Origin of the sequence: Acinetobacter sp. HR7, assembly GCF_000773685.1 — a bacterium.
In the GTDB taxonomy this organism is placed as follows: domain Bacteria; phylum Pseudomonadota; class Gammaproteobacteria; order Pseudomonadales; family Moraxellaceae; genus Acinetobacter; species Acinetobacter thermotolerans.
In genome coordinates, this window is record NZ_JPQO01000167.1 from 57672 (window position 1) to 113099 (window position 55428).

At 41.8% G+C, this 55428-nt stretch carries 55 protein-coding genes, 2 tRNA genes and 1 other RNA gene (1 of these 58 cut by a window edge); 28 read left to right on the forward strand and 30 right to left on the reverse strand.

Annotation, left to right across the window (positions count from 1 at the left end):
- The 4 genes in view from GW12_RS08595 to pgaD are tightly spaced (at most 1 nt apart) and all read left to right on the forward strand, a layout consistent with a single transcriptional unit that may run on beyond the window.
- On the forward strand, positions 1–362 hold the final stretch of the coding sequence (locus GW12_RS08595) for a poly-beta-1,6 N-acetyl-D-glucosamine export porin PgaA (protein ID WP_227504155.1). 2146 nt of this gene lie to the left of the window's left edge; the window shows 362 of its 2508 coding nt (coding positions 2147–2508); its start codon lies off the left edge, out of view; the stop codon is at positions 360–362.
- Positions 362–2170 (forward strand): poly-beta-1,6-N-acetyl-D-glucosamine N-deacetylase PgaB, encoded by a 1809-nt coding sequence (gene pgaB / locus GW12_RS08600; protein WP_034586315.1) that lies wholly within the window; start codon positions 362–364, stop codon positions 2168–2170. Before GW12_RS08595 ends, pgaB (GW12_RS08600) begins: the two co-directional genes overlap by 1 nt.
- Positions 2167–3426, forward strand: a complete 1260-nt coding sequence (gene pgaC / locus GW12_RS08605) for a poly-beta-1,6-N-acetyl-D-glucosamine synthase (RefSeq protein WP_034586317.1) — start codon at positions 2167–2169, stop codon at positions 3424–3426. The genes pgaB (GW12_RS08600) and pgaC overlap by 4 nt, the downstream gene beginning before the upstream one ends.
- 1 nt (position 3427) lies before the next feature.
- On the forward strand, positions 3428–4006 hold the full coding sequence (pgaD, locus tag GW12_RS08610) for a poly-beta-1,6-N-acetyl-D-glucosamine biosynthesis protein PgaD (protein ID WP_052127901.1): 579 nt from the start codon (positions 3428–3430) through the stop codon (positions 4004–4006).
- Here the strand turns inward: pgaD and pgaB (GW12_RS08615) are convergent.
- The 4 genes from pgaB (GW12_RS08615) to GW12_RS08630 form a co-directional block, all read right to left on the reverse strand.
- Positions 3984–5183: a poly-beta-1,6-N-acetyl-D-glucosamine N-deacetylase PgaB gene (gene pgaB / locus GW12_RS08615; RefSeq protein WP_034586320.1), complete on the reverse strand. Its 1200-nt coding sequence runs from the start codon at positions 5181–5183 to the stop codon at positions 3984–3986. The two genes, pgaD and pgaB (GW12_RS08615), sit on opposite strands and share 23 nt — an antisense overlap.
- 171 nt (positions 5184–5354) lie before the next feature.
- Positions 5355–7052: a flotillin family protein gene (locus GW12_RS08620; RefSeq protein WP_034586322.1), complete on the reverse strand. Its 1698-nt coding sequence runs from the start codon at positions 7050–7052 to the stop codon at positions 5355–5357.
- Positions 7053–7117: 65 nt separating this feature from the next.
- Entirely contained in the window at positions 7118–7753 is a 636-nt protein-coding gene (locus tag GW12_RS08625; protein ID WP_034586323.1) for a YqiJ family protein, read from the reverse strand.
- Between the two features lie 520 nt (positions 7754–8273).
- On the reverse strand, positions 8274–8816 hold the full coding sequence (locus GW12_RS08630) for a hypothetical protein (protein ID WP_034586451.1): 543 nt from the start codon (positions 8814–8816) through the stop codon (positions 8274–8276).
- 322 nt (positions 8817–9138) lie between these two features.
- Between GW12_RS08630 and cysD the strand changes: the two genes are divergently transcribed.
- The 3 genes from cysD (at position 9139) to GW12_RS08645 (ending at position 12244) form a co-directional block, all read left to right on the forward strand.
- Positions 9139–10053: a sulfate adenylyltransferase subunit CysD gene (gene cysD / locus GW12_RS08635; protein WP_034170514.1), complete on the forward strand. Its 915-nt coding sequence runs from the start codon at positions 9139–9141 to the stop codon at positions 10051–10053.
- Positions 10054–10218: 165 nt separating this feature from the next.
- Positions 10219–11832, forward strand: coding sequence for a sulfate adenylyltransferase subunit CysN (cysN, locus tag GW12_RS08640; RefSeq protein WP_034586326.1), 1614 nt, complete (start codon positions 10219–10221; stop codon positions 11830–11832).
- Between the two features lie 145 nt (positions 11833–11977).
- The gene (locus GW12_RS08645; protein WP_034586328.1) at positions 11978–12244 is read left to right on the forward strand and encodes a hypothetical protein; all 267 of its coding nucleotides are present in this window, start codon (positions 11978–11980) and stop codon (positions 12242–12244) included.
- Positions 12245–12293: 49 nt separating this feature from the next.
- Here the strand turns inward: GW12_RS08645 and GW12_RS08650 are convergent, their stop codons facing one another.
- Together GW12_RS08650 and GW12_RS08655 are read right to left on the reverse strand one after the other, a co-directional pair.
- A complete protein-coding gene (locus GW12_RS08650; protein WP_034586330.1) occupies positions 12294–12641 on the reverse strand; it encodes a type II toxin-antitoxin system RnlB family antitoxin in 348 nt (115 codons plus the stop codon).
- A complete protein-coding gene (locus GW12_RS08655; RefSeq protein WP_034586333.1) occupies positions 12638–13735 on the reverse strand; it encodes a type II toxin-antitoxin system RnlA family toxin in 1098 nt (365 codons plus the stop codon). The genes GW12_RS08650 and GW12_RS08655 overlap by 4 nt, the downstream gene beginning before the upstream one ends.
- 171 nt (positions 13736–13906) lie before the next feature.
- On the opposite strand from GW12_RS08655, the gene GW12_RS08660 reads away from it, so the two are divergent.
- The gene (locus tag GW12_RS08660; RefSeq protein WP_034586336.1) at positions 13907–14425 is read left to right on the forward strand and encodes a PadR family transcriptional regulator; all 519 of its coding nucleotides are present in this window, start codon (positions 13907–13909) and stop codon (positions 14423–14425) included.
- A gap of 33 nt (positions 14426–14458) precedes the next feature.
- The gene (locus tag GW12_RS08665; RefSeq protein WP_034586339.1) at positions 14459–14713 is read left to right on the forward strand and encodes a DUF2798 domain-containing protein; all 255 of its coding nucleotides are present in this window, start codon (positions 14459–14461) and stop codon (positions 14711–14713) included.
- Between the two features lie 39 nt (positions 14714–14752).
- Here the strand turns inward: GW12_RS08665 and GW12_RS08670 are convergent, their stop codons facing one another.
- Complete coding sequence (locus GW12_RS08670) at positions 14753–15031, reverse strand: hypothetical protein (RefSeq protein ID WP_034586342.1); 279 nt, start codon at positions 15029–15031, stop codon at positions 14753–14755.
- A 28-nt stretch (positions 15032–15059) separates the two neighbouring features.
- Entirely contained in the window at positions 15060–15506 is a 447-nt protein-coding gene (locus GW12_RS08675) for an N-acetyltransferase (RefSeq protein WP_034586345.1), read from the reverse strand.
- A gap of 129 nt (positions 15507–15635) precedes the next feature.
- On the opposite strand from GW12_RS08675, the gene GW12_RS08680 reads away from it, so the two are divergent.
- Both GW12_RS08680 and GW12_RS08685 read left to right on the forward strand, forming a co-directional pair.
- Positions 15636–16628 carry an NAD(P)H-quinone oxidoreductase gene (locus tag GW12_RS08680; protein ID WP_034586347.1) on the forward strand — a complete coding sequence of 331 codons (993 nt, stop codon included), beginning with the start codon at positions 15636–15638 and terminating at the stop codon, positions 16626–16628.
- A gap of 500 nt (positions 16629–17128) precedes the next feature.
- Entirely contained in the window at positions 17129–17314 is a 186-nt protein-coding gene (locus GW12_RS08685) for a hypothetical protein (RefSeq protein ID WP_034586350.1), read from the forward strand.
- A gap of 127 nt (positions 17315–17441) precedes the next feature.
- Here the strand turns inward: GW12_RS08685 and GW12_RS08690 are convergent.
- Both GW12_RS08690 and GW12_RS08695 read right to left on the reverse strand, forming a co-directional pair.
- Positions 17442–17528 (reverse strand) — tRNA-Leu (locus GW12_RS08690).
- A gap of 11 nt (positions 17529–17539) precedes the next feature.
- A tRNA-Cys gene (locus GW12_RS08695) sits at positions 17540–17613 on the reverse strand.
- Positions 17614–17766: 153 nt separating this feature from the next.
- Between GW12_RS08695 and folD the strand changes: the two genes are divergently transcribed.
- Positions 17767–18615 (forward strand): bifunctional methylenetetrahydrofolate dehydrogenase/methenyltetrahydrofolate cyclohydrolase FolD, encoded by an 849-nt coding sequence (gene folD, locus GW12_RS08700; RefSeq protein WP_034586353.1) that lies wholly within the window; start codon positions 17767–17769, stop codon positions 18613–18615.
- Between the two features lie 130 nt (positions 18616–18745).
- Positions 18746–19426 (forward strand): methyltransferase, encoded by a 681-nt coding sequence (locus GW12_RS08705; RefSeq protein ID WP_034586356.1) that lies wholly within the window; start codon positions 18746–18748, stop codon positions 19424–19426.
- Between the two features lie 35 nt (positions 19427–19461).
- On the opposite strand, the gene GW12_RS08710 is transcribed toward GW12_RS08705, so the two are convergent.
- The 3 genes from GW12_RS08710 to GW12_RS08720 all read right to left on the reverse strand — a co-directional run bounded on the left by GW12_RS08710 (position 19462) and on the right by GW12_RS08720 (position 23555).
- Positions 19462–19884: a hypothetical protein gene (locus GW12_RS08710; RefSeq protein ID WP_034586454.1), complete on the reverse strand. Its 423-nt coding sequence runs from the start codon at positions 19882–19884 to the stop codon at positions 19462–19464.
- Between the two features lie 136 nt (positions 19885–20020).
- Positions 20021–21373, reverse strand: a complete 1353-nt coding sequence (locus tag GW12_RS08715; RefSeq protein ID WP_375730989.1) for an MFS transporter — start codon at positions 21371–21373, stop codon at positions 20021–20023.
- Between the two features lie 352 nt (positions 21374–21725).
- Positions 21726–23555, reverse strand: coding sequence for a phosphoenolpyruvate carboxykinase (GTP) (locus GW12_RS08720; RefSeq protein WP_034586359.1), 1830 nt, complete (start codon positions 23553–23555; stop codon positions 21726–21728).
- Between the two features lie 1140 nt (positions 23556–24695).
- Between GW12_RS08720 and groES the strand changes: the two genes are divergently transcribed.
- On the forward strand, positions 24696–24986 hold the full coding sequence (groES, locus tag GW12_RS08725) for a co-chaperone GroES (RefSeq protein WP_034586362.1): 291 nt from the start codon (positions 24696–24698) through the stop codon (positions 24984–24986).
- A gap of 72 nt (positions 24987–25058) precedes the next feature.
- Positions 25059–26693 carry a chaperonin GroEL gene (groL, locus tag GW12_RS08730; protein ID WP_034586365.1) on the forward strand — a complete coding sequence of 545 codons (1635 nt, stop codon included), beginning with the start codon at positions 25059–25061 and terminating at the stop codon, positions 26691–26693.
- Positions 26694–26771: 78 nt separating this feature from the next.
- On the opposite strand, the gene GW12_RS08735 is transcribed toward groL, so the two are convergent.
- Complete coding sequence (locus tag GW12_RS08735) at positions 26772–27260, reverse strand: copper resistance protein NlpE (RefSeq protein ID WP_034586367.1); 489 nt, start codon at positions 27258–27260, stop codon at positions 26772–26774.
- 264 nt (positions 27261–27524) lie between these two features.
- Between GW12_RS08735 and GW12_RS08740 the strand changes: the two genes are divergently transcribed.
- On the forward strand, positions 27525–28682 hold the full coding sequence (locus GW12_RS08740) for a LuxR C-terminal-related transcriptional regulator (protein ID WP_034586370.1): 1158 nt from the start codon (positions 27525–27527) through the stop codon (positions 28680–28682).
- A 40-nt stretch (positions 28683–28722) separates the two neighbouring features.
- On the opposite strand, the gene GW12_RS08745 is transcribed toward GW12_RS08740, so the two are convergent.
- The 4 genes from GW12_RS08745 to GW12_RS08760 form a co-directional block, all read right to left on the reverse strand.
- Complete coding sequence (locus GW12_RS08745; RefSeq protein ID WP_034586373.1) at positions 28723–29973, reverse strand: hypothetical protein; 1251 nt, start codon at positions 29971–29973, stop codon at positions 28723–28725.
- Positions 29974–30295: 322 nt separating this feature from the next.
- A complete protein-coding gene (locus GW12_RS08750) occupies positions 30296–30619 on the reverse strand; it encodes a hypothetical protein (protein ID WP_034586376.1) in 324 nt (107 codons plus the stop codon).
- Positions 30620–30766: 147 nt separating this feature from the next.
- A complete protein-coding gene (locus GW12_RS08755) occupies positions 30767–31528 on the reverse strand; it encodes a 3-oxoacyl-ACP reductase (RefSeq protein WP_034586379.1) in 762 nt (253 codons plus the stop codon).
- Positions 31529–31618: 90 nt separating this feature from the next.
- Positions 31619–32356, reverse strand: a complete 738-nt coding sequence (locus GW12_RS08760; protein ID WP_034586381.1) for a sulfite exporter TauE/SafE family protein — start codon at positions 32354–32356, stop codon at positions 31619–31621.
- 243 nt (positions 32357–32599) lie between these two features.
- Between GW12_RS08760 and GW12_RS08765 the strand changes: the two genes are divergently transcribed.
- Positions 32600–32800, forward strand: a complete 201-nt coding sequence (locus GW12_RS08765) for a hypothetical protein (RefSeq protein ID WP_034586457.1) — start codon at positions 32600–32602, stop codon at positions 32798–32800.
- Between the two features lie 94 nt (positions 32801–32894).
- Here the strand turns inward: GW12_RS08765 and rsmD are convergent, their stop codons facing one another.
- Entirely contained in the window at positions 32895–33455 is a 561-nt protein-coding gene (gene rsmD, locus GW12_RS08770) for a 16S rRNA (guanine(966)-N(2))-methyltransferase RsmD (protein ID WP_034586384.1), read from the reverse strand.
- 2 nt (positions 33456–33457) lie between these two features.
- Entirely contained in the window at positions 33458–35488 is a 2031-nt protein-coding gene (gene mrdA, locus GW12_RS08775) for a penicillin-binding protein 2 (RefSeq protein ID WP_034586386.1), read from the reverse strand.
- Between the two features lie 237 nt (positions 35489–35725).
- Here mrdA and GW12_RS08780 point away from each other — a divergent pair, with 237 nt between their 5' ends.
- The 4 genes from GW12_RS08780 (at position 35726) to GW12_RS08795 (ending at position 38649) form a co-directional block, all read left to right on the forward strand.
- Positions 35726–36247 (forward strand): hypothetical protein, encoded by a 522-nt coding sequence (locus tag GW12_RS08780; protein WP_034586388.1) that lies wholly within the window; start codon positions 35726–35728, stop codon positions 36245–36247.
- 66 nt (positions 36248–36313) lie between these two features.
- Positions 36314–37630 (forward strand): membrane protein, encoded by a 1317-nt coding sequence (locus GW12_RS08785; protein ID WP_034586391.1) that lies wholly within the window; start codon positions 36314–36316, stop codon positions 37628–37630.
- An 84-nt stretch (positions 37631–37714) separates the two neighbouring features.
- On the forward strand, positions 37715–38374 hold the full coding sequence (gene adk / locus GW12_RS08790) for an adenylate kinase (protein ID WP_034586393.1): 660 nt from the start codon (positions 37715–37717) through the stop codon (positions 38372–38374).
- Between the two features lie 83 nt (positions 38375–38457).
- Complete coding sequence (locus tag GW12_RS08795) at positions 38458–38649, forward strand: hypothetical protein (RefSeq protein ID WP_034586395.1); 192 nt, start codon at positions 38458–38460, stop codon at positions 38647–38649.
- 72 nt (positions 38650–38721) lie between these two features.
- On the opposite strand, the gene nth is transcribed toward GW12_RS08795, so the two are convergent.
- Both nth and GW12_RS08805 read right to left on the reverse strand, forming a co-directional pair.
- Positions 38722–39426 carry an endonuclease III gene (gene nth, locus GW12_RS08800; RefSeq protein WP_034586398.1) on the reverse strand — a complete coding sequence of 235 codons (705 nt, stop codon included), beginning with the start codon at positions 39424–39426 and terminating at the stop codon, positions 38722–38724.
- A 7-nt stretch (positions 39427–39433) separates the two neighbouring features.
- On the reverse strand, positions 39434–40225 hold the full coding sequence (locus GW12_RS08805) for an RnfABCDGE type electron transport complex subunit B (RefSeq protein ID WP_034586399.1): 792 nt from the start codon (positions 40223–40225) through the stop codon (positions 39434–39436).
- A 347-nt stretch (positions 40226–40572) separates the two neighbouring features.
- Here GW12_RS08805 and gdhA point away from each other — a divergent pair, with 347 nt between their 5' ends.
- The gene (gdhA, locus tag GW12_RS08810; protein ID WP_034586400.1) at positions 40573–41916 is read left to right on the forward strand and encodes an NADP-specific glutamate dehydrogenase; all 1344 of its coding nucleotides are present in this window, start codon (positions 40573–40575) and stop codon (positions 41914–41916) included.
- 71 nt (positions 41917–41987) lie between these two features.
- Here the strand turns inward: gdhA and GW12_RS08815 are convergent, their stop codons facing one another.
- From GW12_RS08815 to rlmH, 3 genes are all read right to left on the reverse strand, one after another.
- Positions 41988–42758: an META and DUF4377 domain-containing protein gene (locus tag GW12_RS08815; RefSeq protein WP_034586460.1), complete on the reverse strand. Its 771-nt coding sequence runs from the start codon at positions 42756–42758 to the stop codon at positions 41988–41990.
- A 177-nt stretch (positions 42759–42935) separates the two neighbouring features.
- Complete coding sequence (locus tag GW12_RS08820) at positions 42936–43712, reverse strand: class III extradiol ring-cleavage dioxygenase (RefSeq protein ID WP_034586403.1); 777 nt, start codon at positions 43710–43712, stop codon at positions 42936–42938.
- A gap of 122 nt (positions 43713–43834) precedes the next feature.
- Positions 43835–44317 carry a 23S rRNA (pseudouridine(1915)-N(3))-methyltransferase RlmH gene (gene rlmH, locus GW12_RS08825; protein ID WP_034586406.1) on the reverse strand — a complete coding sequence of 161 codons (483 nt, stop codon included), beginning with the start codon at positions 44315–44317 and terminating at the stop codon, positions 43835–43837.
- A 152-nt stretch (positions 44318–44469) separates the two neighbouring features.
- On the opposite strand from rlmH, the gene GW12_RS08830 reads away from it, so the two are divergent.
- The gene (locus tag GW12_RS08830) at positions 44470–45417 is read left to right on the forward strand and encodes a M28 family peptidase (protein WP_034586409.1); all 948 of its coding nucleotides are present in this window, start codon (positions 44470–44472) and stop codon (positions 45415–45417) included.
- 70 nt (positions 45418–45487) lie between these two features.
- On the opposite strand, the gene lon is transcribed toward GW12_RS08830, so the two are convergent.
- A complete protein-coding gene (gene lon, locus GW12_RS08835) occupies positions 45488–47914 on the reverse strand; it encodes an endopeptidase La (protein WP_034586412.1) in 2427 nt (808 codons plus the stop codon).
- A 114-nt stretch (positions 47915–48028) separates the two neighbouring features.
- Positions 48029–48655 (reverse strand): 5-formyltetrahydrofolate cyclo-ligase, encoded by a 627-nt coding sequence (locus GW12_RS08840; RefSeq protein WP_052127902.1) that lies wholly within the window; start codon positions 48653–48655, stop codon positions 48029–48031.
- A 238-nt stretch (positions 48656–48893) separates the two neighbouring features.
- Here GW12_RS08840 and GW12_RS08845 point away from each other — a divergent pair, with 238 nt between their 5' ends.
- Positions 48894–50144 (forward strand): YncE family protein, encoded by a 1251-nt coding sequence (locus tag GW12_RS08845; RefSeq protein WP_034586414.1) that lies wholly within the window; start codon positions 48894–48896, stop codon positions 50142–50144.
- Between the two features lie 77 nt (positions 50145–50221).
- Complete coding sequence (locus GW12_RS08850) at positions 50222–50671, forward strand: hypothetical protein (protein WP_034586417.1); 450 nt, start codon at positions 50222–50224, stop codon at positions 50669–50671.
- A 68-nt stretch (positions 50672–50739) separates the two neighbouring features.
- Here GW12_RS08850 and ssrS read toward each other — a convergent pair.
- From ssrS to GW12_RS08860, 3 genes are all read right to left on the reverse strand, one after another.
- Positions 50740–50924: non-coding RNA, 6S RNA (ssrS, locus tag GW12_RS15450), on the reverse strand.
- 97 nt (positions 50925–51021) lie between these two features.
- Positions 51022–51309 carry a cell division protein ZapA gene (locus GW12_RS08855; protein ID WP_034586420.1) on the reverse strand — a complete coding sequence of 96 codons (288 nt, stop codon included), beginning with the start codon at positions 51307–51309 and terminating at the stop codon, positions 51022–51024.
- Positions 51306–51863: a hypothetical protein gene (locus GW12_RS08860; protein ID WP_034586423.1), complete on the reverse strand. Its 558-nt coding sequence runs from the start codon at positions 51861–51863 to the stop codon at positions 51306–51308. Before GW12_RS08860 ends, GW12_RS08855 begins: the two co-directional genes overlap by 4 nt.
- 64 nt (positions 51864–51927) lie before the next feature.
- Here GW12_RS08860 and GW12_RS08865 point away from each other — a divergent pair, with 64 nt between their 5' ends.
- The 3 genes from GW12_RS08865 to GW12_RS08875 all read left to right on the forward strand — a co-directional run bounded on the left by GW12_RS08865 (position 51928) and on the right by GW12_RS08875 (position 55152).
- A complete protein-coding gene (locus GW12_RS08865; protein WP_034586426.1) occupies positions 51928–52566 on the forward strand; it encodes a UPF0149 family protein in 639 nt (212 codons plus the stop codon).
- Positions 52567–52663: 97 nt separating this feature from the next.
- The gene (pepP, locus tag GW12_RS08870; RefSeq protein ID WP_034586429.1) at positions 52664–53998 is read left to right on the forward strand and encodes a Xaa-Pro aminopeptidase; all 1335 of its coding nucleotides are present in this window, start codon (positions 52664–52666) and stop codon (positions 53996–53998) included.
- A gap of 209 nt (positions 53999–54207) precedes the next feature.
- Complete coding sequence (locus GW12_RS08875) at positions 54208–55152, forward strand: sensor domain-containing diguanylate cyclase (RefSeq protein ID WP_034586432.1); 945 nt, start codon at positions 54208–54210, stop codon at positions 55150–55152.
- Positions 55153–55428: the final 276 nt, after the last annotated feature.

Sequence of the window (55428 nt, forward strand, 5' to 3'; positions counted from 1 at the left end):
TTCAGTCCCCCCATCATTTAACCCATATGAACTTATATGGTTTCTGGGCAGAAAATAAAGATATAGAAACTGCATATTTCAATCCTTCTTCCAGCTGGAGTGCAGAAGTAGGCTTAGAACATGATTGGATTACCTGGCGTAGTTATGACCAATCTTTAACACAACGTTTTTCATTCAACTTGGGTGTATTTGATCAGGAAGACTATGATGCCGGACTGATTTATTTAGCGAAATACCAGCACCTTTGGAAAATTACTCGAACTTGGTCATTAAATTATGGAGTGTCTTATGGACAGCATCCTTACGATGGTGAAGATGAAAATAGACTAGAAGCAAGTTTTGGCTTCGAGGGAAGATTCTAATGAATATAATAAAAATTAAACTGACACTTGCCCTATTAGGATGCTTAAGTCTATGTGTGAACTATAGTCATGCTGAAAGTACAGCAATGGATTTGCCCGAAAACCAATTTGTAACTCTTACTTTTCATGATGTAAGGGATGATGTGGCTCGTCGGGGAGATCGTGACCAGTATGCAATTAGTACCGAATATTTGGCACAGTATTTTGCATGGTTAAAACGTGAAGGTTGGAAAACCATTACTTTAAAAGATATCCGCCGTGCTCGTGAGCAGAAAGTTTCATTACCAGAAAAGTCGGTTTTATTGACATTTGATGATGGAGCTTTAAGTGGCTATACCAAAGTTTTTCCTTTGTTAAAGCAATACAAACTGCATGCAGTTTTTGCGATTCCAACCAGCTGGATTGGTACCAATCATAAAGATGCAATAGAAGCATATGGTGCCAATAACTTGATGAATTGGGATCAGATGCGAGAAATGCAGAGCAGTGGACTTGTTGAGTTTGTTTCACACTCACATGATATGCATCGTGGTGTGCTTGCAAATCCACAGAAAAACATGCAGCCTGCCGCGACTGCACGAATATATGATTCAAAAAAAGCCCGTTATGAAACGGATCAAGCTTTTAGACAGAGGGTATTGAATGATCTAAAGCGTTCCAAAAATATTTTGGAACAGGAGCTTTCGACACCAACCCATGCAATCTTTTGGCCATATGGTGCTGTAACTCCAGAGACGGAAGATATCGCCAAGCAGGCTGGGCTCAGTATGTCCTTTAGTTTAGGAACGATGGCACCACTGGCTGATTCAGTCAAAACCTATCAGCGGGCGCTTATTATCAACAATCCTAACCCGGCTGAAATATCCGAAGCTATGGCTGACTTCTTGTACCATACTAAACAGCCATATATGGAACAGAAGAGTTTCATTCAGTTTAACCTGCAAGACCTGAGCCAGCCAACGCTAAAACAGGCAGATGAAAAATTAAGCCAGTTTTTGAATCAATTAGATGCTTTGAAAACCAATCAGTTGATTTTAAAACCAGTGGCTGATTTGGATGGCAATGGAACGATTGATGTAGCCTACTTCCCAAATCGGCAGATCAAAATGCAGCAGGATCTGCTGAACCGTACTGTATGGCAGGCACGTACGCGAACTTACCAGCGTGTATATGCAGAGTTACCGTTGAGTCTAGCCAATCAAGGCTACAATATGGCACAGCTGGTTGAAGACATATTCAAATACAATGGTAACCTGGAAGGGTTGGTAATTGATGCAGGAAATGAGCTGAACTGTGCAATCGAAACCTCACAGTGGACTGCTGAATGTAAAAAGCAAATCCAGAGCGTCATTGATTTAAAGCAGCAATCTGGGCAACGTGCGAAATACTATGCCAATATCAGTAATGTATATCTCGCAGTCTTAAAGATTAAAACGAATAAAAGCATAGGTTTAAAAAAATTATTCGATAATTTGTTAGATGACGCTGACTATATCTATCTGGTCGTAGATGAAAACATGAAAAAGGCTGAGCATGATCAGCTACTTAAAAATATTCAGCTACTCACACCTGTACAAAAACAACGCTTGATGGTGGGCTTTGATCTTGCTGGTCAGCTAAACAAAGACCAATGGACTGCTACCCGAATTGCTGATTTACGTAAACAAGGTATCCAAAAAATCTCACTTGAAAACTATAACTTTAAAAATGCCGGACATGTTCAGCAAAGGCTTTATGCATCTGTCAGTTTAAACAGTAATCCTTTGGCTTATCGTGATCCATTTAAGGCACAAGGAGAACATCAATGATTCAAATTAGTTTAAGTGATGTCGTCTTCGGATTTGCCTTTTTCTATCCGTTATTTATGGCTTGGATGTGGATCGCGGGTGGTCTTTGGTTCTTTTTTAAACGTGAGCTGAGCCAAAAGGAATTGCCCAAACCTAGTAATGCTGGATGCAGTATCTTGATTCCGTGCTTTAATGAGGCAGAGCAGGTTAGACAGACAATCCGTTATGCCATGCAGACCCAATATCCAAAATTTGAAGTGATTGCAATTAATGATGGGAGTTCTGATGAAACTGGAGAAATTCTGCATGAACTTGCCAGCAAATATTTAAATTTAAGAATAGTACATCTTGCGGATAATCAAGGTAAAGCTTATGCATTACGTGCTGGAGCAATGGTGAGCCGTTATGAATATTTAATTTGTATTGACGGCGATGCCTTAATGCATCCACATTGCACCCTGTGGATGATGCATCATTTGACGATGTTCCCGCGTGTCGGGGCAGTGACCGGAAATCCACGTATCCTGAACCGCTCCAGTATTCTAGGTAAGGTACAGGTCGGTGAATTCTCTTCTATTATTGGTTTGATTAAACGAGCACAACGTACCTATGGGAGGATTTTTACTGTATCGGGTGTTTGTGCCGGTTTCAGAAAAACTGCGCTAAACCGTATAGGTTACTGGCGTGATGACATGATTACGGAGGATATTGATGTATCTTGGCGTCTGCAATTTGACCATTGGGATGTGCAGTACGTTCCTCAAGCGTTGACTTATATCTATATGCCAGAAACATTTAAAGGTTTATGGAAACAGCGTCTACGTTGGGCACAAGGCGGGATTGAAGTGCTGTTCGCCTATGTGCCAAAAATATTTAAATGGCGTTTACGCCGTATGTGGCCAATAGCACTAGAGTCCATGATTAGTGTGCTTTGGGCATATACCATGTTTGGTGTATTCGTTTTGTTCTTCTATGGATTGTTTTTTCCTGTGGCACCAGAGTGGTACATCAATACACTCATGCCACAATGGTATGGTGTAATACTCGGTTCTAGCTGTCTAATTCAATTCATCGTAAGTCTATGGATTGATCGTCGTTACGATAAAGGACGAATGTTCAGAAGTTATTTTTGGGTAATTTGGTATCCATTATTTTTCTGGATTTTGACCATGTTAACGACAGTAATTGCTTTGCCGAAAACCATTTTTAAAACCCAAACCCGAGCACGGTGGACAAGTCCTGACAGAGGCTACCGTGGTGAGACAGAGGTGGAATAAAATGCCGAACAATAACAATAATACTGCGCAGAAGCAGATTAAAATTGCAGAATATATAGAAGTCCCTGCAGCAATCGAAATACCAAAGCTTGAGCTTTCTCAGATAGAAGGTGCCGAATTAGATATTCCAGAATATATTGATGTTCCTGAATATGTGAAAGACCGGACTGGTGGATATACCTTAATGACATTAGGCTGGATGGCCTGGGCGTGGTTGTTTATGCCACTGGTTTCACTTGCTTTATGGTGGTTTCAGTCAAATCTGGTTATAGGTCAAGTATTAAGTGAACATACTTCTTATCAAGGACTGACTTTAATAAAGTTGACTATATTGATTGTGGTTGCTTTTTTATGTCTATTGATATGGGCCAGTTATAACTGGATTCGTTTTAATGGTGTTGATCGTAGATCTGCACCTAAACCAGTAGAACTACAGCAAATTGCATCGAGTTTTGCACTTGATAAACATGCCCTACTGGAAATGGTACAGGCGAAGAATTTAACTTTGCACTATAACAGGGAAGGAAAACTTGAGCAGTACGATATTCAAGGTCAAATTATGAAAGTTTCTTCGGCTTAAAAATCAATTCGGAGGGGTGTGGCTGGTAAGGGTCTTCTGGATAATAGCCAATATGCTGCACCCCATTTTCTCTCAATAATTGAATAGTTTCTAAAAGTTCTTCATTCGACAGCTTACGTTGTGTGTTCCAATCAATAGTCTGAATCTCAAAAATAGTCCGTTTCAATGTTGGATCATATTGGCGGGCTTTCTCAATCAAGTCGAAATAAAACTGTTTCGGGTCCGTGGCTTTTTCCATATATGGCATTGCCATTACGGCGTTGTAATCATAGTGTTGTAGAGTACTTACTGTGGATTGTGCAAACCACTTTTCGCTTTCAGGATTTAGCAGGACAGGGGCATAAGAATTGCGAGCAAACCTGAGATTAGGATGTATTTCTTTTAATTTAAGACTTAATTGTAGGGCAAGGCCATCAAGATAGGTAGTTTTTGCCTTGGCAAATTTTAATTGATCGGAATGCTCTGGATTACGAAGTAATTTCTCAGCATTTCTAAATCCCCAGCGTTTGTAGACTTGTATGGCAGAAGCCGAACTGTCTTCAAAGTCATTCAAGGTTATATCGTCGTGGTACAAAATACCATCAACAGTAACTGTGTCCGTGAGAGCTTTATATATCTCATAAATATAAATGAAATTTTTGGGGTCAAAAGGTGAGAGGCGGATATAGCCTTTAGTACTTTGATTCGCATGTTCTACATAATTTGCTTGATAATGTTGTGGTAGTTCCCAAGCCCACATCGGTAGCCACGCATATATTGTTTTAACAGTGGTTTGACTACGAATCTGATCAGTGATGTTTTTAAACAAATCTGCTTTTACAGGTAGATGAGGATTAGGAAAATAAACCTCATGTGCTGAACCATTCGCATCTGGATCAGCGAAAGCTTGCAGGAAAATTGTATTTGGTTGTACTTCTTGGATTCTTTTAATTAAATGAGTGATATTCTGCGTTAGTTGTTTTGGATCTGGATCGTAAATATAGTCTATATCCAGATGCATGATCGACATTTCAATTTGTTGATCTAACTTATTTTGTTCTGCTGTTGGCGAGTTTGAAGAGAAAGGATTATTTAAGTCATTTGCTGAACTAGAGGCTGGGCTGAGTAAGCTCAAACAAGAAATTAAACTGCAACTTATTTTGAATAGTTTTTCTCTAGAAGAAAATTTAATTTTCATAATGCTATTCCATTAATTATCGTTATTATAGGGAAATGAATAATACCTTATCGACATAATGCTTATTTTTATTATTCAAAATAGCATATTTATTTTCAGGAATATGTTTAATTATTGAAAAAGGCTTCCGAACCGGAAGCCTTTTGTTCCATATCTTGGAAAATAAAAAGTTCAGGCTTTTGATTTTAGGCTCTGCGTCATCCCGTTAATATCTCCACCTTGAATCCCCAATTCACTCATCAAGCTATCAATAAGGGGTGCCTGGCTGCGATAACGTAGGGCGCTATTCACCACCTGATCGGAGAGGGCAATATTGCCACCTTCATGGTGAGCCTCAGCTCCAGCAGATGACCCATGCAGACCATTGACTTGTAAAATCTTGATGTCATCAATGTTTTCCATTGGCTTGACACTTTCACGGATAATTTCTGGCAAATATTTCAACATTGCTAAACGAATCTGCATTTCCACCTGTTCAGAAGACAAGACATTATTCGCTTCATTCACTGCACGGGTACCTTCTGCATCTACCTTATATTGTTTCTCCATCGCTTCAGCGAGTAAAACTTTGGCTTCGGCTTCACCTTTCGCTTTCAGGCGAACTTTTTCAGCTTCGGCTTCAGCGGCAATACGCACGGCTTCTGCTTCATCCGCAGCGGCCTGTTTTCCAGCTTCCGCAGCAACGGTAATCGCAATCGCTTCTTTTTCTGCCTGTTCTTTTGCAGCCACCAGTTCAACCGCCTTTTGACGTTCTGCCTGCTGGATCTGACGGACTGTTACGACTTCTTCTTCCGCTTTTACTGCCTGTGCACGTGCAAGGTCAGCTTGGGCTTTGGCTTCAGATTCAGCGCGAGATTTTTCTGCAATGGCAATGGCGCGATCCTGTTCAGCCAGCTCAATGGTTTTCTTTTGCTCAACTTGTGCTTTTTGTACTAGTTGGGCTTTTTGGATATTTTCATTTTCAACATCGCGTGCTGCGGCAATGCGTTTTAATTCAATTTCACGTTCTGCTGCAATACGCGCTTCTTCCGCTTCCCGTTTTTTCGCAGCTTCCTGTGCTGCAATTTCAGCAAGCTGTTCAGCACGGCGAATGGCAATTTCACGTTCCTGTTGCAGCTTGGCATATTCTTCTTCACGGATGATCTGTAAACGTGCCTGTTCTGCTTCAAGGTTTTTGGCACGAATCGCCAGATCAGTATCCTGTTCAATATGGTTACGTTTACGGCGACGGTCTTCGATGGTTTCAGTCAGCTTGGTTAAACCTTCGGCATCAAAGGCATTTTGTGGATTGAAATATTTAAAGCCAGTTTGATCTAGGCCAGTTAAAGAAACGGTTTCAAGTTCCAGGCCATTTTTATGCAAGTCTTCTGAAACTACTTGTTGAACTTTCTGGACGAAGTCGACCCGTTTTTCATGTAGTTCTTCCATCGCCATTTCGGCTGCAACGGCACGTAAAGAATCGACGAATTTACCTTCCACCAGATTTTTTAGCTCATTTGGAGACATGGTCTTTTGACCGAGGGTTTGTGCTGCTGTGGCAATGGAATCTGCAGTCGGTTTTACCCGGACATAGAACTCTGCCATCACATCGACACGCATACGGTCTCGGGTAATCAGCGCCTGATCATCTGCGCGGCGGACTTCGAGACGCAGGGTATTCATATTCACTGGAATGATTTCGTGCAGCACCGGTAAAACGATGGCGCCACCGCCAAGAATCACCTTTTCACCGCCCCAACCGGTACGAACAAAAGAAATTTCCTTGCTGGAACGGTGATAAAGACGTGCAATGATTAACCCAAAAGTAATCAGAACAACAAAAATTACCCCTGCAATAATTAAAATATTAAATAAATCAAAATCTAGCATTGTTATTGAGACCCTATTGTTATGTGTGTAAAACGGTTGAGAATTAATTTTTTTTAATTGCTAAATCAGAGTCTGGTTGCCTGAAAGCCGACACGTGTTTTTTCTACCAGTACAACATTCTGACCTTGTGGCAAAACTTCATCCGCCGCAGGTTCAACCAGGACATAATGGGTTTGACCGAACTGGTCCTGAACCTTGGCTTGGGCCGGGGAGTTGATGCGGGCATCGCCTAGAATAATGGTACCGGTACGGCCAATGAGTTCTTCAATATGAATCGCGGTGGTTTCATCTTTAGGCATGATTTTCTCAGCCATTTTGGCATTGAAACGTACGATTGGCATGCATAGGAACAGACAGGCAGGGGAAATTAGCCAGCCACTAAGTAAATAGCCAGTTATCCGTTCAAAGAGGCCCTGCAGGATCAGGCCGCTTAAACCATAGGTACTGAGGAAGATAATCAGCCAGATAAAGATTGGCAATTTGCCTAAATAAAGCCAGTCAAAAACTTTAGTAAACAGGCTTGGATCTTGCGCGGGATGCAGGTCAGAGAGAGAAGCATCTTCGGGCAGGAGCTGATCAAAAACACTTTGCGAACCGCCACCCAAGAACAGCAGGATACATTCCAGGGCTGCAAACATCAGCATCAAGCTTAAACTGATGCTAAATACAATGTTGGATGGTTCGGTAAAAAGCTCCCACATTCCTCAGGATCTCTATAATTATGGTTTTCATTTTTAGTAAGAATAATTCTTGCTTATAAAAAAGATAACATTGATTAAACATTTTGCAATCAAAATCCACACAAAAGTTCCGGGTATGTGACTTGATCGATAAATAATAAATAGGATATTGAGCGAACACTTAAAGGAAATTTTGGATAATATTTAAAAGATGTCATAAATTTTTAATGTTTATAGGGTTATTAAATAAATTAGGAAACTCAAAAGTTTAGTGCAGCAGCTTTTTCGAGCTACTGCTTATTAAAGAGGTGATATATAAAGAAGTTTATATTCTTAATGACTTTTAAAAAATGAAAAACTTACGGAAAAAGCAAATATAGTTTCTGATAAATGGTGGGAAAGCAAGGCTAATTAAGGCATAGGTTTCTTACTTTTCTGTCTTGTTATTAAGCAGTCGAAACAGATGAATCAATAAAAAGAGAACAGCGCAATATTCGACTAAAGTAGAACAGTACACTATATAAATTAGCCTAAGTAGTATTTAAAGTAATGAAGTCTGAATGCGTACTTTCATATCGAGTGCCTGTTGCAGAATATAGGTTTTCATCCACTGGATTTGTTCACCCATAGGATTGGTTTTTACAGCAGTTTGCAGGAAAGCCAGCTCAGGTTTATTAAAAAGTTGTTCTTCTAGAGCTTTTTCCAGCGCCTGGCTATTTGCTGCTAAAGGCAGAGCCACTAGATAAAAAGCTTTTGGATAATTATAGAAAGCATATAAAAGGTTAAAGGCTTTTTGGTCACCGCGCAGGTTGCCTGCACCGATTTCATAACTCGGATTCTGATTACTGTGGGTAATGCCCAGAACGTACTCGGCTTGACCCTCTTTAATACGGACCCCAAACTGTAGCCCGATCTGATCGGCTGTCAGTTCATGCTGTACATAAACATTTAATGGATTGCCATCATCGGCAAAAGGTTCCTGCAAAATCAGCATGTGTTGTTCATGCTGATAGATATAGCCAGCCAATGGTGCTTGTTCGAGTCGGTTTTTTAATGTTTCGAGATCGTATTGATTAAATGGCATATCTGGAATCATCATCATAAGAGCTACGATCTACTCTAGGTGGTTTTGTTACTATTGAAAACTGCCACTTTATATGATTTTTCTATCAACTTATTATTAAAAAATAGTGGGTCTTTGAGGCAGAATGCGCGAAAATAGTAAGATCAAATACATTATAAATCATAAGATTGAATAAAACTTATAAGATATATCAGAGATTTTTTATATGATCTTTTAATATATGGATAGCACAAAACAAGAAAACGTTATGAATACTTAATCACTATAATGAATATAAATTTTATAAAGTGTAATAAGTACACGTGTAATACGCAGGTTGTCCATGTCATTAAATGAGGAAAGACTTACTCATCTTAAACAGCTAGAAGCTGAGAGTATTCACATCATTCGCGAAGTTGCAGCTGAGTTTGAAAACCCAGTCATGCTTTACTCAATCGGTAAAGATTCAGCAGTAATGCTGCATTTAGCACTGAAAGCGTTCTATCCTGCCAAGCTTCCATTCCCACTACTCCACGTAGATACGGGCTGGAAGTTTAAAGACATGATCAAGTTCCGCGACAACATGGCCAAAGAGCATGGCTTTGATCTGATCGTGCATCAGAACAAAGAAGGTCGTGATGCGGGCGTAAACCCATTCGACTATGGCAGCTCTAAATATACTGACATTATGAAAACCCAAGGTCTGAAACAGGCACTGGATAAATATCAGTTTGATGCCGCTTTCGGTGGTGCACGTCGTGACGAAGAAAAATCACGTGCCAAAGAACGTGTTTATTCATTCCGTGATTCTAAACACCGTTGGGATCCTAAAAACCAGCGTCCAGAACTTTGGAACCTTTACAACGGTAAAGTCAACAAAGGCGAAAGTATCCGTGTATTCCCTCTGTCTAACTGGACTGAGCTGGACATCTGGCAATATATCTACCTAGAAAATATCAAACTTGTTCCATTGTACCTAGCTGCTGAACGTCCAGTAGTTGAGCGTAATGGTACGCTGATCATGGTTGATGATGAGCGTATGCGCCTGAATCCAGGCGAAGTGCCACAAATGAAATCGGTTCGTTTCCGTACTTTAGGTTGTTACCCATTGACTGGTGCAGTTGAATCTACTGCAACAACTTTACCGGAAATTATCCAGGAAATGCTTTTAGCGACCACATCTGAACGTCAAGGCCGTATGATCGACCATGACGAAGCAGGTTCGATGGAAAAGAAAAAGCAGGAAGGTTACTTCTAAGAATCTTAAGAAATCTCCCTTGCGCAGCAGTGCTGCTCACCCTCTTTGAGAAAGAGGGGGAACTCCTGAAAGAAAACGGAGAAAAGTCCTCCTTTAGCAAAGGAGGATTTAGGTGGATTTGAAGATTAGAAACGATTTCTAAACGTATTTGTGGAGCTATGAGCGATGTCTCACCAATCAGAACTTATTAGCCAAGACATTTTGGCTTATTTGAAACAGCACGAAAATAAAGACTTATTGCGTTTCCTGACTTGCGGTAACGTGGATGATGGTAAATCAACCCTGATCGGCCGTCTACTTTACGATTCAAAACTGATTTATGAAGATCAGCTGCAAGCCGTTACCCGTGATTCTAAAAAAGTCGGTACCACTGGCGATGCACCTGACCTGGCGCTTCTTGTCGATGGTCTGCAAGCTGAACGTGAGCAGGGTATTACCATTGACGTGGCTTACCGTTATTTCTCTACTGAAAAACGTAAGTTCATCATTGCCGATACTCCGGGACACGAACAATACACCCGTAACATGGCTACTGGTGCGTCGACTGCGGATCTTGCGATTATCCTGATCGATGCGCGTTATGGTGTTCAGACTCAAACACGTCGTCACTCATTTATTGCGAGCCTGTTAGGTATTCGTAATATCGTGGTTGCAGTGAACAAAATGGACTTGGTTGAATTCTCTGAAGCACGCTTCAATGAAATTCAGGCTGAATACAACAAGTTCGTGGATCAGTTAGGCGATCGTAAACCTGCCAACATCATCTTTACGCCGATCTCTGCGTTAAATGGTGATAACGTTGTCAACAAATCTCCAAATACACCTTGGTACCAAGGTGAAACTTTAATGGAGACTTTGGAAAACGTTGAAATTGCGCACGATACCAGCAAACACGAATTCCGTTTCCCAGTTCAATACGTTAACCGTCCGAACCTCGACTTCCGTGGTTTCTGCGGTACCATCGCACTGGGTGAAGTGAAAGTTGGTGATGAAATTGTTGCACTGCCATCTGGCAAAAAATCAACAGTGAAAGAAATCGTCACTTTTGACGGTAACTTAGATCACGCTGTTGCAGGTCAGGCGATCACATTAACACTGAACGATGAAATTGATATTTCACGCGGTAACGTGTTGGTGAAAGTGGGCGAACAACCGCTGATTTCACGTTCTGCTCGCGCATCTGTGGTATGGATGAATGACCAACCGCTGGTGGTGGGTAAACTTTATAACGTGAAGTTTGGTACTCAAACTATTCCGGCGAAAGTTGCGAAAATCAACTACCGTACCAATGTGAATACATTGGAAAAAATGCAGGTTGAGCAGCTTGATCTGAATGCGATTGCTGACGTGACCATTGAATTTGATGCGCCAGTGGTATTCGACCGTTATCAAGACAGCCGTTACACAGGTTCATTCATCTTCATTGACCGTCTAAGCAACGTGACTGTTGGTGCGGGTATGGTTGAAGCTGCGGTAGAATGGACTGCACACAACGAGCCTGTAACTGCTGAAGCACGTGCTGCACGTTTAGGTCAAAAACCTGCTGCAGTAACTGTAACTGCAAAAGCTCTGGAAAATGCACAAGCACTTGAAAGCCTGTTGATCCAACAAGGTGTGGTTGCAATTGCAAAAGCTGGTCTGACTGCTGAACAGGTTGCGCTTGTACGTGAAACTGGTGTGGTGGTGATTACTGACCTTGCAGAAGGTACAGATGTGACTTACACAGCCCATGCAATTGAAGAACTTGCTGAGAAAATTGTGGAATTGGTTCGTCTATAAGACTGGACTTATTCTAAAAAACCCGCTGTATGGCGGGTTTTTTTATTGCCTGAATTTTGATTGCTGGAAAATTATTCGATCAATGAAAATGTGATCTTTCAATTTATTTTCTGCTTTATACAATGCTCCGCAGATGGGGGGATGTATGAAAAAATTATTGTTACTGGTTGGGCTATGTGTAGCTTTTGGAGCTGAAGCCAAGCAGAGCAGTCAAAGCGTAGAAGCAATTAAACAGAAAATTATTAAAGAGTCGATCGAGAGTTATCCAGGCAATTGTCCATGCCCTTATAATATGGCACGTAATGGTAGCCGTTGCGGTAAACGAAGTGCTTATAATCGTGCTGGAGGTTATGCGCCACTTTGCTATCCGGAAGATGTAAGTGATCGGATGATAAGAGAATATAAGAGATAAGAGTAAACTTAAGAAATTGAAAAAATTAAACCCGTTTTAAAACGGGTTGCTAAGCTTTAAGAAAAATATTTTTGAGGCTTGAGGAAAGGACACTATCTTCAATTATATATTTATTTTCTAATAATAATTTATTTTGCGCTTCTTCTAAATCATCTTGAAGGTGACTACTAAGAACTAAAGTGCGTTTTAAGAAGTTTTTGCCATCAAATTCCAAAATGGCAAAACGCTCTGATAAATTATCATTAAAGAAAATTAAATCGAAAATGACTTTCCCTGAAAAATGATGTTTTTTCAGTTCAGGTATAATAGTTTTCAAATTGTTGAGAGGATTTTGAAAGTCATATGCAGTAATCACGGCTAGACTTAAATCCTCATAATATTTGATAAAGTTTTTCATTTTAAATTTTTGTACAGATTGTCAATCAATACATATACCTCATCGGTTAATGCAAGTAGTTGGTTGAAATCGGTAATAACTCGTGAAGATGCTACAAAGTTATCAATGTGAAAAAGAGTATGACGTTGTTTATTAAAAAAACTATAAGCAGAATTTAATGCAAGAAATAAATTCGGATTAGAAATTACTTCTTTACATTCAGAGTTTAACTCGAAGCGAGATGGTGCAATGTTGTCAAAAAGTTGACCAAATGTAAACTTCTCTTCATCTATTTTATCATCAATTTCAGGAAAAGTTTGTAAGATGGATTTTAAAACTCCTTCTAAAGCCCGTAACTCTGAGAAAAGTAATAAACTATAATCTTGTAAATTTAATTGAACTGATTTTAAAGTCGAACTACTTATTAACATATTCAATAACTTAGAAGGTAAGTGATCGAAAGCGTTAGGTAGTTTAGATTTAAGATGATGTTTAACTGTCCGTTCATCCAAAAATTGCACAGCGCTTTCATCAGTTTTACTAATAACTTTCTCAAGCCCACTTGCATCTAATAATTCAGATAATCTGAAAATAAATTCCTTGTAACAGGATAAGGGTAATCCATTAATAATCATTTTTTTGGTATAGTATACAGTGATATTAAGGGAATCTTTATGTGAGAGATTATTTAATTTAAAACGAATTGCATGTTTTTCATTAATGACTTCACAAGAGTAGATCGATTCTCCATTTTCATTTTTTGTATCATTTATCAAAATATCAATTAAACTCTGAATATCTGTAGGCTCAAACCCATCTAATGTCATTTGAACACGACCTTGTTCTTGGGAGCATGACTGTTTAAGGTAAAAAGCTAATTGTTGTGCTAAAGCAATATTTTTACCATTTGGATAGAAGGTGGTTGTTCCATTTTTATTGTTATATATATTCAAAAGACCATCAGCCACACCAATATGAGACACAGTATAAATCTCAAGGTCTTGAGTTTGTTGTTTTGCAGTAATTTTAACGCCTTTTTCTTGTTGAAAAGCTTCTAATAATGAAGGCAGTTGGTCTTTCGGGAATAACAAGTTTTTTAATTCGCTATTAGACAAGATACATTCTCCCTCAAGATTTAATTGTGTGGTAAATAATATATTAAAAATATGAAAATAAAAGACTTTTCAATAATCCAAATTTTTCTTATTTAATTTTTCTGAAAAATATAATTTTTAAACCAACCATGTTAAGATATATCTTAATTAAATTTAAGATATATCTTTTCTATGTCTAAAGCTCCTGATTCTGTCCTAACAGAAGAACGAGAAAGCTCCCCCAAACCTCGTAAACGCCTCTTTGAAGCCGGGCATATGAAGCTGCTTGTGCTTTATCTCATTTCGCTCGCACCCAAGTTCGGCTACGACATTATCAAAGAGATTGGTGACATCGTAGGTGGTGGCTATAGCCCAAGTACCGGCACGATATATCCAACGCTGAACTATCTACTGGAACAGCAATACATTCACGAAGAAATTACCCCAAATGAGCGCAAACGCTACAGCATTACTGCGCAAGGTATTGAACATCTCAAAGCGAAACAGGACTGTGTTGCAAATATTCTCGGTCGTTTTGAAACCCGACGTCGGATTCAAGAAGATGAACGCTATATCGACATCAATACTGCGATGGAAAATCTGAAAGCTGCACTACGTCTAAAACTGTCGAATTCTGAAATAAGCATTGCCGAGATTCAGAAGATCGCAGATCAGATTGAGCAGGCAGCAACTAATATCGCTCATTTGTAAGTCAATTCAAGATTTAAAACATTAGGTTCAATGATGAAAAATAATCTCCCAAAATTCCACCCGAAACATCTGAACTGGCTCATGCCACTGATTCTTTCCGGCATTATGAGTGGTGCAATTTCCTGCTTTAACATGTTTATTAATAAAGGCTGGAGTGACCAGTTTATTTCCTTGTGGCTGCATGCCTGGAGTCTGTCATGGCTGATGGCATTTCCATTGATTCTGATGGTGTTACCGCTGGTGCGTAAGTTTCTCATGCGGTTTGTCGAAATGCCAAAAGAAAAATAGTAAAAATTGAAGTGTGGGAGCACGGTAAATAGGTCAGATTTAGTCCCGTTTTTGGCCCTGCCAGATGATCAAGCGAGCCAAAAACAGCATCAAGACTAAATAGACTTGAAAGGCTGCGGCAAACATCATCATCCAGCCACTATTTCCCGGCGTGCGCTGGGCATCAATCTCAATCAACATACTGAAGGCAGCAATCACAATTTCAAAGCCAATCATTGCTTTTAAAAACCAGGGCCAGGGAAAGCGTAATAGCCATGTGACAAAAACCACCCCAATACAAGGCAGAATACAAAACAGCAAAATGATTTTTAAATCCATTTTTATCATCCTAATATTTTTTTAATTTTTAAGAAGATGAATTGAACCAGCTCATGTTGAGTTCTGCGTGTCCGGTATTTTCATCGATTCCCTGAGAGATAATCTGAAACCCCTGTTTTTGATAAAAACCAACGGCTGTCGTATTAGCAGCATAGACATTCAAATGTAGTTGCTCACATTGCTGTTTTAGGAAATCAACCAGGCATTTGCCATAGCCAGCACCTTGCTGCTCAGGATCAATAAATAGGGCAGCCAAAACATTCTCCGATCTTAATAGGGAAATAAAACCCAAAACGGTGTCTTGCGCCTTAATCACATAATTTTCTGCCAAAGGCAGATACAGATCCCGCATTGGAAGCAGCTGATTTTTCCAATAATCCGCCGGAATAAAATCATGGGCTTTAAGCGATGCCTTGAGCCAGATGTCCAGCATCGGATTGATATCTTCTGGTTGAGCTTTTTGAATTATTGTCATGCGTTGTCTTGTATCAAGTTAATAAATACTGTGCTGATTATACATAAGTCCATAGTTCTTCAATCTGCAGACTTTCTGTGTTCAAATAAACCGGAAATAAATGAAACGTAAAGATTAGGGAAAGAATTCATGTCGCAGCAAACTATGCAACAAGTCATCATTACTGAACCGGGTGGCGTAGAGAAACTGGCTTATGAAACAGTTGCCATTCCTGAACCTGAAGCCAATGAAGTGCTGGTTAAAGTTCATGCTTTCGGGATTAACCGTCCGGATATCTTGCAGCGTCAGGGTTTATACCCAATGCCGAAAGGCGTAACGCCTGTTCCGGGGCTAGAAGTGGCAGGTGAAGTGATTGCAGTTGGTAGCGATGTAAAACGCTTTCAGGTTGGTGATAAGGTTTGTGGCCTGACCAATGGTGGTGGCTATGCCGAATATTGTGTGGTCCCAGAAAGCCAGACTTTACCGATTCCAAATGGCGTGAGCTATGTACAGGCCGCGGCGATTCCTGAAACTTTCTTTACTGTGTGGGCGAATGTGTTCCAGATGGGCAAAGCCAAAGCAGGAGAAACTGTGTTGATTCATGGCGGTACCAGCGGAATCGGCACCACGGCATTGATGTTATGTAATGCACTCGGTATGAAAACTTTTGCAACTGTGGGTTCGGATGACAAAGTTCAGGCAATTTCGCATCTGACCACAGCGATTAATTACAAGACTCAGGATTTTGAACAAGTCATCAATGAAGTGACTGACAATGCTGGCGTGGATGTGATTCTGGATATCGTGGGTGCGCCGTATCTGGAGCGAAACTTAAACCTGCTGCGTCGTGATGGCCGTCTGGTCTATATTGCTTTCCTGGGCGGTGCAAAGGCCAAAGAGGTTAAACTGGGTCAGATCATGATGAAACGCTTGACCATTACCGGTTCAACCATGCGTGCGCGTAATACTGAAGAGAAGTCAGAAATTGCCAAAGGTCTGGAAGAAACTGTGTGGCCATTACTGGAACAAGGTCAGTGTCTGCCAATGATCTACAAGATCTTTAAATTTGACCAGATTCAGGATGCCCATGCAGCGATGGATACGGGCGAACACATCGGTAAGATTGTGGTTGAAGTGATTTAAAATAAGCTGCTGTTATGCGGGATAAAATCATCACGGTTTTATCCCTTTTTTATTTCATGAATGGGTAAGTATCCTTCAAGATTGATAACTTCTGCTTAAAGAAACGGACTGATCTTTTTTGTGTAAGAAGTGATATTTATCACATAATAATCCTCTTATGCATACTCAAGTTTTACAGAATTATTTGTATATTTTATGACCATAAACTGACAGATTATGTCAGTTTATAGCAATGAAGTACGCGTTGTTCCTGGCTGGAATATTTGCTATTGAAAAACATGCGCATTTATGTGAAAAATATTCCGAATTACTTTTTTAATTAAAATTATTAAATAACAATTATTTATAATTATTTCATTCAGCTGATTCTTTTGGTTTTGCCTATTAATGAGTGCATTTTTGAATTTTAAGTAAAAACTGGTCGGGTTTTTGCAATGGTTTAAGCAAGACCATTCATCCAGTGGTTACTCTTATTTTGCTTGATCCCGGGGAGAACAGCCATGTTGATTGCAAAAGGACCTTTTAAACCCATCCATCAAAATCGGGCATTGGCACAGGTCATTCAGGCACGACTGTTTAATCGTGTGACCTCCAAGCAAGCCAAAGTGTTTTATCTGGCCTTGTTAAATCTGGAAAATTATTTGAATCGTTTGGCGAAAGGCGGCAAACGCAAACGCCGTCGCTAATTGATTTCTAAAAGATAAGAGATAGAGCTGATAGAAATATCAGTAGGAATCTCTTTTACCGAATTTCAGACATAAAAAAACCAGCTTGCGCTGGATTCTTTATTACACCATTTTCATTGTTTAAAAATGGTGCCCGAGGCCAGACTCGAACTGGCACGCCTTGAAGGGCGGGGGATTTTAAATCCCCTGTGTCTACCGATTTCACCACTCGGGCTTTAACAAGATTGGAGGCGGAGGTCGGAATCGAACCGGCGTCCACGGAGTTGCAGTCCGCTGCATGACCACTCTGCCACCCCGCCGCGTCTTGTTGATGCGTATATTATCAAGCTCTGAAAAAAAAACAATAGTGTATTCATTCATATGCGCATAAAAACAGCATATGGCGGAAAATATTCAGAATTATCATGTAGAATGTGCAAAATTGATTCATATCAACACTTGGGAGAAGTGCCGTGGCATTAGTTTTAGATGGTCGTGCATTGGCAAAGCAAATTGAGGCTGATTTGTTAACTCGCGTTGAAACGCTTAAAGCAAAATCAGGTCGTACTCCAATCCTTGCGACTATTTTGGTAGGTGACGATGGCGCATCTGCAACTTATGTTCGTATGAAAGGAAATGCTTGCCGCCGTGTCGGTATGGACTCTTTAAAAGTTGAACTTCCAAAAGAAACAACTACTGAACAACTGCTTGCTGAAATTGAAAAACTCAATGCAAACCCAGATGTTCACGGTATTCTGTTACAACACCCAGTACCTGCTCAAATTGATGAACGTGCTTGTTTTGATGCGATCTCGCTGGAAAAAGATGTAGATGGCGTGACTTGCCTGGGCTTTGGCCGTATGGCGATGGGTGAAGCAGCTTATGGTTCTGCAACGCCTGCAGGCATCATGACCATCCTGAAAGAAAACAACATTGAAATCGCGGGTAAACATGCGGTGGTTGTTGGTCGTTCTGCAATTCTGGGCAAACCAATGGCAATGATGCTGTTACAAGCCAATGCAACAGTAACGATCTGTCACTCACGTACTCAAAACCTACCTGAATTGGTGAAACAAGCAGATATCGTGGTGGGTGCGGTAGGTAAGGCTGAACTGATTCAAAAAGACTGGATCAAACCAGGTGCAGTGGTTGTTGATGCTGGTTTCCATCCGCGTGATGGCGGTGGTGTTGGTGATATCCAGTTACAAGGTATCGAAGAAATCGCTTCTGCTTATACACCAGTTCCAGGTGGTGTAGGCCCAATGACGATCACTACTTTGATCCGTCAAACTGTAGAAGCTGCTGAGAAGGCTTTGGGTTAATGCTTTTCTCCTTCTCCCTTTGGGAGAAGGTAGGGATGAGGGACTAAATAAATTTAGACCTCTCCCTAACCCTCTCCTAAAAGGAGAGGGAATCTCTTAAATTTTTCGAATTAAAACGAATAAAAATCTAATGAGCTGTACTTTCCAATTTCCTAAAGCCCCTGAGCATTTACTCCAAGCCTTACACCAAGTCATTCCCAATTGTGAATTAATGGTACAACAGCTGCCGGAAACAACGATTTCACTGTGGCTGATTCCACCCGTATTTCCTACAGACAAGCTGGATGATGAAGTGATACGCCGGATATGGAATGATACGCCGTACTGGATCTTTTGCTGGGCGTCAGGTTTGGCTATGGCACAGTGGCTATTGGCTGAGCCAGATCATGTGAAAGGTAAGGTGGTGCTGGATTTTGGTGCGGGTTCAGGCGTAGTGGCGATTGCAGCGAAAATGGCAGGTGCCAAGCGTGTCATCTGCTGCGACATTGATCAGGTCAGTCTGGATGCCTGTCGTGCCAATGCCGAACTGAATCATGTCGAGCTGGAATATCTGGATGATCTGTATAAAGCAGAGCAGGTGGATATCCTGTTAGCAGCTGATGTTTTATATGACCAGTGCAATCGTTTCTTCTTGGATGAATTCCTGAAATTTGCCCTAGAAGTCTGGGTTGCTGATAGCCGGGTAAAAAACTTTAGCCATCCGAAATATGAAAAGCTGGATGAGCGGAGTGCTACAACCTGGCCAGATCTGGATGAATCACCAGAATTTAGAAATGTGAGTTTTTATAAAACACTTTCTGCAAGCAAATAAAAAAGGGCATTCAGCCCTTTTTTAAATCTCAACCATTAAGAACAGGTGAACTGAATCACGCGCAGTGTACTTGGTCGTGCATTGAGTGCATCGCGTACACCTGGATTTTCGGTATTGTACAGGTCAGGCGTGTTACTTAAGCTGATTTGTGCGCGGGTATTACCTAACTGGCGACCATATTGCTGATCTGCCAGAGCAGTATTGCTAATTTCATTGCTGCTTAATACAGTGACATTCCAGTTCTTCGATGAACCGAGTACCTGTCTGCAGGCTGACTGCAAACGTGCTTCATCTCTGCTGGCCTTGCCAGAAAGTGTATAACGCAACGTTGCGCTATTTGCACCCTGTTCAATCACTTCGTAGCCAGTCTGACCGTTATACGATTGTGGGGTGGTTTGACACGCTGTCAAGCTTAAAGAACCGATTGCTACACCCAGTAAAACAACTGTTTTTTTCATCATGATGATTTCCCGTATTTTTATCCGACAAGTATGCCATAGCAGTGAAAAAGCGGAATGGCAGCAAACATAAAATTCCAATAAAAAAGCTTTCCGAATGTTTCCACACGGAAAGCCCCTAAAGCAATACAGTTACTTAGTCATCAGTAATCATACTGTGCTTTTTGGTGTCTTTCATAAAGACATAAGTTAGCAGTGATAGCGCAATCATGAACGTAATGTAGTAGAAGAAATAGTTTTCATGACCGGCATTTTTAAAGCTTAAAGCCACCAGTTCTGCGGTACCACCAAATAGAGTATTGGCAATCGCGTAAGGCAGTGCTACACCTAGGGCACGAATGTGTGCAGGGAATAGTTCAGCTTTCACCACAGCATTAATCGCTGTATAACCAGTCACAATCACCATACCACTCATACACAGCATAAATGCAGTAGTTGGGTTGGTAGTTGAACCTAAACCATTGAAGATTGGAATGGTAAACAATACACCCAGTACACCAAATGCAATCATGATGGGTTTACGGCCGATGCGGTCAGAAAGTGCACCAATCACCGGTTGCAGTAACATAAATACAAAGATGGAAAGAGTCGTGATTTCAGTCGCTGTGGTTTTCTCAAAGCCCGAAGTATTGACCAAGTATTTTTGCAGGTAAGTGGTAAAGGTATTGAATGCCAAAGTACCACCGGCAGTCAGCATAATCACGGTAAATGCCTGTTTAGGGTATTTGGTGAATAAAGCTAAAGCACCAGATTTTGGACCACCTTTTTTCGCCTGTTCCACCGCCTGTTTTGCAGATTGGGTTTCAACCAGACCACGACGAATCCAGAATACCACAATCGCCAGGAAAGCACCGATCAGGAAGGGAATACGCCAGCCCCATTCAGTCAGTTGTGTTTCAGTCAACGTACGTTGCAGGAAGATCAGTACACAAAGCGCTAACAGCTGACCTGAAATCAGAGTGACATATTGGAAACTTGAGTAGAAACCACGGTGATTTTTACCCGCCATTTCAGTCAGGTAAGTGGCACTTGAACCGTATTCACCACCGACACTGAGGCCTTGCAGCAAACGTGCGAATAGCAGCAGTGCAGGAGCCAGCATGCCGACCGAATCATAAGTGGGGGCACAGGCAATAATCAGCGAGCCGACACACATCAGAGATACGGATAATGTTAAACCGGCTTTACGGCCTTTACGGTCTGCGTAAATCCCCATAATCCATGCGCCAATCGGACGCATCAGGAAGCCCAGTGCAAAGACAGCAGCAGCTTGCAGGAGTTTTACGGTATTATCACCATCTGGGAAGAACTGAGAAGCAAAATATAAGGTAAAGGCTGCATAGACATACCAGTCGTACCATTCGACCAGGTTACCTGCAGAACCACCGAGAATGGATTTAACCCGTGTTTTACGGTCAAGCTGCGGTGCGACAGCTTCAGAAAGGGGCTGATTCACAACATTGCTCCAAAGGAATGCTGTAAAACACATCTTTTTTACATTTTCATTACTATAAAATCTAAAAAGGTATGTTTTAGTGAGAAGGAAAATGGGGAGATTTCATATACTTATACGCCTGCAACTTTTCGCTTTTTATAGGACTTTAGTCTTAATAAATAAGAGAAGTTTAAAATATTTTTATAAAACAAAAATTTACCATTTGTTTAGAGTAATTACTTGATTTTAATAATAGATTGATTGCCTAAATATTGTTCTTTTCTGGGTTTTTTAGTATTTGGAAAATACCGTTATTTAGAGGTAAAACAGATCAAAAATGGTGAGGCCCTCAATCTTAAAGCAATAAAAAAGGCCGCTGACGCGACCTTTTGATTTAAATCAGCAATTAAGCAGATTTAACAGCTTCCAGGAGCTCAGCTTGGCGTTTGATTAACGCAGCTGGCATACGGTCGCCCAATTTTTTGAACAATTCAGTGTGGCTTTCAAGTTCTTTGATCCATTGATCTTTGTCTTGAGAAGTTACAAGGTCAAATTGTTCTTTAGTGAAGTCAGAACCAGTCCAGTTTAACTGTTCGTAAGTTGGAACACGGCCAATTGGAGTGTCAACAGCAGTTGCACGGCCTTCACAACGGTCAATGATCCACTCAAGAACACGCATGTTTTGACCGAAACCAGGCCATACGAAGTTGCCTTCAGCATCGCGACGGAACCAGTTCACGTTGTAGATACCAGGAAGTTTGTTGCCAGCAGCAGCTGCTTTAGCACCAACTTTTTCACCCATTTCTAACCAGTGAGTGAAGTAGTCCGCCATGTTATAACCGGCGAATGGAAGCATCGCGAATGGGTCGCGGCGTACAACACCTTGTTGACCAACTGCAGCTGCAGTTGTTTCAGAACCCATAGTTGCTGCTTTATAGACACCGTCAACCCAGTCAAATGCTTCTGATACTAGAGGCACTGTGTCGGCACGACGACCACCAAAGATGAACGCAGAAATTGGAACACCTGCTGGATTTTCCCAGTCAGCATCAATAGAAGGACATTGAGCTGCAGAAACTGTGAAACGAGCATTCGGATGCGCAGCTTTTTCTTCACCAGTGTGTGGCTGGCCTTTCCAGTTAGTCAGGTTAGCAGGCGCTTCTTTGGTCAGGCCTTCCCACCATACTTCACCGTTGTCAGTCACAGCAACGTTGGTATAGATTACGTCTTTGTGCAGGGTTGCCATACAGTTCGGGTTAGTTTTGGTATTTGTACCAGGCGCTACACCGAAGAAACCAGCTTCTGGGTTGATTGCATATAAGCGACCATCTTCACCTGGTTTGATCCAGGCAATATCATCACCTACAGTTTCAATTTTCCAGCCTTCGTAACCAGCTGGTGGAATCAGCATTGCGAAGTTGGTTTTACCACAAGCAGATGGGAATGCCGCTGCGATGTAGTGTTTTTCGCCTTTAGGGTTAGTCACGCCCAGGATCAGCATGTGTTCAGCTAACCAGCCTTGTTGACGACCCATGTAAGATGCAATACGTAACGCCAGGCATTTTTTACCTAACAGTGCGTTACCGCCGTAACCTGAACCGAAAGACCAGATTTCACGAGTTTCTGGATAATGCACGATGTATTTTTCAGGGTTACAAGGCCATGCAACGTCTTTTTGACCTTCTTCTAATGGCGCGCCAACTGTATGTACACATGGAACGAATTCGCCATCAGTACCAAGAACGTCATAAACTGCTTTACCCATGCGTGCCATTTTAGACATACTAACTGCAACGTATGGAGAATCAGTGATTTCAATACCGATGTGGGCAATATGAGAACCTAAAGGACCCATAGAGAAAGGAACTACGTACATGGTACGGCCTTTCATTGCACCATCAAATAAACCGTTAAGGCGAGCACGCATTTCTGCAGGCGCTTCCCAGTTGTTAGTTGCGCCAGCGTCTTCTTTATTTTCTGAACAGATAAAAGTACGACCTTCAACACGAGCAACGTCAGAAGGGTCAGAATTTGCAAGATAAGAACCCGGGTGTTTTTCTGGGTTAAGCGCTTGCATTGTGCCGTTAGCGATCATCAAGTCGATAAGACGTTGATATTCTTCTGCGCTACCGTCACACCATTCAATTTTTGCTGGTTTTGTTAATTTAGCAATCTCTTCCACCCAAGCAATAAGCTTAGGGTGACGAACGAATTCTGGTGCGTTCACTTGGGTCATGGTGAGGCCTATCTCAAAAGTGTACAAATATGTACAAAGTATAGTCTGGGTGATGAAAATACCGCCCAGATGAAATATGAAAAAAAGTGGCTGTATTAAAGCACAAAATCACAAAAAAAATAAGACTTAAGCAGGGCTAGATTGAAATTGTCACAAAATGCAATTCTTAAATTAAATGATTTAATAACAATAGGATAGATATGAGTACAGTGCTGAAACTTTGTATTTATTTCAATGATGTGTAATATTTTATAGAGATATAACTTTAAAAATCAAAACATTATTAGTTTATGCTGAACGCAGCTCATCATTGATTAAATAAATGATGGTAATTCGAATTTTGCATAGTCCCCATGAATGTGTTTAGAAAATATTCACAGTTGCTTAAGATTTTCTCAATTCTGTTTAATCTTTGCACTATATTGATTTTATATATTTTTTTTCTATTGTGTAAAATGAATTAGGTATAGCTAAAAAGGCTGAATTTTTATTTTGCCCAAGCGATTCAACTCACGTTGTTAAAGTATAGAGCTTGTATTAGGGCTCTTGGATGAAATTGTTAATCTTAACTTTTGTAATTTTTCTGACACAACTGATCGTCGTCTATAAATTAGCTATATAAATAAGTAGGGCATAAGGATCAGGCTTTAGTCAGTTGCCAAAAGGTGAATAACGCATATTCATCTCTTCCATGCGAATGCCTATCTAGCAGAACATTATATAATGTTGAAGTCTTAAGAAGAGAAGAATGAAAGAGCGAAGGGAACTTAAATCTAGATCTCTGGCGTAAAAAAAATTACACTTTAGAAGTAGGTTATTTTGCTCAATTTTGACTTTAATGAGTTTCCTTATTTTGTCTAAAACATTTCCTGTAAAAGTCTCTAAAAGTGTTGTTAAGCAAAGAAAATGGTGAAAAATACTGAAGCCGAATCTAATTCTTAGGTTAAGTGGATTAAAAAATAACCAAAAATAAGATTTTCCTACTAAAAAAATTAAAAAAAATGAATTTTTTTTTGTTTTAGCCCTTGAAGCGATTTATTCCATCTCCATAAAAAGGACATCAAAAAGTTTTGATGGTGACCAGGGAATAATGAGTCATCATCAGTCATCAAAAAAAGACTTAGTCTGATGGAGTTAAATATGAGCAACATTCGTCCATTACATGACCGCGTTGTTATTCGTCGTGTTGAAGAAGAAACTAAAACAGCTGGCGGTATTTTACTTCCAGGTTCTGCTGCAGAAAAACCAGCGCAAGGGGAAATTATTGCAGTTGGTAATGGTCAAATCACTGACAATGGCGTACGCGCGTTAGATGTAAAAGTTGGCGACAAAGTATTGTTCGGTACCTATGCGGGTACAACTGTAAAAGTAAACGGTGAAGAACTTCTCATCATGAAAGAATCTGACATTTTAGCGGTTCTGGAAGACTAATCTTCGCTAAAAAACGATCTTACATATTCCATTTCAGATTTTGTAAAGATATAAAAATATTTGGAGTTAAACATGTCAGCTAAAGACGTAAAATTTGGTGATTCAGCTCGCAGCAAAATGATTGCTGGTGTGAATATTCTTGCAGATGCAGTAAAAGTAACCCTTGGTCCTAAAGGCCGTAACGTTGTAATCGATCGTTCTTTCGGTGCACCACACATCACTAAAGATGGTGTTTCTGTTGCGAAAGAAATCACCTTGAAAGACAAGTTCGAGAACATGGGTGCTCAACTGGTTCGTGAAGTATCTTCTAAAACCAATGACATCGCAGGTGACGGTACAACAACTGCAACTGTACTTGCTCAAGCAATCCTGAATGAAGGTATCAAATCAGTAACAGCGGGTATGAACCCAATGGATCTGAAACGTGGTATCGACATCGCGGTTAAATCTTTGGTTGCTGAAATCAAAGCCACTGCAAAACCTGCTTCTGATTCTAAAGCGATTGAACAAGTTGGTTCGATCTCTGCGAACTCTGACACTACTGTGGGTAAACTGATTGCGCAAGCAATGGAAAAAGTAGGTAAAGAAGGCGTTATCACTGTAGAAGAAGGCTCAGGCTTCGAAGACGCGCTTGACGTTGTAGAAGGTATGCAATTTGACCGTGGTTACATCTCTCCATACTTCGCAAACAAACAAGACACTTTAACAGCTGAACTTGAAAACCCATACATCCTGTTGGTTGACAAGAAAATCAGCAATATCCGTGAACTGATCACTGTTCTGGAAGCTGTTGCGAAAACTGGTAAACCACTGCTGATCATTGCTGAAGATGTTGAAGGCGAAGCGCTGGCTACTCTTGTTGTGAACAACATGCGCGGTATCATCAAAGTATGTGCTGTTAAAGCACCTGGCTTCGGTGACCGTCGTAAAGCAATGCTGCAAGACATCGCAATCCTGACTGGCGGTACTGTAATTTCTGAAGAAATCGGTATGCAGTTAGATCAAACTACGCTTGAACATCTTGGTACTGCACACAAAGTAACTGTATCTAAAGAAAATACAGTAATTGTTGACGGCGCTGGTAACCCAGAACAAATCTCTGAACGTGTTCAACAGATCCGTGCTCAAATCGAAGAGTCTACTTCTGAATACGACAAAGAAAAACTTCAAGAACGTGTAGCTAAACTGGCTGGCGGTGTAGCAGTGATCAAAATCGGTGCTGCAACTGAAGTTGAAATGAAAGAGAAGAAAGACCGCGTAGATGATGCACTTCACGCAACTCGTGCTGCAGTTGAAGAAGGTGTGGTTGCTGGTGGGGGTGTTGCGCTGGTACGTGCTGCTAAAGCACTTGATGGTGTAACTGGTGCCAACGATGACCAAAACGTAGGTATCAACATTCTGCGTCGTGCGATCGAAGCACCTCTTCGTCAAATCGTTGCCAACGCTGGTGATGAGCCATCTGTAGTAATCAACGCTGTGAAGAACGGTGAAGGTAACTTTGGTTATAACGCTGCAACTGGCGAATACGGCGACATGTTGGAAATGGGTATCCTAGATCCAGCGAAAGTAACTCGTTCTGCACTTGAGCATGCAGCTTCTGTTGCTGGTCTGATGCTGACTACAGAATGTATGATCACTGAAATCCCAGAAGACAAACCTGCTATGCCTGACATGGGCGGCATGGGCGGCATGGGCGGCATGATGTAATTCATCATCCGATCATTGATCCAAAAAATCCCCGCGAAAGCGGGGATTTTTTATTGGGTTATTTCGTTAAATTTTATTTTAATTCATTTCTTTCACTAACTTGTAATTCAGACTGCTATTAATTTTCTCACCTGTCTGGATATCGCGAACTTCGACAAAATTTTCTCCAACAAAGAATTTACGGTTTTTACCTTTTTCATCCAAGGTAATGATAGAAGGCTGATTCGGATCGAAGCTAAAACTACCTTTAGTTTTTACTTCGGTATTTTTAGTATCAGAAATATATTCTTCTTTGAGTTCATAAGTTTTGTCAGGATGTAACTCCAGTTCTATGTTGATTCCTTCACAATCTGCACAAGGGAAAGTCCCTTTATATTCACCCGCCCAGTCCAGTGAAGTTTCTGCAGTATCCCCTACAGCAGTATTCTTTGGCATACTTGGTGCATTGTTTTGCGTAGCTGTTTGTTGATTAGTATTTTCTACAGCTGAAGGCTCTTGGGTTTTAGAGCATGCAGTTAAACCTAAGGTAATCGTCGTGATTGTAATGAGAAGGAGAATATTGTTCATTTTTTGAACTCATGAATTTATGTCTTAATTTAAAAGATAAAAATTTAGAAATCAAAACAGTAGTGGAACTTTGTAAATGGTAGTATTGTTGCTATGCAATGTGGTCAAAGAAAGCTATTAGAGATTTAATATTTAAAAAAGAACCAAAATGAAAAGTGATAAAACCTAGAAAGAAGAATACAGGCAGAAATAAGACCCCATACAAGAAGAGAATCTTTTGCCTAAATCGCTCAATCTTCATCATCAGTGGGTAAGGAGGGGATCATGTTAAGTGATAAAGAAAATGAAATCATTGAACTTATTTATGATGCTGCCCTAAATCCAGAGCTTTGGAATAAAGTATTGGGAGAAATTGTTGAATTTACTCAGAGTACTACGGCGATTTATACCTATCTGGATCAGTTAAATCCTGCACAGAATTTTGTTTTGACTCATAATATTCCTGCTGAAGGCCTGGCGAACTACCATAAAGAGCATCTTGATGTAATTGACATGAAATTACATGGGGAGACGATGAAAGTATTAGGCGTGGGGCGCAGTTATACCTTGGATAGCAAACCCTATGAGTTGATGAAGAATACAGATGCACAGAAATTTTATTTAAAATGTCTAAAACCTTCCAATATACGCTACCTGAATGGGGTGTTATTGGAGCATGGTGCTTATAAATGGGCGATGTTCGCAGTCCATCGTGCAGATCAATTGGAAGGCTATAGTGAACAAGACAAAAAAATCTTGGAAAGATTTGGAAAGCATCTAAGACGATCACTACAAATTTATCGACAGATTATTGAATTGAAAAATGAAAATAGTAAAAACACTCAAATTCTGGATAAATTGAAAGTGGGTGTAATTTTACTGAATGAAAATATGGAGCTTAGATTTAGTAACCAGTATGCTCAAAATATTCTGAACCAAACCCGGTTATTATGGATTGATCAAAAGCAGCATATAAAAACCTTAGCACAGTACCAGCCACAATTAGAAAGCCTGATTCAAAGTGTGTTAAATAAAAATTCTAAAGCAGCAATCAATCATGAAATAGGCGGGGTACTCTGTATTAAAAATGCAGAAGAGCATCCACTGATGTTAACTATAGTACCTTTAAATTATGTACCCGATTATGAGTTTATAAAAATAAATAAAGCGGTTGCAATTTTTATCAGTCAATTAAATTCCCGATATTCACTTTCTGCTAAGGTCATGAAGGAGGTATATGGTTTATCACCAAGGGAAATTGAAATTTGTGAGCTGTTTTTAAACGGCTATGATTTAGAGGGTATTAGTCAGCAATGCAAAATTACCATGAGCTCTTTAAGAACATATTTGAAAACGATTTATTCTAAAACCAAATGTACTTCCCAAGTGGAATTACTTCGGTTGTTGATGGGCTTAACTTTAAATTTTGAGCATATAGAATAGTTTGATCCAATACAGTTGTATTGGATCAAACAGCTAATAATTAATTAATTCGGCTTAAAGTAAAAGTTCCCTCATCTGCTACAGTAAAGGAGAGAGAATTTGGTGTTAAACTAATAGGCAGACCTTCTCCAGTAGCTCCATTGTCAGATAAACCTGCACAACCATTTGTGTCAATGATAATGCTATTAATACGAAGAGTATTACCTGACAATGTATATGTGCCGTATTCTATACCAGCATCACCGCATCTTTCTGACTCGCTTATAGCTAAATCATCACCTACTGGATCTAGCATCAAGTAAGTATTATCGGTATTGAAAATAAAGATAGGGCCTGCTTCCGCTTTCCATGCTCCTACAATACCACTTGCTGTATTTGGTAATTGGCTAAATGTAGCAGATTCTTCAGGATCCTTTTCTTCCTGAATGGTAAGTTGACCAGCCTCAAGTTTTAGTATCATATTACGAGGTTTACCAGAGTCAGTGAGTCCCCAATCTTTATTGGTATCAATGAATGCGGAAGCCGTGAACAAACCAGTACTAGGATTATAAGTATTAATTTTCCCTACTTCTAGGCCATTGAATTCTTTTTCTTCCTCATTAAGAACAACTTCACCCATAATATAGCTGCCATCTTCTTTAATAATCAGGGCTATTGGTGATTCATCTTCTTCAGTACCCTGAAAATACCAGATACCAGCAATATCTTTTAATGATGCTTTTGTGTTTTCTGACATTAACTCAAACATTGTTTTGTTAAAGTTCTCAATTGCTTGTAAAGGGGTTACAACGCGGAGATCTTTAAATTCATCAATTTTGCTAAGATTAGCACTTAAATTTTGATAAAAATTAGTAGTAGGCTGTTCAAAGTCAATATTTAAAGTAGATAAGCTAGCAAGGTCTTCTAATTTTGGAAGGGTAATTCCATTATCATGATTTCCATCGGTATCAAGTGACTGTAAGAAAACCATAAGATTAGTTTGAGCATCTGCATCTGTTGCTAATTCTAATGGTGTGATACGTTCAGCACCTTGTACAGTTCCAATTTCGATGTCACCGATTTTGAAGGTAATTTCATCGCCTTCATTATAAGAGAAAGTACCATCTATATCAGTAGTACCGGCTTTTTTCCCGTTAATATAATAATCAACACCTTCAATTGCACCATCTATTAGCTGTCCTTTTTTGGTAAAGGTCGATGGTGGAGAAGAATTATTAGAGGAATCAGAATCTCCTCCACAAGCTGTTAAAAAGAATGTAGATAAAGTGATCGCAAGTAACGTTTTTTTCATTTAGGTTCCCCTCATGTATTAGTATTGTTAATATAAAGATTCATATGAATAAGGTGATATCCCTATTTAGGGAGGGTACACATTTAAATATTGAATAAGGTTATTATTAATAAATGATTTGTACTTCAATATTAGACGAAAAGAGGGAGGTTAGAACTTGAATTGAAAAATATTAAATATAATTGTAATTGATTTAAAAAGAGCTGTTTTTTGAAAATTACATATTAATAATTCTTTAAATATATTTTTAATAGTTTACCCAAGAATAAACTAGATTATGTGCCTGAATTAATAATAGTAATATTAATTCAGGTTTCTTTTATTATGAGGAGCTCTCTTTAGCCGGAATACCACCCAAATTCTGACAGGCTGATTTATACAGATCATATTGCTGAGTCACCGCATCATATAAAGGCATCTCTGTAGGTTCTTCGCCATTTTCATATTTTTCTATATACGATTCCGCTTTGCTTTTTGAGCTATATAAAGACTGTTCAAAATATTGCGTCACACTATTATGCTGCATTTGTGAGGATTCAATTCCATTGCAATGGAACAGTTTTAACATCTGTTTGGCTTTTTGAGCATCATTAGATATACAGGCTGTAAGAAACATCATAAGACTTAGTACTGCTAAGACTTTCATTTTAGGTATCAAATAGAGAGAAGGGAGTTCTGATATTTTAAGCGGATTTTTAAAGGTTGAACCTTGGTTAACTCTGTGATTGATCAAAATATGAGGTATTGTGCAGCATGATTTATTGATTGATCACCACTGCACAAGATTTAAGTACTAGCCTTTTACCAGACCACCATCGACAATCAGGTTTTGTCCAGTCACAGCACGTGAATAAGGAGACAAAAACATCAGGATGGCTGAAGCAAATTCCTCTGGGGTAATCACACGGCGGAGCGGAGTTGACTGCGCAATTAGGTCAAAAACAAAATCGGGTGTTGCTTTACTGGCGTCGGTCATTTGTAACAAGCCTCCAGAGAGCATATTGACATTAATGCCGTATTGTCCAAGATCTTGTGCGGTAGTACGGGTAAACGCCAAAAGAGCTGCTTTTGCGGTGGTGTAGTCGTGATAAGGCACGACCGGGTTTTGCACGAGGTTAGTCCCTATATTTACGATACGGCCAAAGTGAGCCTGTTTCATATCATCCAGTGCCGCTTGAGTGGTATTCAGACAGGCTTGTACAGCACCACTAAATTGTTGGGACATCGCTTCCCAAGTCAGGTCTTCCACTTTAGGTCGCGCATCCCCATTAAATTCAAACTGGATCAGGGCATTATTTACAACAGAATGAATGGCCTCACCAAAATGGGCTTTTGCAGCAGCAAACATAGCTTTGACCTGATCAGCTTTGGTGACATCAGCTTGATAGGCAAAAACCTGTTCTGGATATTGGTTTTGTAAGGCCTCTGCCTGGGTTTGACTACTGAAGTAGTTCACCACGACGCGGGCACCTTCCTGAATCAGTTGTTGTGTAATAGCTAGACCAAGGCCACGAGCACCGCCTGTTACAAGTACAATTTGATCACGAATCTGCATAGTTCAATTTTGAATAAAATGATTTGGATTACCTTAGCAGCAATCCCATTAGATGCAAAGCAATGCAAAACTTTGGCAGTTTTTCTTTGTTTATATCATCAGCGCTTTGATGAGTAGAAAACAGCCTGAACTAAACAGCAGTCCCAGCACAATCTGTTTAAAGCATTGTTCTGAGATACGATGAAATAGCCGTGCACCCAGAATGGCAGGAATGCTGACTGCTAGAATGAGTATGGCCAGATAGAGTAAATGACTCTGATTTAAAGTCCCGTGTAAGAGATAAACAGCCAGAGTAAAGACTTGAATAGCAAAATTGAAGTGGCGCAAGATATAACGTTGCTGCTCTTTGGGAAGCTGTTTCAGCATTAACCATGCTGAAGGCACAGAACCGCAGAATCCACCCAGTCCCCCTAGAACTCCACCAATCAGACCAATCGAAGCGTCGGCTGTCTTGCCGGAATGCTGAATCGATTTGATTTTAGGATTCAATAGCATCAGTGGGCACCAGATGACCAGAAATATTCCGAGGAAGATACGGAAAGTTTCAGCTTCGACAATATTCAATAACCAGGTGCCGAGTGGCACACCGATCAGCCCAGCAATTAAATAGGGCAGATAGAGTACTTTATTTAGCTGAGTCAATTTTGGTTCATTGGGAATTGAAATGATATGACTCCAGACGGAAGCAAAAACTACCAAGGGTGCGGCGAGCTGTGGACTGAGCCCCCAAACCCAGAATGACATTGCAACAAGAGCAAAGGCAAAACCGGTCAGACCTTGTACGAAGCCTGCTACCATTGCACCGAGAATAAATAATAGCCAGCTCATATAGATCAGTATTTTAGAAAAGTCATAGTATTCAGAAGCTGGTCTGAAAATCCAAGTTTATCCTTAGCTGTATTTATGTAAACCTAAGTTCAGGGTTTGATAAAAGATTTAGACTAAAAAGTATTTAGCTGCTTTTAATATGTATAAAACGCAAACAAATTCAAACAAGAGATCAACATTTGCTTCGATTACTCTTCATGAAAAGGCCTGATACTGACAGGGTAAAGGATGGAGGTGATCAATATGAAAAAAATGATAGTGCTGTCATCGGTATTGGTAGTCGCCCTGACTGGCTGTGTGATGGATCCATATTATGATGATGACCGTGGTTATCGCGACCGTCATGGCCATTATGACCGGGATCATGATGGGAAATGGAAACATAAAGATAATCGTGATTGGAAACGTGATCGTGACAACCGTGACTGGCGACGTAGCCGTTAATAGGATGGTTCATGGTCTTTTTGATTATTACTCCACTATATAATAAAAAAGGATTCCTTAATGGAATCCTTTTTTATGTTGTGCAAAGTTAGGATTATGCACTGACTTTTTTCTGATAGAGTCCAGCACGAACCGTTCCAGCCTTGGTATTTTTGATCAGCTGCCATGATGCTGGAAGTTGTAAAGTGTGTAATTCACGGTCGGCTTCAACGTAAATCAAGCCATTAGTTTGAATCAATGGATCAGCCAGTTCAGCCAGTTCAGTCCATAAATTCAGGCTATACGGTGGATCCAGAAATACCAGATCAAATTGATCTTTTAAATTGGGCAGGGCCTGTTGCGCCGTAGTAACTTTGAGTTGGGCACGTGCTTTGGTTACTTTTAAAAGTTCCAGATTTTGAGTCAGGAATTGTGCTTGAGTACGGTCAGGTTCAATCATGACGACACTGGCTGCTCCACGCGATAAAGCTTCAAAAGAGAGTGCACCAGAGCCAGTGCAAATGTCTAGCACTTTAGCATTCTGTACATCCCACATCAGCCAGTTAAACAGGGTTTCACGAACACGGTCTGGCGTCGGACGCAAACCTTCAATACTGGCAAAAGCCAGCTGACGACGTTTCCAGTCACCACCAATAATACGCAGCTGATTTTTCATGCTTAATCTCCTTCAACCGCAGTGGCGGGGTGTGCAGGTGCAGCTGGATGTGTTGCACTTGTATTGGTGTTTTGTTGCTGGTTGGCTGGGGTGGCCGCACTATCCGGGCTGAGAATGCCTGAACCGCTTGGCAATTCACCCGGTTTGATGCCCGCTGTCATCAGGCCGCCACTAATTTGGTGGGCTGATGGCACAATTGGCTCTTTTTTGCGTTTCAGTAGCCAATAGTCAAAAATTGGTCGTGCTAACTGGGCAGCGGAAGCGCCATGTTTACCATTTTCCCAAATGATGGCGACGGCAATTTGCGGTTTATCGGCAGGAGCGAAACCAACGAACAGACCATGGTCGAGCTGACGTTCAGTCAGCAGGGCTTCGTTATAGCGTTTACCCTGCGCAATACTTTTTACCTGGGCGGTACCGGTCTTACCCGCGATCAGATACATGGGGGTGCGAATACCACGACCTGTACCAGCTTCTACCACATCCACCATAGCATCGCGCATTTTGGCCCAGTCTTCAGGCTTGCCGTTAAACTGGATTTTGCCATCCGGGGCATTATGCGCTTTGTAGGCTTTGGCGCCTTTGCTGTCACGCAGCACATGAGGAGTGACATGCGAACCCTGGTTGGCGGTAATCGCAGTGGCCATCGCCAATTGTAATGGCGTCGCGGTGAAAGCACCCTGACCAATACTCACAGAAATAGTTTCACCGCGTAGCCATTTGGATTTACGGGTACGCATTTTCCATTCCGGACTTGGATATAGACCAGAGCTTTCACTCGGCAAATCCACACCAGTTTTCTCTCCAAAACCGAACTGGCGCATCCATTCATTCATGCGTTCGATGCCCATGCGGTAGGCCAGAATATAATAGAAGGTGTCACAGGAAATCACCTGTGCCTTATGCAGGTTGACCGAGCCATGACCAGACTTACGCCAGTCACGGAATTTATGCGAATCCCCAGGTAAAGAGAAATAGCCAGGATCGGAAATGGCTGTGCCCCAGTCGATCAGGTCATAGTGCAGGCCACCGAGACCAAACATAGGCTTGATCGTAGAGCCAGGAGGGTACACCCCTTGCACCGCACGGTTATACAACGGTTGATCCAGATTATCGCGTAGGAAAGCATAGTCTTTAGAACTGATCCCGGTCACAAACAGGTTCGGGTTAAAACTTGGGCTGGAGACTAGTGCCAGAATTTCACCGGTATTCGGATCCATGGCAATAATCGCACCGCGACGCCCAGCCAGCTGCTCTGATGCGACCATTTGCAAACCATAGTCGAGAGACAGATACATATCATTGCCGCGAACCGGCTCTTTACGTCCTAGGTGACGCAACACATTACCATGCGCATCGGCTTCTACTGATTCATTGCCCGGTACGCCATGCAGCAGGTCTTCATAATATTTTTCAACCCCGATTTTCCCGATCAGGTTGGTGCCGGCATACAGGTCTTTGTCAATCTCTTTCAGTTCTTTATCGTTAATCCGGCCCACATAACCAATCACATGCGCAAACAGCTCACCATGTGGATAGTAACGGGTCATTTGGGTGTCAATCTTCACCCCTGGAAACTGATATTTCACTTCACTAAAGCGGGCAATATCATTTTCGGTCAGGTTAAGCTTGATCGATACACGTTCAGTTTTACGCGCGGTGTGGATCCGGCTGTGGAAGCGGTCAATATCTTCCTGGGTCAGTTCCAGAATCGGTGTCAGGCGTTTGATCGTTCCTTCAATATCTTCCACATCTGCACGACTCATGGTCGCAGTAAATACCGGATAGTTATCCGCCAGTAAAATCCCGTTACGATCATAGATATAGCCGCGGGCAGGGGCTAGGGGTTGCAGGCGGATACGATTCTGGTCAGAAGCGGTATTAAACTTGTCAAAGCTGACGATCTGCAGATAGGCATAGCGGCTGACCAAAAGCAGCATGCAGATGGTGACCAAGCCAATCGAGAAAAACACACGGTTGCGATAAATGCGTTTTTCCTGCTGTACATTTTTTAGGGGAAAATGTTGCTTCATACGAGATCGACTTAGACCTGAACACGGATTAAAAGAAAGTGGAATATTCTAGCGCAACTGACCTGCTTTGGATATTTAAAAACGACTTGGCTGTCCATGTGCTGAACGTTGACTTTGCAGACATTAAAATTATGGTGCTTTGTATACAACTCGTTGAATAATTCTGCTAAAGTCCAAAGTGAATAAAAAGCAAGATACCTAAAAACAATAATGATTTACGGATATTGGTGAAAAGGAATGAACAAACTTTACCCTTTGCTGGCATTGGCTTTGATGACGAATGCGGCTTATGCACAAGACCAGATATTTTCCACACCTGAGCCAAAATTAGGGGATGCTCAAGCCAGTACCTGGAATATTGGGGCGGGATTCACGAAGAAAATGATTCATGTCAATCCGGAATGGGTAAACCCGTATGGGATTGGTTATGTGAAAGCTGGTGTTTTTCTGGACGATGACAAGACAGTTGGTGCACAAGCTGGCTTTCGTTACCCGGCACATCTCACAGGAAAGGACAAAAATGGGTATTATGTCGGGGTTTATGCCGGACATCTACAGACCAAACAGGTCGATGGGGAATATGAAGCTCAACTAGGCGGCGGAATAGATATTGCTTATATCATGCTGAGTTCAGAACGGATCAGTACCTTCAGTGTCGGCATCGGTGCAGGGGAAAAGCTGACCAGCAGTAGTGGCTATGTCGTAGCTGAGACTGAACCGGTACTACAATTCTCCTATACTTTAAGTATCGGTTTATAGACAAAATATTCGACTTGATAAATAACCGTATTCTGTGAATTAAAGAATTACATATGGAAGTTATACATGCTTGAGTACGTTAACGAGTTGTGGCAAACCTTTCTGCAACGTCCCGATTTCTGGGCCGTGCTGAGTATTATACCTGTCACAGCATTCGTTACCTGGGCACACGTCTGGATGGCGCTGAAAATGGTGTTCTATCCAATTACTTTCTGGGGATTTCATATTGGTCCACTGCCAGTCGGCTGGCAGGGCATTGTGCCGCGTAAAGCCGGCCGGATTTCCGGGATTATTACCGATAATACCTTGTCGAAACTGGGTTCGATTCAGGAATTCCTGCAAGCGATGGATCCGGAAGACATGGCTCGTATCATCGGGGAACAGGTCGGTTTTGAACTGGAACACCTGATTGATGAAGTCATGATTGACCGCAATGCAGTGCTCTGGGAAAACCTGCCGTATTCGATCAAGCGCCGGATCTATGCTCAAGCGCATAAACAGCTTCCAAATATTTTGCGTCAACTGGTGACTGAGCTGACCATGAATGTCGAGTCACTGGTAGATATGCGGGAAATGGTGGTCAGCCAGATGGAAGGTGACCGCCGTCTGATGGTACGCATGTTCCTGAAAGTCGGGCAGAAAGAAATCAACTTTATCTGGCATATCAGTGCTGTGATCGGGATGTTCTTTGGTCTGTTCCAGATGATTGTCTGGTTCGTGGTGCCATGGCACTGGACCGTACCGTTCTGGGCTTCCATCTGGGGTTTCCTGACCAACTGGATCGCGATCTGGATGGTGTTTAACCCGATTGAACCGCATTACGTGAAATACCCGCAGTTCTTTGAATTGACTAAAAATCGCAAGTTTCCGTGGATCAAGCCAGTTATTCCACGCATTGGCACCTATAACATACAAGGTGCATTTATGAAACGTCAGGAAGAAGTCTCTGACGTCTTCGCGAGCGTAGTGACAGAAGATCTGATTACGTTAAAATCAATCATGACTGAAATGATGTATGGTGGGAAAAAAGACAAAACCCGCCGGATCGTCAAACGCCACATTAACGAAATTATGGAAACTCCGCTGGTTCGGACCTCTTTACAGTTGTCTTTAGGACCAAAAGAGTATGCAAAACTCAAGACAGACTTGATCGATCGCTCGATTGAAATTACGATGGTGCCTGTATGCGACCCTGCGTTTAATGCGAGCCGTGCACAGAAAATCTATCAAATGTTTAGAGACCGCATACGCGAGTTAACACCGAAAGAGTTTCAGAACCTGTTACGTCCAGCCTTTCAGGAAGATGAATGGATTCTGATTGTACTCGGTGGAGTTACCGGTTTTTTCGCGGGTTTAATCCATTTGTTTGTGGCTTTCTTATAACGAGATACTGAAATGCCGGATATCTTTGGGTAGATCCGGGCATTTGGTGTCCTATACATTGTTAAAAAATGAGGATGTTTATATATGCGCATTATCTTACTCGGACCACCTGGAGCAGGTAAAGGTACACAAGCTCAGTTGATCTGTAAGCGCTACAATATCCCACAAATTTCAACCGGTGATATGCTCCGTGCTGCAATTCGTGAAGGAACTGAATTAGGTTTACAAGCTAAAAGCGTCATGGAAAATGGCGGTTTGGTTTCTGATGAGTTGATCATCGGTCTTGTTAAAGAACGTATTGCTCAACCTGACTGTGCAAATGGCTGCATTTTTGATGGTTTCCCACGTACCATTCCTCAAGCGGAAGCGCTGGAAAAAGAAGGCATCGCAATTGATCACGTGATTGAAATTGATGTGCCAGACGAAGAAATCGTAAAACGTCTTTCAGGTCGTCGTCAGCACCCAGCGTCTGGTCGTGTTTACCACATCGTTTACAACCCACCAAAAGTGGAAGGTAAAGATGATGAAACTGGTGAAGACCTGGTTCAACGTCCAGATGACCAGGAAGAAACTATCCGTAAACGTCTTGGCGCATACCACGCTGAAACTGAGCAGCTGGTTGGCTTCTACCAAGGCCGCGCAGCGTCTGGTGAAAATGCACCGACTTACGACAAGCTAAACGGTTTACGTCCAATCGACGAAGTTCAAACTGATCTGTTCGCGATTCTGGACCAATCAAAATAATCGACCTTCGATCATTTTGACATTCAAAGAGCTCTAAGTCATATTAGGGCTCTTTTTATTGGGATGTATAGGGAACAGTAACTGTGAAAATTGGTCTGATCTTGCTCATGGTGGTGTTCTTGGTCATTCTCGTGGGACTGGTGATCATGAGTGCCCGTATGCTCACTAAAGTGAACAAACAGGAAAAACGGGAAAATGCTGGCAAAATACCTGCACGTCAGTTGCATCCGAAACTTCAGGCAGAACTCGAACAGCGTAACAAAACCAAGAAATAGAAGTTTTGTCAGATGATGAATTTGCGTAAAAAAGCTGAACCGAAGTTCAGCTTTTTTTGTTTTAGAATAGGATTAATCAATATTTTTCACTGCAATCGGTTTCATTGCGCCAAAGTCAAAACGGTCTGGCCAGTTACACACATCCGACACTACACATTCATGGCATTTCGGTTTGCGCGCGATACAGCAATAACGGCCATGCAGAATCAGCCAATGATGGGCATCCACAATAAATTCTTTGGGAATGACTTTCACTAAACGATGTTCAACTTCCAGTACATTTTTGCCGATTGCCAAACCGGTACGGTTACCTAAACGGAAAATATGGGTATCGACAGCCATGGTCGGCTGACCAAAAGCAGTATTCAACACCACATTTGCCGTTTTACGGCCGACACCCGGTAAAGCTTCTAAATCAGCACGGTTGTTGGGCACGACGCCGTTGTGCTTCTTGATCAGCATCTCACAGGCTTTGATGACATTTTCGGCCTTGGAATTATACAGCCCGATGGTCTTAATATATTCCTTCAGTCCATCTACACCGAGTGCATAAATTGCTTCTGGGGTATTGGCGACAGGGAACAGTTTATCCGTGGCTTTATTAACACTGACATCCGTTGCTTGTGCAGAAAGAGTGACGGCGACCAGCAATTCAAACGGACTGGAATAATTCAGTTCGGTTTTTGGATGGGGACGTTGTTCACGCAGGCGTTCAAAGAAGGTCTGAATCTGCTTGCGGGTCATGTTTTTGACAGGCTTGCCAGTTGCAGTGGTCATCAATGTCTTATCCCTGTAAATCCTGGAGTTGCTGGGTTAGTTCTTCAAGCTGCGCACGTTTACGGGCATCTTCACGTACCGACAGTTGTTTTTCCAGTTTCTTGATCTGAGTACGAAGTTTGGCCAGTTGAATTGTAGTCTGTGCATCAGTCGTGACAATAGTTTCAGCCGGCTTTTCTACAATTTCAATCACGGGTACATGCGCACTATGCGCTGAGAACTCAGCAAATAGCTCAGTATTAATTTCGGCACGTACCACCGGACCTTTGCGGTTGATGCGGCGTTTTTCTTCACGCTGGATATGGGCATAGTAACGGCGGCGCAGGTCATTCTGTTCTTCGATGCGCTGCTCATCGGTCATGAGTGGCTGGATATCTTCAACCAGATCAATACAGTCGACTGGGCAGGGTGGGATACAAAGTTCACAACCAGTGCATAGATCGGTCAATACGGTATGCATCAGCTTGCCAGAACCAATAATGGCATCCACCGGGCAGGCATTGATGCATTTGGTACAGCCGATACATTCATCTTCACGAATCACTGCTTTCATGCGTTGCGGACGACCATCGGTCTGAACTGGCCAGACACTTTTTTCCGCTTCAAGTCGTGGGCGATTGAGCAAGCGGGCAAGGGCATCTGCAACAGGTTGTCCACCCGGAATACATTTGTTGGCATCTTCTCCCTCGGCAATGGCTTGGGCATAGGGCAGGCAGCCGTCACGATGACCACATAAACCGCACTGGGTTTGGGGCAATAAAGCATCAATGGACTGGATGAGAGAGATCTGCGAATTCATGTTAAGTCAAAGCCGCTCGTGCTGAGCATTACAAGAGGTGAAACAAAATATGTCTGAATATAAATATTAACATGTTTTTTAACACTAAAGTTGTGCCCGATTTAGGTACACAAACTGCATTATTTTAAGGCATAAAATAACAATTAAACTTTGATTAAACTGAGTTTTTTTAAGATGTTAATTTGATTCATAATAAATATAAATGATTGTTATAAAATTAATTTTCAATTTTTTTGAAAAAACCTATTGTGGATTAGTTACAAAAGATATTTAATATTTTGCGCCAAAATTTAACATTGATTGTAAATTTGACCAATTTTGATCCATTTTCTGCTGAGGATTAAGCGTTGAAATACAAAACACTTAATGAGTTCCTAGATTACGTTAAATCACGTGATGCACATCAACCAGAATTTCTTCAAGCTGTAGAAGAAGTGATGACAAGCTTGTGGCCGTTCATTGAAAAGAACCCACAATACGCAGCTCACGGCTTACTAGAACGTCTAGTTGAACCAGAACGCGCAATCCAGTTCCGTGTGGCTTGGGTAGATGACCAAGGTCAAACACAAGTGAACCGTGCTTTCCGCGTACAATACAACTCAGCGATTGGTCCATTCAAAGGTGGTATGCGTTTCCACCCATCAGTGAACCTGTCTATCCTGAAATTCCTGGGCTTTGAACAAACTTTCAAAAATGCCTTGACTACGTTGCCTATGGGCGGTGGTAAAGGTGGTTCTGACTTCGACCCTAAAGGCAAGTCAGAAGGCGAAATCATGCGCTTCTGCCAAGCGTTAATCATTGAGCTTTACCGTCATCTTGGTTCTAACACTGACATTCCTGCGGGTGATATCGGTGTGGGCGGCCGTGAAGTTGGTTACATGGCTGGTATGATGAAAAAACTCAGCAATGACACTTCATGTGTATTCACTGGTAAAGGTCTGACTTTCGGTGGTTCACTGGCTCGTCCTGAAGCAACTGGTTACGGTACTGTGTACTTCGCTGAAGAAATGCTGAAAACTCGTGGCGACAGCTTCAAAGACAAAGTTGTAGCGATCTCTGGTTCTGGTAACGTGGCTCAGTACGCTGCTGAAAAAGCAATGTTCCTGGGTGCGAAAGTGGTTTCACTTTCTGACTCTAACGGTACTGTTTACGTGAAAGACGGTTTCACTACTGAACTTCTTGCTGAAGTAATGGAACTGAAAAATGTGAAACGTGGTCGTATCTCTGAATTTGCTGCTGCTCACGGTTTTGAATACCTGGAAGGTCAACGTCCTTGGGGTATCAAATGTGATATCGCGCTTCCATGTGCAACTCAAAACGAGTTGGACGGTGCTGATGCAGACAAACTTCTTGCAAACGGTACTATCTGCGTTGCTGAAGGTGCAAACATGCCTTCTACACTTGAAGCAGTTGAGAAATTCGTTGCAGCGAAAATCCTTTACGCTCCAGGTAAAGCCTCTAACGCAGGTGGTGTAGCAACTTCTGGTCTGGAAATGTCTCAAAATGCTCTGCGTTTAGGCTGGACTTTCGAAGAAGTTGACGAACGTCTGCATGCGATCATGAAAGAAATTCACCGCAACTGTGTGAAATACGGTACTAAAGAAGACGGTACTGTAAACTACGTAGACGGCGCAAACATCGCTGGCTTCGTAAAAGTTGCTGACGCAATGCTTTCTCAAGGCGTATTCTAAGTTCTGACTTAGTTTAAGCTTGAAAAAACCGGAGTGATTGCTCCGGTTTTTTTATATCTATTGAGAATAAATTATAGTGAACCTTTCACGGCTTCACGTTCCACAGCCAGATCAAAGATATAGGCATATTTAGACTGATCAGCCACCGGATGCTTGATTTCAAAGCGTTTTACCCGAATAATCTGGCGTTCATTTGGGCTATGGCTAAAACCTTCAATCTGGTCATAAAACAGGGTCCAGTCCTGATCGACCAGAGTTTTTAAACCCTGTTCGTTATATTTGACTTCTCGTACCTGCAAACAGATTTGCGGTGCGACACCGGTACATGGTTTGGTTTCTGGTGCAATTTCCAGGAAAACGATTTCAGCTTCACCATTATATTTAGTTTCTGGTGTCATTTTACCGTGTAGAACATACTGCTGATTATTCGCGGTAATAGTTAAAGTTGGTGCTTCGGTATCAGTCGCATTCAGGTTAAAGGGAAGCTGGTGATTATCAAAGATTTCACCCGCTAGCTTTTCCTGCTGCATGGCTTCAGGGGTGCAGGCTTTCATGGTGGAAATGACTGTGCCCGTTTCCAGTTTATCAGCGTTGATATTCCAGCTTCCACCTAAACTGTTACACATGGTTTTCACACTAAAACGATTGTCTTTATGGAAACTCAACACTAGATGATCAGTTGCTCCGGTATCCAGATGCCATTCATAGGCGGTTAGGGTTTTTGCAGCATTTTGCTGTTGGAGTACAGACACAGCGAGATCTCCCACTTTTTGCACATCATTGGATTGGCAGGCAGCCAGACTAAAAGGAAGAACAAGCGCAAATAAATATTTTAATTTCATTGAATGAATAATCATGAAGTAAGTTAAACAGCTCGAAGCTTAACCTATTCATTTTTAAAAGATATGAATACATTTTGAAGATTTTGGTAGCAAAATGTATCCAAATTTTAGGCAGGAAAAAATAGACAATAAGAAATTAATGCAGCCCAGATCAAGGTTTGTACTGCAAATACCATTTTAGTCAAAACGGTAAATATCCATCCCCAGTGATCCCATACTGAAACTGCTATGCACCAGACTAAAACGTGTGCCGGTACCCATTGAGAAGAATAGTGGGGCAAAGTGTTCTAGCGTCGGGTGGTTACGTTGCAGATAAGGAAGGTTTGGCCAGTCCAGTACAGCTTCATAATCACTGTGAGTCAGTTTGCTGACTACATAGTTGCGGAAGGTTGAGGCCCATTCCGGTATAGTCACCGCCTGACCGGTACGATCCAGTTCACGCAGGTTATGGGTGATGCTGCCGGAGCCGATCAGTAGAATCTGCTGTCCACGTAATGGTGCCAGCGTCTGGCCAATCCGATAGATATCATGTGCAGTCCTGCTCATAGGCAGGGAAATACCAACCACCGGAATATCCGCTTCAGGATACATGTGTAGCAGTGGCATCCAGACCCCGTGATCATTTGGGCGGGTATTGTTGGCATAGGCATGCAAACCGGCTTCAGAGAGCATGCCTAAAATTTTTTCTGCCAGTTCGGGTTCACCCGGTGCCGGGTAGCGCATCTGATAAAGCTGTGGCGGGAAACCACGGAAGTCATGCCAGGTTTCTGGGCGAATTCCAGTATTTACTTCCAGAGCATTACTTTCCCAGTGTGCCGACATGACAATAATGGCCTGTGGGCGGGGTAGGTTAATACTCAAACGTTCCAGCGCCGGGCCGACTTGCTCAGGATTCAGGGCAAGCATCGGTGAGCCATGTGAGATAAATAAGCCGGGAAGCGTTTGTAGATTCATAGTTCAGGCCACAACTGGAAATAATTCAAAGAAAGTAGATTAATAATGCATGAAATGCAGGCTATAGGGGAGTCACTCTTGTCCAACAATACGTTGCAGAAATGGAACACTGTCCATTCTGCCTAGCCTGCACGATGGTAGGGATGATTGTTGTTAATACTCATCGCACGGTACAGTTGTTCAATCAGCATCACACGGACTAGTGGATGTGGCAGGGTCAGTTTGGAGAGTGACCAGTGCCATGCGGCTGCTTTACGTACTGCTTCAGAATGACCATCCGGTCCGCCAATGGCTAGTGCCACATCATTGCCTTCCAGCATCCAGCCTTTCATGGTTTCTGCCAGTTTTTCGGTGCTGAATTCACGACCACCCACTTCAAGCGCAATTAGGGTTTCATTTGGCTTGAGGGCATTTAAAATGCTTTCACCTTCAATATTGCGATATTTCAGGATATCGGCTTCCGAATCATTTTTGCCGCGTTTGGCCATCGGCAGCTCAAGTATCTGAGTCTGAACAAAAGGCTGTATACGCTTGAAGTAATCTTCAAAACCAGTGAGTACCCAGCTAGGCATTTTTTGACCGATGGTCAGAATACGGATTTTCATACAGACTTCATTTTGTTCAGGAGAGGCCCATTATAACGATGAAACAACATGAAGTTGAGTCTGTAAACAAATTGAAATTGAATTGGAAAATCTGCTGCTGCATATATAGACAGAGTCAAGTTTCCGCTTGATCAGGATATGGATAATAACAAATGCGGATTGCAGCGATTTTAAGAAGAAGTTTTTTAGGGTTATTGATTAGTCTCTCATTGATCTTTCCAGGCTGGACTTGGGCGAATCCAGAGCGAAATGCACAGGTGGCAAATCTGGAGCTGTTTTTTAGCCAGATTTTAAGTCTCGATGAATTTCGGAACCATAAAAATATAGCTGAACTGAACCGGGTTTCGGCCTGGCTGAAAGAGCAGATGCGCCGTTTCGGTGTGCCATGTGAGTATCAGGGCTATCAGGTGAATAGCCTAAGTTATCGAAACCTGATCTGTAAGTTAAATGCCAAAGCCGGGAGTTCTATTGTGGTTGGGGCGCACTATGATGTATTCGCCAATACTTTGGGAGCAAATAACAATGCTTCGGGTGTGGTTGGAGTATTGGAAACGGCACGTCTGCTCAGTCTGCAAAAAAACAAACTGAAAAATAATATCGAATTTGTGTTTTATACGCTGGAAGAACCACCTTATTTCAAAACTGAACATATGGGCAGTTATCTTCATGCCAAATCCTTAAAAAAGAGCAAGCAGAAGGTTAAAGGTGTATTTGTGCTGGATTCGATTGGTTACTATGACGAAAATCTGGTACAGAATTATCCAGCTGGATTGAAATGGATCTATCCGAAACATGCCAATTTTATTGCCAGTATTGGGCATCTCAGTTCGGTGGGACTGACCAGTGATTTCTGTGATGCGATGCAACGACGCCAGAGGTTGGATTGTGAGCGTTTTATTATCCCAAACTTTATGCACAGCATGGATTATTCCGGTTATCTGAATTATGCGCGACAAAATTATCCAACAGTATTGATCAGCGATACGGCACATTATCGTTATCCTTATGACCATACTGAGCAGGACACCTTGGATAAACTTAACCTAAAAAAAATGACTTATGTGATTGATGGGTTGGTCGATACCATTCTGAATCTTTAAACCATTCGATATTTTTCAAATAAACAATAAAAAACCCTGCCGGAGCAGGGTTTTTGTTTAGCTAGATCACTTAGTGACGCGCTGCTTTACCTTCTTCAGGTGCTTTCACGATGGGTGTTTTCACCAAAGGTTTTGGCATAGAAATCAGAGCCAGTGGCAAGATCTCGTCGATGGATTTCACCGGCTTGATTTCCAGACCTTCCTTCACATTTTCAGGAATTTCGGTCAGATCACGCACGTTTTCCTGAGGGATAAACACAGTCTTGATGCCGCCACGGTGTGCAGCAAGCAGTTTTTCCTTCAAGCCACCGATACGCATTGCTCGGCCACGTAAGCTGGTTTCACCAGTCATGGCGATGTCAGGACGAATCGCAATACCTGTGAATGCAGATACTAGGGCAGTGGTTAAAGCAAGACCTGCAGATGGACCATCTTTCGGTGTTGCACCTTCTGGCAAGTGGACGTGTACATCAGTTTCTTCAAAGCGTGATGCTTCGATACCTAGTTCATCCGCACGGGTACGAACCACGGTCATGGCAGCGGTAATTGACTCTTTCATTACATCACCTAGTGAACCGGTAGTAATGAATTTACCTTTACCAGGAACTGCTGCAACTTCAATGGTCAGTAACTCTCCACCAACTGAAGTCCATGCTAGACCATTTACGCGACCCACTTGAGCTTCTTCTTCAGCCATGCCGAAGTCGAATTTGTGCGGACCGAGGTAGTCAGGCAGGTTTGCAGAAGTCACGTCAACCTCAAGGTTTTTCGCTTTCTTGCTAACTGCTTCTTTCACCACTTTACGTGCAATCTTAGAGATTTCACGTTCCAGGCTACGAACACCAGCTTCGCGGGTATAACGTTGTACGATGTCACGAATTGCATCTTCATGCACAGTCAGCTCTTTATTGCGCAGACCATTGTTCTTGATCGCTTTCGGAACCAGGTAGCGTTCAGCAATGTTGATCTTCTCGTCTTCGGTATAACCTGGCAGACGGATCACTTCCATACGGTCAAGCAGAGCCTCAGGAATATTCATGCTGTTCGCAGTACAGATAAACATCACTTCAGACAGGTCAAGGTCAAGATCCAGATAGTGGTCATTGAACTTGTTGTTTTGTGATGGATCTAGTACTTCAAGCAGAGCAGCAGCTGGATCACCGCGATAGTCCTGAGCCATCTTGTCGATCTCATCGAGCAAGAATAGTGGGTTTTTCACGCCGACTTTAGTCAGAGACTGCACGATCTTACCTGGCATCGCACCGATATAGGTACGACGGTGACCACGAATTTCAGCTTCGTCACGTACACCACCGAGGGCCATACGCACAAACTCACGGCCAGTTGCTTTTGCTACAGATTCACCGAGTGAAGTTTTACCCACACCTGGAGGACCTACCAAGCAAAGAATTGGACCACGCAGTTTTTTTACGCGAGACTGAACTGCAAGATATTCCACAATGCGATCCTTGACGTCATCCAGACCATAGTGGTCCGCATCAAGAATTTCCTGTGCTTTCTTCAGGTTAATGCTGACTTTGCTCGCCTTGTTCCAAGGTGTATCCAGGATCACCTCAAGATAGTTGCGAACTACAGCCGCTTCACTTGAAGCAGGTTGCATTGCTTTCAGTTTGCGGAATTCAGATTCAGCTTTCTTGCGCACATGCTCAGGCAGGTCTGCTTCTGCAAGACGTTTTTCAATCTCAGCCACATCATCTTCAGCACCACCGTTCAGGTCAGACAGTTCGCGCTGAATGACTTTCATTTTCTCATTCAGGAAGTATTCGCGCTGATTCTTTTCCATCTGGCGTTTCACTGAATCATGCAAAGTCTGCTCAATCTGTTGTTCTTCAGACTGTTGTAACAGATAGGTCATGAGTTCATTCAGATGTGCCTCAAACTCATCGTGCTCAAGGAATTTCTGTTTGACTTCAATATTCAACGGAACACGCGTTGCCACGAAGAACAGTAATTGAAGCAGGTCATCAATTTTGTTTGCAGCAGCGATCAGTTCACGTGCATTACGTAACTTCGCTTCTGCATATTGAGCAAACAGGGCACGTAGCTCTTGCACACGAGTTGCCTGAGTATCTTTGTCAATATTGACAGTAATTGGACTGAGTTCATGCTCAGCAGTCAGGTAGTTCGTGTCGTCAATGATTTTAGTTAATTTGGCACGATACAGGCCTTCGATCAGAACTTTAATACAGTTCTCATCATTCTCATGATTCACAACTTGCACAATCTTCGCGACAGTACCGTATTGATAAAGGTTATCGTGATCAATTTCTTCTGTAAGCGAATCTTTTTGCGCAACCACAAATACTAGATTGTCACTGTTACGAGCCACATCAACTGCATTGATCGATTTTTCACGGCCAACAAATAGCGCAATTTGCATGTGTGGGTACACCACCACATCACGCAGCGCTAAAAGTGGTAATACACTTGGAACCTGAGGCTCGAAGCTTTCTTCATTCATAATAATTTCAGACATGGGCACTCCTAATGAGTGACAACGGTGTTGCCATGTATTTTATAGTGATGGGTAATTTCAAAATTACAAGGGCTGTGCAGATGAAATTGTATAATTATTGATTAATTATTTGATTTAGAAAGATCTTGGTACATCCGGATGCCCGTAATAACGCTTGAAACGCAGCAGGCGTGTTGGTGTTAATAGGGCATCCAAAGGTTGATCCCAAGACTCACGTGGTAAAGTTTTTTCAACCACTTGTAAATCATGTGCCAAACCAAGACGATAGGGCTTTTTATACGCCGTTGCTAAAGTCCGGTCATAATAGCCCCCGCCCATACCAATTCTTGTACCACGGTCGTCACATGCAAGTAAAGGCATGATCAACAGATCAAGTTTGGAGACATGCACACCTCGGTGTTGCAGTGGTTCCCGCATACCCAGCCCATGGTGGGAAAAGCGTTTATTTCGGTATTGATGTGGAGTGATCCGCACCCAGACTAGGTGCTGATTCATATTACAAATGACAGGAAGATAAACCAGTTTGCCTTGTGCAAAACAATACTCGATGAGTAGTCGAGTATGAATCTCGCCAAAGGCATCTAAATACAAACCGATTTTTTTTGCAGATTTAAATTGTGGATTCAGCCTTAACCTGAATAGATTGAGTACCTGCTGGGCCGACTTTCTTTGTTGAAATCTTGATATACGACGACGGGCTTTGCGGAGGTGTTTGCGAAGTTCCGGGATGGTCGTAGTCATAAATTTTAGAAGTTACTTAGTAGGGCGGATTTAGTTTAAGGGATGAAAGGAGGAAAGTAAAAATGGATATTTAATCAAGAATACCTAGGTGCTGTCTAAGTTGTTCAAGAACCTTTATCGGAAACTACACACCGTTTCAAAAGACCTTTGTATATTGAATGGGCTTGAGGTCTGCCCATAGTTACATCTGGCAAATACTCAACATAATAAGAATATAAAAATGATAAGGACTAGAATAATGACCAGGAAAATCCAACCTTTGACACGGTTCATGCAACTCATTTTTGGCGGTGCAGCACTGATTTCAGCATCAAGTTATGCAGCAACAATGAATCAACCGGCACCTCCAGGTACCCAACAGGTCTTTTTTGTTGGGAATAATTGGGATGGTACTGTGACGGTCATCAAGCCTTCGGGTAATTTTGAAAAAATTGGTGTTATTAATATGATTCCAGATCGCAAAGAGCGCTTACTAGAAATTCACCTAAACCCCATCAAACTGATTGCCTATACCTACATTCAAGCTACAGCGGGCGAGGGTAATGATCAGTTAGTGGATGATATGTATTCCACTCCGGATGGTCAGTCGGTGGTGGCTTCACGGCCAAGCTTTGCAGATGTGGTTTCAATCAATATTAAAACTGGAAAAATTAATTGGCGTAAGCCCGTAGAAGGTTTCCGGGCAGATCATATGGCAGTTTCTCCAGATGGGCAGCGTATTGCAGTTTCAGCATCTTCAGGGAATGTCGTACAGGTTTTAGATATTAATACTGGTAAGGAGCTTGGACGTTTTGCAACGGGTGACAAACCACATGAAAATATCTACTTCAATGGAGGCAGTAAAATTATAAACTCTGCCATTGGTAATGTGGAAACATCGTTAGATGCACAGTGGCAAGACTTTACCAAGGGTAAACGCTATCTGACAATTGCTGATGCCAATACGTTTAAAGTACTGAAGAAAATTGATTTCCGTCCAGCTTTAGATAAATTTGGTCGTAAAGATTTATCTAATTCAGTTCGTCCAATGGTCTTAAGCAAGGATGAAAGCAAAATCTACGCGCAGGTGTCTTTCTTTAATGGTCTGATTGAATATGATTTAAATCAAGACAAAATTACCAAGATTGGCCAGCTGCCAGGTAGCAGCACTATTCCAAGTGACCGTACTAAATGGGTCAATGATTCTCGCCATCACGGACTTTCAATCAGTGAGGATGGAGAAAAATTATGTGTAGCAGGCACCATGGATGATTATGCCACCATTGTAGATCGTAAAACTTTAACAGCAGGTCCACTCATTTCAGCAGGGAAACCATATTGGGCGACCGTAAGTCCAGATGGTAAAAACTGTGTGATTTCTGAAAGTGAGGCAGATGTTGTCACAGTTATTGATTTTGCTACAGGTCATAAAGTTCGAAGTGTACCTGTAGGCAACCATCCACAGCGTGTCCGTATCGGTTATGCACCAGCTGACTGGTCTACGCCATAACTCAATAACTCATTTAAAGTCTTAAAGCTATTGGTCGAAGGCTGATAGCTTTAAGATATTTTGCTGGGATACATAAAATGCTAGATAAAAATAAATCGCTGGGGATGGGCATAATAGCGATATTTTTTGGTGCTTTGATATTCATCTTTTATTCAAATAACGCAGACAATGGCGGAATAGTAAATCCACAAGTAGAAAATCCTCTTTTAGAAACTCAGCAGAGATCTGAATCTGAGGTCATGGTTACAGGCGTGGAAGAAGATATAAAAACTTCAGAATTAGAACCTGAATTGATCCAGCAACGAGATGCGCTTTATTTAAAAATTTCAGATATCACGACTCAACTCAGCCAAGGACAGAAGCCTGATTTGCGTATAGTGAGTCAACTTGCAGACGAGCAGTACAAACTGGTTAAAGCTCAGGCTGTAACGACAGATGAAGCAATTGCTACATTGCAATTTTTAAGACAGGTATTACCGGAAATGGATATGGAGTTAGCGCGAGAAATTAAGCGAATTGAAAACTAAATTGGATAAAGAAAGGGGGAATTATTAAAAACAATATTAATAACAAGTGATTTTTATTTGAAAAATAAAGACACTCCGGAGATGCCGCTGCATGTCATTACCCTTGAACCCTAAAGTTCAAGGTGGACGCGACGCATACTTGCTGGGTTTCCCACTCGAGGTGGGCATACGCTCTAAATATGCAGAACGCAATCCTAAGATTTAAATATCGGCTCAGGGGAATCTGACCCGCTGGCGAACATCCCAGAGTTAGACTTAGTATAACTGATAATGCTTAGGAGACAACTGAATGCTGTGTTGGAACTGTAAACTTGACCGTTGATCGGATGAAGTTTAAACAAAAATTCTGTTTATTCAGCGAGTTCCTCAACCTCTTCTAAAATAGTTTGTAACAAACGTTCACAGTGTGCGTACTGCTGCAAAGACTTGTTCATGGTCAGCACTTCCTGCATCAGCTCCAGCGCCACCATAATCACCAGTTTAATTGGTTCCATACGTGGTGCTTTACGACGAAATTCATCGTATTTCTCATTCAATAATTCTGCAGCACGTTCCAGTTCTTCACGCTGATCTGCGGTAGATGCCAGACGGAAACTGTGGCCCAGCACTCTTAAATCAATAGTGATCTGTTCACTCATGTTGATGCTTCCTCAGTCGATTCGGTTGGATGGGCCAATTGTTGAATTTCCTGTGCATGATGATCTTGTGCGGTACCCAGAATCGCCAGACGCTGAATAATCGCTTCAACCTTGGCTTTGGCATGCTCATTTTTCTGGGTTAAACGATCCGTTTCCTGATGCAGGCGCTGGATTTCCTGATGCGACTGATGTTGTTCTTGTAGCAGTTTTTCTTTCAGTGCACGAAGTTCGTTACGTTCAGCCAGAATTTCCTGAAAGCGGTTTTTCAGGTCAGTACAGCTTTTTTCCAGACGGCTATAGCGGTCAGCAAGTGCAGTGGCATCATTATTCAGCTGTTGATATTGCGCGCGGGATTCAGCCAGCTGTTCGGTGAGGCTGTCATTTTCTTGTTGTTTTTGGCTAATAATGCTGTTTTTTTGACTGATTTCGGCTTGATGTTGACTCACTGAGGAGTCTTGTTCTTCACGTAAGCTGGAATTTTCACTTTCCAGTTGTGCAAGTCGCGTTTTCAAAACGCCAATATGCACTTGTAGACGCTGTAATTCTTCTAACATATCGAGGTCGCACAGTATTGCAAACAAAGGTAATATATAAGCAGTATAGAGATTGGATAAACGAATGCAAGACGATATTTCAGGTTGGTCAGATTGGCACCGTAATTTTTCATCAATTGAAGAAATTTCCAGCCCAAGCGAGTTACATGGCTTGCTTACTGGCATCGTTTGTGTCACTCAGGCACCGACCAGTGAAGAGTGGGTACAGATTCTGGAAACTCTGGATATTCCTGAGCTTAATCCTGAAGCGTTGGATCTGTTGACTGGCGAGGCGGAAGACGTATTCCACTCATTGTCTGAAGATGAGCTGGATTACCTGCCATTGCTTCCAGATGATGAACATACACTGGCTGAACGAGTACAGGCATTGGCCGACTGGTGTGCCGGTGTTGTACTTGGTTTTGGTCTGGCTTCAGGTCATATCCGCAGTGATGAACGCGAACTGATTGAACATTTACAGGATGTGGCAGCAGTCGAATTTGAAGATTCAGATGATGATGCCGAAGGCGAAGAAAGCTATCAGGAACTGTATGAATTTGTGCGTCTGATTCCGGTAAGCCTATCTATGGGCCGTAAAAAAGTAGAAGTGGATGAAACTCCATTACTACAACATTTTATTGGGCAGGAACAAACTGAGAAAAAAGAGTCAGATACCCAGCCGCAATCTGTGGTGGAGATTTTCTCGCCTAAACGTCCAAGCTAAACTCTAATTTAGCTTCAATATTCCGGTAAGTAGGATTTAACTTTTGCCGGAATATTATTTTATAGTGAACAACAGCATAGATAAGAAGTAAGGTCCAATGAAGAAACTGACACAAGCAGAATTTCAGCAACGCCGTGACATCCTCGCAGGAGAAATGGGGCTACGCAGTATCGCCATTATTGCCACGAGTCCAGTCGCGATTCGTAACCGTGATGCTGACTATAAATATCGTGCTGACAGCAGTTTCTTCTACCTGACCGGTTTTGCCGAGCCAGAAGCAGTGGCAGTCATTGAAACGTTTGATACCGAAGAAGAAGGCTACACCTACAGTCTGTTTTGCCGTGAGCGTAACCGTGAGATGGAAATCTGGAATGGTTACCGGGCTGGCATTGATGGTGCCATTGACGATTATGAAGCAGATGAAGCCTATGCGATTGATCTGCTGGATGAAGAAATTCTGGTTAAACTGCAGAACAAGGACAAACTGTTTTATCGCATCGGGCACAATGCCGAGTTTGATGCGCGTGTCGCGAAATGGATTGCCCAAGCCAATGGTGAAAGCCGTCGGGGGACTTCTGCACCTGCTCAAGTGATTCAGCTAGATCGTATTGTCGATGAAATGCGTTTACATAAAGATGCCAATGAAATCGAACTGATGCAGATTGCTTCGGATATTTCTGCGGAAGCACATACACGTGCAATGCAAACTGTACGTCCGGGCATGATGGAATATGCGCTGGAAGCTGAGCTGAATTATGTCTTTGGCAAGAATGGCTGTGTACCATCCTATAACAGTATTGTTGGCGGCGGTGAAAATGCCTGCATTCTGCACTATGTCGAAAATGATAAAGAGCTGAAAGATGGCGATCTGGTCCTGATTGATGCAGCTTGTGAATATCAGTTTTATGCCTCAGACATTACCCGTACTTTCCCAGTCAATGGTAAATTCAGTCCAGAACAGAAAGCTTTATATAATGTCGTGCTGGATGCGCAGCTTGCCGCAATCAATGCGGTTCAAATCGGTAATTCTTATAAAGAACCGCACAATGTTGCGGTACGTATCTTGGTTCAGGGTTTGCTGGATCTAGGCATCATGCAGGGTGATATTGAGGAAATTATCGAAACCGAGAGTTTCCGCCAATTCTATATGCACGGTACCGGTCACTGGTTGGGCATGGATGTGCATGATGTCGGGACTTATAAAGCCAGTGGTGACTGGCGTGCTTATGAAGAAGGTATGGTCGTCACTGTAGAGCCAGGACTGTATATCGCTCCGGATGATGAAACTGTTGATCCAAAATGGCGTGGTATCGGCATCCGGATTGAGGATGATGTCGTAGCGACCAAGAATGGTCCACTGGTATTAACCGCAAAAGTGGTGAAAACCGTAGAAGATATTGAAGCGCTTATAGCTAAAGCCCGTGCTGCTTAAAAGTGGATTGTAAAAAAGCCGGTCACGTGACTGGCTTTTTTGTTTAGGAAAATAGTGTGTAAAGGATCAAATTAAAAGTTCAGTTATTTTATTTCCCGATCAAGATCATTCGAAATATCTGGCATTTTTTCTATTCAACTCTTATATAATTTAGTGATTAAAATCTCCCAAGTAGTATTTGCCAATACTCATAAAGTTGAGTGTTATTTATGCACACCATTAAGTTTCACAATTTTGAAGAAGCAGGAAAATTAGTACTTCAATATTTGCATCACCACTTTGGTTTCGGGTTATGGATGATCACTCGTTTAGACAATGAGGATTGGATTATCTTGCAGGCTGAAAATGAAAAATATGCGGTAAAGCCTGGTGATGTTTTCCGTTGGGCGGATTCTTTTTGCTATCACATGGTGCAGGGCGCCACGCCTAAAATTGCACCATGTTCTGAGCAAATTGAGCTGTATGCCAAGGCGAAAATCGCCAAGACCTTATCGATTAAATCGTATATTGGGGAACCTCTTTATCTAGAAGATGGTTCAATATTCGGAACTATTTGTGCAATTGATAATGAACCGCACTCTGAAGAAATCATCAAAGATGCAGCACTGGTTGAGTTGTTGGGTAGTTTATTAAGCTCGATTCTGCAAAGTGAATTGCGGGAAAATAAACAGCGCCGTTTACGTGAGCGTTATGAGGTGGAAGCGCTTACCGACAGTCTCACTGGGTTATATAACCGCCGGGCTTGGGATCAGTTATTGGAAGCTGAGGAAGGGCGCTGTCAGCGTTACGGTCTACCTGCTTCGATATTCAGTATCGATTTGAATGATTTAAAACAGGTCAATGATCAGTTTGGACATGATGCGGGAGATCAACTCATTCAGCGTACTGCAGATTTGCTGATAGAGCATATGCGGGTGAATGATGTGATCGCACGGATCGGCGGGGATGAATTCACGATTTTATGTCCTGAAACCAAAGCAGCAGATGCGGCAGTTTTATATCAACGTCTGACCGAGATGTTTTCTGCTGCGGATATTCATGTTGCGATAGGCTTTGCTGCCCGTCAATTAACCACTGATTTGCATGAGGTTTTAATTGAGGCGGATAAGAAGATGTATGCGCATAAGAAACAGGCCAAATTGTTGAATGGTTAATTTTTATGTAAGAAATGATCTTTTAGAAAGGATTAAAGAGGATCATTATTAGCAATAAAAATATCCAGATTACTTAGAGCTCTAAGTAATCAAAGAAAACTAACGTAATTAAAATTTGTCATTTATAACATGACATTTATTCAACATAGATCTACACAGAAAAGGGATTTTTTAGCATCAAGACTACATATTCGTTCCGCTAAAGCTCGCATAATCTTGGGTGAGAATTAATCAAAAATGGCGAATTCAAACATGAGGTGCGACAGTTTCAAAAGC

What these genes read in the sequence shown, in the direction of transcription:
- rsmD (WP_034586384.1), bottom strand. Translation starts at nt 33,455, where the DNA reads ATGAAAAATCAGCTGCGTATTATTGGTGGTGACTGGAAACGTCGTCAG.
- GW12_RS08630 (WP_034586451.1), bottom strand. Translation starts at nt 8,816, where the DNA reads ATGCCATTTAATCAATACGATCTCGAAACATTAAAAAACCGACTCGAA.
- GW12_RS08815 (WP_034586460.1), bottom strand. Translation starts at nt 42,758, where the DNA reads ATGAAATTAAAATATTTATTTGCGCTTGTTCTTCCTTTTAGTCTGGCT.
- GW12_RS08735 (WP_034586367.1), bottom strand. Translation starts at nt 27,260, where the DNA reads ATGAACAATATTCTCCTTCTCATTACAATCACGACGATTACCTTAGGT.
- GW12_RS08830 (WP_034586409.1), top strand. Translation starts at nt 44,470, where the DNA reads ATGCGGATTGCAGCGATTTTAAGAAGAAGTTTTTTAGGGTTATTGATT.
- GW12_RS08805 (WP_034586399.1), bottom strand. Translation starts at nt 40,225, where the DNA reads ATGAATTCGCAGATCTCTCTCATCCAGTCCATTGATGCTTTATTGCCC.
- GW12_RS08760 (WP_034586381.1), bottom strand. Translation starts at nt 32,356, where the DNA reads ATGAGCTGGCTATTATTTATTCTCGGTGCAATGGTAGCAGGCTTCGTA.
- pgaC (WP_034586317.1), top strand. Translation starts at nt 2,167, where the DNA reads ATGATTCAAATTAGTTTAAGTGATGTCGTCTTCGGATTTGCCTTTTTC.
- GW12_RS08650 (WP_034586330.1), bottom strand. Translation starts at nt 12,641, where the DNA reads ATGAAAAACTTTATCAAATATTATGAGGATTTAAGTCTAGCCGTGATT.
- GW12_RS08780 (WP_034586388.1), top strand. Translation starts at nt 35,726, where the DNA reads ATGAACAAACTTTACCCTTTGCTGGCATTGGCTTTGATGACGAATGCG.
- cysN (WP_034586326.1), top strand. Translation starts at nt 10,219, where the DNA reads ATGTCTCACCAATCAGAACTTATTAGCCAAGACATTTTGGCTTATTTG.
- groES (WP_034586362.1), top strand. Translation starts at nt 24,696, where the DNA reads ATGAGCAACATTCGTCCATTACATGACCGCGTTGTTATTCGTCGTGTT.
- rlmH (WP_034586406.1), bottom strand. Translation starts at nt 44,317, where the DNA reads ATGAAAATCCGTATTCTGACCATCGGTCAAAAAATGCCTAGCTGGGTA.
- pgaB (WP_034586315.1), top strand. Translation starts at nt 362, where the DNA reads ATGAATATAATAAAAATTAAACTGACACTTGCCCTATTAGGATGCTTA.
- GW12_RS08645 (WP_034586328.1), top strand. Translation starts at nt 11,978, where the DNA reads ATGAAAAAATTATTGTTACTGGTTGGGCTATGTGTAGCTTTTGGAGCT.
- GW12_RS08620 (WP_034586322.1), bottom strand. Translation starts at nt 7,052, where the DNA reads ATGCTAGATTTTGATTTATTTAATATTTTAATTATTGCAGGGGTAATT.
- groL (WP_034586365.1), top strand. Translation starts at nt 25,059, where the DNA reads ATGTCAGCTAAAGACGTAAAATTTGGTGATTCAGCTCGCAGCAAAATG.
- pgaB (WP_034586320.1), bottom strand. Translation starts at nt 5,183, where the DNA reads ATGAAAATTAAATTTTCTTCTAGAGAAAAACTATTCAAAATAAGTTGC.
- pepP (WP_034586429.1), top strand. Translation starts at nt 52,664, where the DNA reads ATGAAGAAACTGACACAAGCAGAATTTCAGCAACGCCGTGACATCCTC.
- mrdA (WP_034586386.1), bottom strand. Translation starts at nt 35,488, where the DNA reads ATGAAGCAACATTTTCCCCTAAAAAATGTACAGCAGGAAAAACGCATT.
- GW12_RS08680 (WP_034586347.1), top strand. Translation starts at nt 15,636, where the DNA reads ATGTCGCAGCAAACTATGCAACAAGTCATCATTACTGAACCGGGTGGC.
- cysD (WP_034170514.1), top strand. Translation starts at nt 9,139, where the DNA reads ATGTCATTAAATGAGGAAAGACTTACTCATCTTAAACAGCTAGAAGCT.
- GW12_RS08685 (WP_034586350.1), top strand. Translation starts at nt 17,129, where the DNA reads ATGTTGATTGCAAAAGGACCTTTTAAACCCATCCATCAAAATCGGGCA.
- GW12_RS08745 (WP_034586373.1), bottom strand. Translation starts at nt 29,973, where the DNA reads ATGAAAAAAACGTTACTTGCGATCACTTTATCTACATTCTTTTTAACA.
- GW12_RS08675 (WP_034586345.1), bottom strand. Translation starts at nt 15,506, where the DNA reads ATGACAATAATTCAAAAAGCTCAACCAGAAGATATCAATCCGATGCTG.
- GW12_RS08740 (WP_034586370.1), top strand. Translation starts at nt 27,525, where the DNA reads ATGTTAAGTGATAAAGAAAATGAAATCATTGAACTTATTTATGATGCT.
- GW12_RS08860 (WP_034586423.1), bottom strand. Translation starts at nt 51,863, where the DNA reads ATGTTAGAAGAATTACAGCGTCTACAAGTGCATATTGGCGTTTTGAAA.
- GW12_RS08820 (WP_034586403.1), bottom strand. Translation starts at nt 43,712, where the DNA reads ATGAATCTACAAACGCTTCCCGGCTTATTTATCTCACATGGCTCACCG.
- GW12_RS08875 (WP_034586432.1), top strand. Translation starts at nt 54,208, where the DNA reads ATGCACACCATTAAGTTTCACAATTTTGAAGAAGCAGGAAAATTAGTA.
- GW12_RS08850 (WP_034586417.1), top strand. Translation starts at nt 50,222, where the DNA reads ATGCTAGATAAAAATAAATCGCTGGGGATGGGCATAATAGCGATATTT.
- GW12_RS08845 (WP_034586414.1), top strand. Translation starts at nt 48,894, where the DNA reads ATGACCAGGAAAATCCAACCTTTGACACGGTTCATGCAACTCATTTTT.
- GW12_RS08715 (WP_375730989.1), bottom strand. Translation starts at nt 21,373, where the DNA reads ATGTGTTTTACAGCATTCCTTTGGAGCAATGTTGTGAATCAGCCCCTT.
- GW12_RS08720 (WP_034586359.1), bottom strand. Translation starts at nt 23,555, where the DNA reads ATGACCCAAGTGAACGCACCAGAATTCGTTCGTCACCCTAAGCTTATT.
- GW12_RS08785 (WP_034586391.1), top strand. Translation starts at nt 36,314, where the DNA reads ATGCTTGAGTACGTTAACGAGTTGTGGCAAACCTTTCTGCAACGTCCC.
- GW12_RS08755 (WP_034586379.1), bottom strand. Translation starts at nt 31,528, where the DNA reads ATGCAGATTCGTGATCAAATTGTACTTGTAACAGGCGGTGCTCGTGGC.
- GW12_RS08670 (WP_034586342.1), bottom strand. Translation starts at nt 15,031, where the DNA reads ATGGATTTAAAAATCATTTTGCTGTTTTGTATTCTGCCTTGTATTGGG.
- GW12_RS08660 (WP_034586336.1), top strand. Translation starts at nt 13,907, where the DNA reads ATGTCTAAAGCTCCTGATTCTGTCCTAACAGAAGAACGAGAAAGCTCC.
- GW12_RS08865 (WP_034586426.1), top strand. Translation starts at nt 51,928, where the DNA reads ATGCAAGACGATATTTCAGGTTGGTCAGATTGGCACCGTAATTTTTCA.
- GW12_RS08705 (WP_034586356.1), top strand. Translation starts at nt 18,746, where the DNA reads ATGAGCTGTACTTTCCAATTTCCTAAAGCCCCTGAGCATTTACTCCAA.
- pgaD (WP_052127901.1), top strand. Translation starts at nt 3,428, where the DNA reads ATGCCGAACAATAACAATAATACTGCGCAGAAGCAGATTAAAATTGCA.
- GW12_RS08855 (WP_034586420.1), bottom strand. Translation starts at nt 51,309, where the DNA reads ATGAGTGAACAGATCACTATTGATTTAAGAGTGCTGGGCCACAGTTTC.
- GW12_RS08625 (WP_034586323.1), bottom strand. Translation starts at nt 7,753, where the DNA reads ATGTGGGAGCTTTTTACCGAACCATCCAACATTGTATTTAGCATCAGT.
- lon (WP_034586412.1), bottom strand. Translation starts at nt 47,914, where the DNA reads ATGTCTGAAATTATTATGAATGAAGAAAGCTTCGAGCCTCAGGTTCCA.
- GW12_RS08710 (WP_034586454.1), bottom strand. Translation starts at nt 19,884, where the DNA reads ATGAAAAAAACAGTTGTTTTACTGGGTGTAGCAATCGGTTCTTTAAGC.
- GW12_RS08750 (WP_034586376.1), bottom strand. Translation starts at nt 30,619, where the DNA reads ATGAAAGTCTTAGCAGTACTAAGTCTTATGATGTTTCTTACAGCCTGT.
- GW12_RS08840 (WP_052127902.1), bottom strand. Translation starts at nt 48,655, where the DNA reads ATGACTACGACCATCCCGGAACTTCGCAAACACCTCCGCAAAGCCCGT.
- adk (WP_034586393.1), top strand. Translation starts at nt 37,715, where the DNA reads ATGCGCATTATCTTACTCGGACCACCTGGAGCAGGTAAAGGTACACAA.
- GW12_RS08665 (WP_034586339.1), top strand. Translation starts at nt 14,459, where the DNA reads ATGAAAAATAATCTCCCAAAATTCCACCCGAAACATCTGAACTGGCTC.
- nth (WP_034586398.1), bottom strand. Translation starts at nt 39,426, where the DNA reads ATGACCACTGCAACTGGCAAGCCTGTCAAAAACATGACCCGCAAGCAG.
- GW12_RS08765 (WP_034586457.1), top strand. Translation starts at nt 32,600, where the DNA reads ATGAAAAAAATGATAGTGCTGTCATCGGTATTGGTAGTCGCCCTGACT.